The sequence below is a fragment of the Actinosynnema sp. CS-041913 genome, assembly GCF_050942485.1.
Classification (GTDB): Bacteria; Actinomycetota; Actinomycetes; order Mycobacteriales; family Pseudonocardiaceae; genus Actinosynnema.
In genome coordinates, this window is the sequence record NZ_CP192037.1 from 4870695 (window position 1) to 4928365 (window position 57671).

Below are 57671 nucleotides of genomic sequence, written 5' to 3' on the forward strand. Positions count from 1 at the left end.
CGACTCGGGGGTATCCCCTAGCCCGAAACGCACACGTCAACGGGTGAGACGGGGGATCGTGTCAGCGGCGACGACGGGAGGGGTCGAGTGAAGATCAGTTTCATTCGGAAGGACGGACCGGGGGGCACCGACGTCGATTCCACGGAGAGGCTGCGGGTTCCGTCGGAACTGCTGGACCGGCACCAGGGCCGGGTGCTGGACCCGGGAGCGGAGGTCGCGAGCGGCTGGCCCGCGCCGCGCCCGACGGCGTACCGGCCGAGGGTGCTGCTGATCCCGGACGACGTCCTGCGGGACGAAGCCAGGGTCGGCGTGATCAGGCAGGTGTTGAACGGGGCGGGCCTGGATGTGGACGCCCCGGAGGCGGGATCCGGCAGCACGCCGCGCCCCGTCCTGCTACGGCCGCTCGCCGGGCAGCGGGACGACGTCGACTCGTGGTCCGCGCTGCAGAAGCTGCGCGCCGCCGCGGACGACGACGGGATCGACCTCGACCACGATGTGGTCGGGCGCATCTCCCTGGAACACCTGCTGTTCAGCGCGGTCACCATCACCGGCACGCCGTGGGACACCAACGCCGACTCGGTCGACGGCTCCTACCGGCGTTCGCCGAGCGGCACGTCGCGGGTGCCGGTCTCGCTCTGCGCGCACCCGCCGCACCGCGGCGAGGTGGGCACGGAGCAGTTCGCCCGCCGGCCGGTCATCGCCGTGCTGGACTCCGGGATCGGGCCGCACCCGTGGTTCGGCATCCCCGACCGGACGGCTCCGCCGCCGCCCGGCGGGTTCATCTCCGTGCTGGACGAGGCGCAGGACGCGATCCGGCGCAACGCCGCGATCGACTCCGCCTCGCCGGTCCAGTCCCTGACGGACTACTGGGACGTCCCGGCGGAATCGGACAAGCTGATCCCGCACGTCGACAGCAACACCGGCCACGGCACGTTCATCGCGGGCCTCATCCGGCAGGCCGCGCCGCGCGCGGACGTGCTCGCGATCCGCGTCATGCACAGCGACGGCATCGCGTACGGGTCGGACATCATCGCCGCGCTGGAGGCGATCTCGCGGCGGGTCGAGCGCGCGCAGGAGCAGAACCGGCCGGAGGACATGGTCGACGTCGTGTCGCTGTCCCTCGGGTACCTGGACGAGACGCCCGCCGACGCCGCGTACACGACGCACCTCGCCGCCGTCGTCAGCCGGCTGACCGAGCAGGGCGTGCTGGTCCTCGCCGCGTCCGGCAACCACTCGACCAGCAGGCGGTTCTACCCGGCGGCGCTGGCCGAGCTGCCGGACGCGCCGGGCGCCGGGCCGGGCGTGATCAGCGTCGGCGCGCTGAACCCCAACACCACCAAGGCGCTGTTCTCCAACGACGGCGCGTGGGTCACCTGCTGGGCGACCGGCGCGGGCGTGGTCAGCACGTACCCGACCGACGTGAGCGGGCCACGGCAGGCGCCGACCGGCGACGAGGACCGCAGCGGGCTCGACCCGGACGACTTCCGGAGCGGGTTCGCGGTGTGGGACGGGACTTCCTTCGCGACGCCGCTCGCCGCCGCCGCGGTGGCCAACGCGCTGATCGACGTGGCGGCGTCGGACACCGGGCTGAGCCTCGCCAACGTCCATCAGGAGACCGTCGTCAAACGAGCGTGGGCGGCCCTGGAACGCTGCTATGAGCAGTACCCGGTCTGACCGCCATCCCACCGACGGCACGCCCCTCGACGACTACGAGGGGCTTGCCGTCCTGTTCGAGTCGGCGCGCGGAGGCGACCGGATGGCGCTGGGGCGGATCGCCGAGACGCTGACGCCGATGCTGTGGCAGGTCGCGCGGGCCCAGGGGCTGGACCGGGAGCGCAGCGCGGACGCCGTGCAGACGGCGTGGCTGCGGCTGCTCGGCTCGCTGGCCGAGATCCACTCCCCCATCGCGCTGACCGGGTGGCTGGTCACCGTGACCAAGCGCGTGTCGTGGGCGATGCGCAACGAGCTGCGGACCGGGGAACTGGTGGGCGCTGTGCCGGACGAGCAGGTGGTCGATCCGGCGCCGCAGCCCGAAGAGCACGCCGTGTTCGCCGACCGGCGGGCCCGGCTGTGGGACGCGGTGAGCAGGCTGTCGCACCGCTGCCGCGAGCTGCTGCGGGTGGTCGCGTTCGTGAACCGGCCCGAGTACGCGGAACTCAGCGCGGCGCTCGACATGCCGAAGGGCAGCATCGGCCCGACCAGGGGGCGGTGTCTGGCCCAACTCCGCAAGCAACTGCTGGCGGACGAAGACGGGAGCTGGCGGTGACCACCATCGACCCGGACAGCCCCCGCGGGCCGTTGGACGACCTCGACCTCCAGATCCTGCGCGAGGTCCGCTGGCTGTGGGAGTCGGTCGACCCGATGCCGGGCGACCTGCTCGACCGGGTCCGGTTCGCCGTCGAGCTGGAGGACTCGGACGTCGAGGTCGTGCGGATCACCGAGCGCCGGGAGGTGGCAGGCGTCCGGGGAGACGTCCGCTCCCGGCTGATCACGTTCGCCGGCGACACCCTCGACTTCATGGTGAACGTGCAGGCGAGGGGCGACGGGACGCTCCGCGTGGACGGGTGGCTGTCACCGCCGGCCGAGCACCCGGTCGAGGTGCGGACCTCGGACGGCCGGTTCCGGACCCGCTCGAACGGCGAAGGGCGGTTCGTGCTCGACCGCGTCCCGTGTGGCCTGGTGCAGTTCGTGATCCGGCCAATGGACCGAACCAGTGCCGTAAGCACACCGACGATGACACTATAGGCCGGGTGAGCGACCGTGTGCGGAACCTGCATGTGCGCGCGATCGAGGAGATCAACAGCGGCCGGCCCGCCGTCGGCGCACGCCTGCTTCGCGACGCGCTGCGGATGGACGACCGCACGGGGCCGCTGACCGCGCGACTGCTGGGCACGCTGGCCGCCGCCGAGGTCGCGCAGGGCAACACCGGTCGGGCCTTGGAGCTGCTGGACGAGGCGGAGGACGTCGTCGTGCCGGACGACCGGCACCTGCTGCTGTCGCAGCGGGCGCTGGTGTTCGTGCTGGTCGGGCGGATGGACGACGCGCTGAGCCTGTTCGACGACGCCATCCTGCGGCTGCGGCGCACCGACCAGCGGGCGGCGCTGGCCCGCGTGCTGCTCAACCGGGGGATGCTGCACCAGTTCGCGGGCCGGGTCCGGCTGGCGCTGGCCGACCTGGACCAGTGCGCGCAGCTCGGCGCGTCCCTGGGTCCGTTCGAGGGCATGCCGCGCACGGTGGCGAAGGCCGTGCACGGCCGTGGCCAGTGCCGGGTGCTCACCGGGGACATCCCGGGCGCGCTGCGGGACTTCGACTACGCCGCCGAGGTGTACGCCGACCAGGGCAAGGGCATGCTGGCCGTGCTCGCGGGCGACCGGGCGCGGGCGCTGCTGGCGGCGGGCCTGCCCAGCGAGGCGGCGACCGAGCTGGACACGTTCCTCAGGCGGGTGCCCGAACTGCGGATGGGCCACGAGCACGCCGAGGCGGAACTCACCATGGCGCGGGCCCGGCTCGCCGCGGGCGACCCGGCCGAGGCGCGGCGCTGGGCGGCGCTGGCCCGGCGGCGCTTCCACCGACGTCGCAACGACACCTGGACGGCCGTCGCGGAGCTGGCCATGCTGCGGGCCGACTTCGCCGCCGGCAACGGGACCGTCCGGGGCGCCCGTGCCGCGTCCAGGCTGGCCGACCGGCTGCGCTCGCTGGGGCTGCGCAACGACGCCGACGAGGCGGACCTGCTCGCCGCGCGGACCTACCTCGCCCGCGGCAAGCTGCGCGAGGCCCGCGCGCACCTGTCCGGCCGGGACCGGCCGGGCGCGCCGCTGGCCACCAGGCTGCTGCGCAGGCTGGTGCTGGCCGAGCTGGGTTCGGCCGAGGGCGACCAGCGCCGGACGTTCGCCGAGGCCCGTGCCGGGTTGGCGCTGCTGCGCGAGCACCGGAGCCGGTTCGGCAGCCTGGACCTCCAGACCGGCACCACGTCGCTGGGCGGCGAACTCGCGCGGGCGGGTCTGGCTGCGGCGTTGGAGACCGGGAAGCCGGAAGTGGTCTACCGGTGGCTGGAGCGGTCACGCGCGCAGGCGTTCCGCTTCCCGCCGGTCCGCACGCCCGCCGACGAGCACACCGTCGACGCCGTGGCCGCGCTGCGGCAGCTTGCGCGCGAGGCCCGTGCCGCGGAGCTGAAGGGCAGCCAGGACTCGGACGCGCTGCGCCGGGCCCGCCAGTTGGAACGCGAGATCCGCGCGAAGGGCTGGCGGACCGACGGCGCGGGCGAGCGGCACGTGGAGGTCGGCTTCGCCGAGGTGAAGGCCGAACTCGCGGACGCGGACAGCGTGCTGGTGAGCTTCCTGACCGACGGCGACCGCCTGCTGGCCCAGGTGATCGGCGACCGGCGGGCCGAGCTGATGGGACTCGGCGAGACGGCGACCGTGTTCGAGGCGATCGCCCGGCTGCGCAGCGACCTGGACGCGGCCTGCGGCCGAAGGCTGCCCGACCCGCTGCAGAAGGTCATCCACATGTCGATCAGCCGCCAGCTCGCGGTCCTGGCCGAGCACCTGCTCGACCCGCTGCTGCGGGTGATCGGCGACCACAACGTCGTGCTGGTGCCGACCGGCGCCCTGTCGGCGATGCCGTGGAGCCTGCTGGACGCCTTGCGCGGCCGTCCGGTGACCGTGACACCGTCACCGTCCGCGTGGGTCTCGGCGAAGCGCACCGTGCGCCCGCCCGGTCCGGTGCTGCTGGTCGGCGGGCCGAACCTGAAGCACTCGTCGGACGAGGTCCGGCGGATCGCCGGGATCTACCCCGACAGCACGGTGCTCGACGGCGAGGACGCGACCGTCGACAACACGCTCAACGCGGTGAACCGGAGCGGCCTGGCCCACTTCGCCTCGCACGGCCACCACGAGCAGGAGAACGTGCTGTTCTCCCGGCTGGACCTGGTCGACGGCCCGCTGATGGCGCACGACGTGCACCAGCTCGCGGCCGTGCCGGACCACGTCGTGCTGTCGTCCTGCGACATCGGCCAGGCCGTGGTCCGGACCGGCGACGAGATCCTCGGCTTCACGGCGGCGCTGCTCTACAGCGGCAGCCGGACCGTGGTCTCCAGCGTCGCGCGCGTGGACGACCAGGCGTCCGTCGACGTGATGACGGCCTACCACCAGGCGCTGACCCGCGGTGTGCCGCCCGGCAAGGCGCTGGCCGACGCCACCGAGACCGAACGCCTGATGCCGTTCGTGTGCCACGGGTGGGGCGGCTGACCGCTACCGGGACTGTGCGGCGGCTGAGGCGGCTGACCGCTACCGCGGGACTGTGCGGCGGGTGGGGCGGCTGACCGCTACCGACGCCGGCGGACCTTGATCAGGTCCACGTCCGTGGCCGAGGCGCGCAGGTCCCGGAAGTCCACCCCGAACCCCTCCACCGCGCGGGCGGCGAGGCTCAGGGCGCGGTCGCACACCGCCCGGTCGTCCGCTCCGACCTCCGCGCGCAACTGCACGCGGAAGCTGAAGAAGTCGAGCGACCGGTCGTAGGACAGCGCGCCCTCCTCGGAGAACCCGTTGGTGAGCACCCCGTGCCGGTCGACCTCCGCCAGCAACCGGGCGCGTCCGGCGTCGTCCAGGTCGGTGAACCGACCACGCACCATGACCCGGTAGGTGTGCTCCGCCATGTGCTCCGTCTCCTGGGTGTCTCGGGAGTGTCATGATCGGCATTCACCCGGCGGACCGCAATCGATATGTCGCCGCGCCTCCCGGCCGGGACGACCGGGAGGCGCGGGCCCGCGGTGGATCAGCCGGGTGAGCCGCAGTACCAGCCACCGGCCGAGGTGCAGACGGTCACCTTGACGTTGCGCACGTCGTAGGGCGTGTTGAACGACCCCGACACCGAGCCCGAACTGCCGTTGGTGGCCCTGCCGACCTGCTTGTTCTCCTTCGTCCAAGCCCCGTGGTGGTACTGCTCCCAGCTTAGGTAGGCGTAGGACGTCGACGGGTTGGCCGCGTGGTCCCGGATGGTTCCCGAGACCCGCACGTACTGCCGACTCGACCACGACTTGGTGCCCGACGACGTGCCGAACGAGTTGCTCGCCTGGTAGCTGCTGCTCGCCGCCGACGCGGTGGACGCGGTCATGACGATCGCGCACCCGACCGCGGCGAGGCACGCCGCGATTCTTCCGACCTTCGCACGAATCATGGTTCTTCCCCCTGATCCCGACCTGTTCCGGTCGTACGCGTATCAGCCTGGGTCGGCGGACTGGGGCGGAACTGGGGCGTTTCTCGAATGCTCAGCAGGCATCGTCCGCCACCGACGGCGCTTGGACGCACCGCACCTGCTCAACGGACGTCGTCCGCCACCGGCGGCTCCCGCACGCACGGCACCTGCTCAACGGACGTCGTCCGCCACCGGCGGCTCCCACACGTACGGCGTCGTCGTCGTGACGGCGGTGAAGCCGAGCCGTTGCAGGATCGGCCGGCTGTCCTCGGTCGCGTCGACCTGGAGGTACCGCACCCCGCGCCCGGCCGCGACGCGGGCCCGGAACGCGACCAGCGCGCGGTAGATGCCCTTGCCGCGCCACGCGGCGAGCGTCGACCCGCCCCACAGACCGGCGAACTCCGTGCCGGCCTCGACCTCCAACCGGGCCGTCGAGACCACCCGCCCCTCCGCTTCCGCGACCACCACGACGACCTGGCCGGCGCCACTCCGCAGCCGGTCGGCCAACTCGGCGGCCAGCCAGCTCCGGTCGTCGCCCCACACCTCGGACGTCATCTCCGCGATCCGGTGCAGGTCGGCGTCCGCGGTCACTTCGCGGACCGTGATGCCGGCGGACTCCGGCGCGGACTCCAGCGCGGCCAGCTCCGCGGTCTCGCCGATCAACACCGTCTCGGGCTGTTCGGCGACGAACCCGGCGGCCACCAGCCGCTCGGGCAGCTCCGCCGGCAGATCGTGACCACGGGTCTTCCACTCGACGGCCTCGCCCCGCGCGGCGAAGAACTCCCGCTGGCGTGCGATCAACGCGTCCAGCGCCGCGCCGTCGACCCCGAGGTCCGGCGGCCCGGTGACGAATCCCCGCCGCCGCTGCCCGACGACCCGGACGATCGGCCCGTCACGTTCGGCATGGGCTCCGGGCGGGAGATTCGTCGTCTCGGCGGTGCGGAGCTGATCGTCGTACGCGGCCAGCAGTGATGCGGTATCGGTCACCGGACCACGCTAGTAGTCACCACGGTGCGGCGAACCGTGCCCGCGAAGTTGCGAACCGGGGCCGACTACTGCGGGACGAGCACGCGCCTCCTGCGAAGCCTGCCCGGTCGGGTCGAGCCGTGCCCGTGGCCGTGGCCCTGCCCGTGACCGTGGCCGTAGCTGGTCGGGGTCGTGGGCGCGTAGCCGCTCGGGGCGAGGACCGGGTGCGGCCGGCGCAGGACCCGGTGCGCGAACGCGGTCCGGCGGTGTGCCGGCGCGGCGAAGACGGTGGCCGCGAACACCGTCGCGAGCAGCGTCGACGTGCCCGCCAGCAGCAGCGTCTCGGGCGCGCCGAGCCGTTCGCACAGCCACCCCAGCAGCGGCGCCCCGACCGCGCCCGCCGCCGCGCCGATCGAGCCGTTGACCGCGAGCAGCCGGCCGCGCATCCCGTCGGCGCTGTCCAGTTGCAGGCGGGTGCTCATGGTCGTGTCGATCAGCACCGCCCCCGCCGCGATCGGCACCAGGACCAGCGCGAACCCCAGCGTGCCCGGCACCAGTCCGCCGACCGCCTGCAACACGCTCGTCGTCCCGGCCGCGATCAGCAGCAGCCGGATGGTCAACGTCCGACGGGCCGCCGCGGCGAGTCCGCCGAGCACCGTGCCGACCGCGAACACCGTGGACAGCAGGCCGTAGTGGGTCGCGCTGCCGCTCATCGCGGCCATCGTGACCTGGTAGTTGCGGCCCAGGCTGGACAGCACGAACCCGAGCGCGAACAGCAGCAGCAACCGGCCCGAGCCGCCGACGTAGCGCAGGCCCGCGCGCACGCCGACCTGGTCCTCCGGGCTGCTCGCCAACGGGTGCAACTCGGCCTGGCGAACGGTGAGCACGGCGGCGATGACGGCCACGAAACTCGCCGCGTTGATCAGGAACAAGGCAGGCGTGCCGAGGGCGGCGGCGAGCACGGCGGCGCTGCTCATGCCCAGGATGCGACCGGTGGAGCTGAGGATCGAGCCGAGCGCGAGCGCGTTGCCCAGGTCGTCCCGGGACACCACCTGACCGCCGAACCGACCCAGCGCGGGCCCGTCGAACACCGACACCAGCCCGGCCGCGGCGGTCAGGCCGAACAGCAGCGGCATCGGCGCGTGCAGCCACACCACCAGCGCCAACAGCACCGCCAGCACGACGTGCAGCGATTGGCAGGCGAGGATGATCCGGCGGACCGGCACCCGGTCGGCCAGCGCGCCCGCCCACGGTCCGAGGAGGACCGACGGCAGCGCGCCGACGAGTACGGAAAGACCAACCGCGGCTGCGGAGCCGGTGCGCTCCATGACAACCCAGTTGAGGCCGATCAACTGCATCCAGGTACCGGTCACCGACACGAGGTCGGCGAATGCCCAGCGACGGTAGTTGCGGCCGCGCAGCGCGCGGAACATCGAGGAAAGCTCCTGCGGGGAGAATGGGAGGACATCGACGTGCCCTCGCGAACTACTCAACAGTAAGCGGCGCTTCTCACGTTTAGAACCGTTGTCCACGTGAGTCGGTTCACGTGACACATCGTGCGCCGAGCGCTTCGAACAGCATCGGTTCTCCGGCACGCACAAACGTTCAAGACCGACGTCCCGCGCGGCGGCTAGAAACTGGGTGATCCGCACGGCTGACCGGTTGGAGTGCGCGCGAATGGTCGTCTCAGGGTTCATCGGACTGGGTGTGATGGGGCAGCCCATGGCGCTCAACCTGGCGCGGTCCGGTGTGCCGCTGGTGGTCTGGAATCGCACCGCCGCCCGGTGCGAGCCCGTCGCCGCCGCCGGGGCACGGGTCGTCGCCGGGCCCGCGGAGGTGTTCGAACGGGCCGACGTGGTGCTGTTGATGCTGGCCGACGAGGACGCGGTCGACACCGTCCTCGCCCGCCGCACCCCCGACTTCGGGACGCGGTGCGAGGGCCGGACGATCGTGCAGATGGGCACCATGCCCGCCACCTACTCCGAGGCCCTGGCCGCCGACATCGCGGCGGTCGGCGGCGCCTACGTCGAAGCGCCCGTCTCCGGCTCACGTGGTCCCGCCGAGGCCGGGACGCTGGTGGCGATGGTGTCCGGTGTCGACGCCGACGTCCGGCGGGTGCGGCCGTTGCTGGCTCCGATGTGCGCGGAGGTCGTGGACTGCGGTCCGGTGCCCGGCGCGCTGCTGATGAAGTTCGCGGTCAACCTGTACCTGATCACCATGGTCACCGGGCTCGCGGAGGCGTACGGCTTCGCCGAGGCGCACAAGCTGGACCCCGCGCTGCTGACCCGGATCCTGGACGCCGGGCCGATGGCGTCCCAGGTGTCCAGGGCCAAGGCCACCAAGCTGCTCGACGGCGACTTCACCGTCCAGGCCGCCGCCGTCGACGTGCTGAAGAACAACCGGCTCATCGCCGAGGCCGCCCGTGCCGCCGGCGTGGCGTCACCGCTGCTGGACGTCTGCCACGCGCTGTTCGGCGAGACCGTCGACCTCGGGCACGGCGCGGAGGACATGGCCGCCGTCGTGCGGGCGATCCGCGCCCGGTCGCGCGGCTGACGACCACACGGCCGCCGTCCACGCCGCCGGGGTCAACCCGTAGGCACGCTTGAACATCCGGGTCAGGTGGCTCTGGTCGGCGAAGCCCGCCGCCACCGCCACCTCGCCCAGCGGGCGGCCGGCCCGCATCAGCTTGCGGGCCAGGTCGAGCTGCCGCATCGTGCGGAACCGGGTCGGGCTGGTCCCGAACGCCGCGCGGAACTGCCGTGCGACCGCCCACCGGTCCAGGCCCGCCACCCGTTCGAACTCCTCCACGCCGTGCCGGCTGGTGACATCGTCCAGCAGCAGCGCCCGCACCCGGCGCACCGCGTCGAGGTCGAGCGCCGCCCGCCCCGGCCGGTGGTCCGCCGAGTGCCGGCCGAGCAGGTCCGCCACGGCCGCCGTGACCTCCACGGCCTCGACCTCGTCCAGCGGCTCGTCGATGTGCCGCAGCCAACTCGCGACCGCCGGACCGACCTCGGCCGGCCGGATCACCGGATCGGCCACGAACGGCAGCGGCCGACCGCCCAGGGCGTCCTGGACGAGCGCCGGGTCCAGGTAGATGATCCGGTAGCCGAAGCCGCCGTCGGTGCCCGCCGCGCCGTCGTGGAGTTCGTCGGGGTGCAGGACGTGCCACTCCCCCGGCAGGCAGTGCCGCAACGCACCCCGGTAGCGGAACGTCTGCACGCCGGCCACCGTGACGCCGATCGCGTAGGTGTCGTGCCGGTGGGGTGAGAACGCCTCCCCCGCCAACGCCGCCTCCATGCGCTCGATACCGACCGCGCCGCCGCCGAACCTGAGCCGTTGCCCGGCCCGTTCGCCGGACAGCGACGTGATGGGCATCCGGGCCCTGGGATCACCGTGCACGCAGGTCAGGCTAGCCCTCCACGGCCAGGTCAGCGCCACGGATCGTGTTTCCTCGACACCCACCGCGACGACGTGGTGGTCGGGTGTCGTGGTCGTCGGCAACGCTACTGTCACCGCCATGTACGTGAAGCTGTGCGGTCTGCGCACCACGGCGGACGTCAACGCCGCGGTCGACGCCGGAGCGGACGCGGTCGGGTTCGTCCTGAGCGAGAGCGTCCGCCGGGTCGACCCGGACACCGCGCGGCGGCTGGTGCGCGAGGTCCCGCCGCACGTGCTGTCCGTCGGCGTGTTCAAAGGCGTCGGAGCGGCGGAGGTGCGTCGGCTCGCCGCCGAGTCGGGGGTCGGCGCGGTCCAGCTTCACGGCGACTACCCGCCGGAGGCGTTCGACGAGGTGTCCGCGGCCGGGGTGCCGCTCGTCCGGGCGGTCACGCTCACGGCCGACACCGATGTGCGGGTCGGCGCGTTCGGCGAGCACATGCTGCTGCTCGACTCGCCCGTCGCGGGCTCCGGCGAGCGGTGGGACCTCACCGCGCTGGACGGCGCCCGGCCGCAGGGGCGTTGGCTGCTCGCGGGCGGTCTCGGCGTGGGCAACGTCGCCGAGGCCGTCGCGCGGGCACGTCCCTGGGGTGTCGACGTGTCGAGCGGTATCGAGGCCGGTCGCGGGGTCAAGGACCACGGGCTCATGCGGGAGTTCGTCGCTGCCGCTCGGGCGGCGGGCGCGTGAGACCGCTCGGGCGGCGGGCGCGTGAGGCCGCCCGAGCGGATCGCACCCGCCGCTCACGGTGTGGCGGACTGCTCGGCGATCGCGGTCACCGAACGGGCCAGGGCGGGGTTGGTCAGGCCCGCCAGGAACCCCAGCGCCAGGGCCGCCCCGGCGACGACCATCGCCGCCGGCGGACCCAGGTGGGTCGCCAGCAGCCCGGTGGCCAGCACGGACACCGGGAACATGCCGAAGGACAGCAGCCACATCAGCGACATCACGTGCGGCAGGCGGTCCGGCGGGGTGGCCACCTGGATCAGCGACACCATGATCACGTTCGTCACCGAGTTCAGCACGCCCACCCCGAGCATCGCCGCCCCCGCCAGGTAGACGTCGCCGGTCCACGGCACGACCACCAGCAGCAGCCCCTGGCCGAGGCCGGCCGCGAACGCGAGCCGGCCGGTCTGGCGGGAACCGGGCAGGCCGCCGATCAGCAGCGCCCCGACGAGCGCGCCCGCCGCGGACGCCGCCAGCAGGATGCCGTAGGCCGCCGTGTAGTTGTCGAAGTCCCGCTTGAGCAACGACGGCAGCGACACCTCCAGCAGCCCGCCCCACAGCAGGTTCACCAGCGCCACCACCGACAGCAGTCGGACGACCAGGCCGTGCCCGCCCGCCAACGCGCCGAGCGTGGTGCGGCCGGCCGAGAACAGGGACCGGAGCTGGCCCGTCCGGTCCGGGACGGCGTCCGGGGGCACGTGGTGGCGCGCCATCGCGACCAGTGACACCGTCGACGCGACGAACGTGGCCGCGTTGATCAGCAGCGCCACGCCGACACCGCTCGCGCCGGCGATGATGCCGCCCGCCGCCGCGCCGACGAGCATCGCGCACTGCACCGACGTGGTGAGCACGGCGTTGGCGGACGGGAGTTGTTCCTCCGGCACGAGCCGGGGGGTCAGCGACGAGTACGCGGGCCGGAACAGGCCCATGCACAGGCCGTTCGGGATCGTGAAGACGATCAGGTGCGCGACGGTCAGTCCGCCGGTCAACGCCATCGTCCCCAGCACCGCCATCAGCAGCGCACGCGCGACGTCCACCGCCGTCATCACCGTCCGCGCCCCGAACCGGCTGACCGCGGGGGCCGCCAGCAGCAGGCCGGCGATCCGGCTGACCCCGTAGCAGCCCAGGACCACGCCCAGGTCGGTGGCGCTGCCGATGGTCAGCGCGAGCAGCGGCAGCGCCACCTCGAACAGGGCGTCGCCCAGGTTGGACAACGACTGGCCGGACGCGAGCAGGGCGAAGTCCCGTTGCCGCAACGGCCGGACGAGGTTGGCGAGGCCCGACCTCATCGGTGCTCGGCGAGCGCCCGGCGGACGCTCAGCGGGCGGATGTCGGTCCACACCTCGGTGATGTGCGCCAGGCACTCCTCCTTGGTGCCGACGAAGCCGTCCGCGCGCCAGCCGGCGGGCGGCTCGTCGGCGGCGGGCCAGATCGAGTACTGCTCCTCGTCGTTCAGCACGACCTTCATCTCCATTTTTCGCTGTCCTTTCGGGGTGTTCAGCCGGCGACCCGGGTGAGGAGGGCTTGGAAGCGGTCGAGCAGCCCCGTCACGTCGGCGTCGGGGATCGCGGTGGTGTCGAAGGAGGCGACGACCTCCAGGCTCCGCGCGGGGAAGACGTCGATGCGCAACGGGTGCTCCATGTGCGCGTAGTACAGGTTGCTCTGCGGCGGGATCTCGATGCCGGGCAGTTCGAGGTCGGGCAGCGTGCTGGCGAAGCTGCCGATGTTCTGGAACACGAAGTAGCTGTCGAACAACGGTTCCGCGCGGCCCGTCCACTCGGCGATCCGGTCGAGCGGGACGAACTCGTGGCGCTGGATTTCCAACGCCAGTTCGCCGACGCGCGGCACCAGCGACTCCACCGGCTCGGCGGCGTCCACCCGGACGCGCGCCGGCAGCACGTTCATCAGCACGCCGACCGTGCTCTCGATGCCCGCCAGCGGCGCGGAGCGGCCCGACACCAGCAGTCCGTAGACCACGTCGTCGGTGTCCAGGTGACCGGCCAGCGCCGCCGCCCAGCAGCTCTGCACCAGGCTGTTCGGCGTGCCGTGCAGGGCACGTGCCCGCCGGAACAGGCGGCTGGTCGTTTCCGCGTCCAGCGTGAACCGCAGGCTCCGGACCGGTCCGCCGAGTCCCGGACCGGCGAGCTTCGGCGACGGCGCGCCGGCCAGCCGCCCGGTCCAGAACCGTTGCGCCTCGGTGGTGTCCCGGGCCACCGCCCACGTCACGAAGTCCCGGAAGCCCGCCGCGCCGGAGCCGTCGTCGGTGGACGCGCCCGCGTACCGGCGCAGGGCGTCGTTGGTGACGATGGTGAAGCTCCAGCCGTCGGTGCACAGGTAGTGCGCGCCGAGGACCAGGTGACACCTGTTGTCCGGCAGCCGGACCAGCGTCAGGTCGACCGGGCCGGCGTCCCGCAGGTCCAGCACCGGCTCCCGCAGCTCGACCAGCAGCCGGTCGAGCGCGGCGTCGAGATCGGCCGGGTCGACGGCACGCCAGTCCTCCTCGCGGTAGTTGAGCCCGAGGTCCGACCGGACGATCTGGAGCGGACCGCCCTGTGCCGTCCAGTCGAACGAGGTGCGCAGCAGCGGGTGGCTGCGGATGGTGTCCTCCCACGCCTGCCTCATCCGGGCGAAGTCCAGGTCGCCGACGAGCGTGGCCACGCGCTGCACGCGGTACAGGCCCGGCGCGGGGTCGCGCAGGTAGCGGGTCAGCATGTGCCCTTGCAGAGCGGAAAGGGGATAGGCGTCCTGCACGACGGCGGCCGGCACGTTCCGCACTCTGTCCACATAGGACTGACCGTCGGGAGTGCCGCTGTCGGCGGCGAGGTCGCGGATGCGGCGTTCCATCGCGGTCAGGGTCTGCGCCTCGATGATGTCCGCCGGGCTGAGCGCCAGGCCGTCGCCACGCAGCCGCGCCGACACCAGGATCGCCTTGATGGAGTCGCCGCCGAGGTCGAAGAAGTTGTCCTCGATCCCGACCGCGTCCCGGCCGAGGTGCAGTAGCTGCGCCCACACCTCGGCGAGGTAGGCCAGTCGCCCGCCGAACTGGACGGCCGCGACGCTGGGCGCGGCCACGCCGCTCGACCGGCGGGCCGCCAGCGCGTTCCGGTCGACCTTGCCGTTGGCGGTCATCGGCAGCGCTTCGACGATGTCCAGGGTGTTCGGGATCATGTACTGCGGCAGCCGGTCCGCCAGGTGGTCGTGCAGCACCTCCACGTGCCGGCGACGCCGGTCCAGGGCCGAGGGGTCGTTGGCGACCGCGCCCGCGCGGTGCGGCGAGTGGGCCGTGATCACGTGGTGCGGACTGGTTCCCGGGTGGTCCGCGGCCGGGGTCAGCAGCAGGTCGACGGTGTGCGGGTCGGACCCGCCGGGTGCGACGGTGGCGTGGAAGCCGGTGGCGTCCGCGAGTTCCCAGAGATCCGCCGGATCCGGCAGTTCCACCGGTTCGACGGCGGGCAGCTCGGCGACGGCCGCGCCCGGCGCGGCGGACCGCAGCAGGGTCGCGCGCTGGTGGGCCGTCCGCAGCCGACTGTTGGGCAGGCCGGTGACCAGCAGCGCAAGGCCGGGCTCGTCGGCGCAGTGCTTGCGGACGACGTGCCAGCCATCCGGTCCTTCCCACGGCAGCACGGTCGGCGAGAACGGCGTCGGCGGCTCACCGAGGCGGAACGTGACGTCGTAGCGGTAGGCGTTCACCTCGTTGCGGTAGCGGCCACGCTTCAGCGCGACCTCACACCTGTGCGCGCCGAGGACTTCGGCCAGTTCGTCCACAATGGAGGGATGGAGCAACAGCTCCTCTTCGGCGTCGACGGAGCGGTCGATCCGGTCGCGCACGGTCTCCACGTCGGCGTCCGGTGACACCTTCGCCAGCTCGACCTCCGCGCGGAGCGTGTCCAGCAGACCCAGGTGGCGCAGGTCGCCCAGGAACACGCTGCCGCCGGGCGCGAGCAGTCGCCGGACCCCGGCCAGCACCGCCCGCAGGTACTCGACGTTCGGGAAGTACTGGACGACCGAGTTCAGGACGACGACGTCGAACCGGCCGGCGGGCAGGTCGTCCAGTTCGTGCGCGGCCCGGTGCCACAGGCCGACCTTGTCCGAGCCGCCCTGGGCGGCGAGCCGTTCGGCGAGCCGGTCGACCACCACCGCCGACACGTCCGTGCCGCAGTATTCGTCCACTTCGGACAGCAACGGCCACATCAGCAGGCCGGTGCCGCAGCCGATCTCCAGCACCCGGCGCGGACGCAACTCACGGATGCGCTCCACGGTGGTGTCGGTCCAGACCTTCATCTCCTCGTCCGGGATCGCGCCGCCGAAGCTGCTGTTCCAGCCGGCCGTGTCGAACCGGGCGGACGCCGGGTCGGGTCCGGCGTAGGTGCGGTCGAACACCGAACTCCACTGGTCCAGCCGGGCCCGGCCGTCGTCCTCCGCCGCCGGCTCGTCCAGCACGACGAAGCCGGACAGCCGCGCGTCACCCGCCTCGCTGCGCCGGGTGAGCACGACCGCCTGGCGGACCAGCGGGTGCTCCGCGAGGACCGTCTCGATCTCGCCCAGCTCGATCCGGAAGCCCCGGACCTTCACCTGGAAGTCGGCGCGGCCCAGGAACTCCACCGTGCCGTCCGGCCGCCACCGGGCCAGGTCGCCGGTGCGGTAGAGCCGTCCGCCGGGCGCGCCGAACGGGTCGGGCACGAACCGCTCGGCGGTCAGGCCCGGCCGCCCCGCGTAGCCGCGGGCGAGTCCGATGCCGCCGATGTGCAGCTCCCCCACCACACCCGGCCCGACCGGTTGGCCCAGCGCGTCCAGCAGGTGGATCCGGATGTTGTCGATCGGCCGGCCGATGGGCACGGCCATCGCCGCGGCGGGCAGCTCCGCGCACGGGTACCAGGTGACGTCGATGGCGGCCTCGGTCGGGCCGTACAGGTTGTCCAGCCGCGCGTCGACCAGCGCCGTGAACCGGCGGACCACCTCCACCGGCAGCGCCTCGCCACTGCACACCACCAGCCGCAGCGACACGCAGCCCGCCGGGTCCGCGACCGCCAGGAACGCCGACAGCGCGGGCGGCACGAAGTGCGTCACGGTCACGCCGTGCCGGCGGATCAGGCCCGACAGGTATTCCGGGTCTCGATGCCCGCCAGGCCGCGCGAACACGAGGGTGGCCCCGGCCGTCAACGGCCACAGCAGCTCCCACACCGACACGTCGAAGCCGTACGGGGTCTTCTGCAACACCCGGTCGGTCGAAGTCAGCCGGTAGGTGTCCTGCATCCACCGCAACCGGTTCGCCAAGGCGCGGTGCTCCGTGACCACGCCCTTCGGGCGACCGGTCGAGCCGGAGGTGTAGATGACGTACGCGGCGGTCCCCGGCCGGGCCCGGCACGGGATGGCAGGTCCGGCGGGCAGGTCCGCGATCAGGTGGCAGTCGCCGGGTGCCAGGTCTCGGTGCTCGTCGTCGGTGAGCACGATCCGGGCGGCGGCGTCGGCCGTCTGGAACGCGAGGCGGTCCCGGGGCAGCTCCGGGTCGAGCGGCAGGTAGGCGGCTCCCGCGTACTGCACGCCGAGGATGGCCGTGATCATGGCCAGGCCGCGGTCGAAGCAGATCCCCACCACGTCGTCCACGCCCACCCCGAGCGCCGCCAGCGACCCGGCCACCCGCTCGGCTTCGGCGTGCAGTTCGCCGTAGGTCAGCCGCTCGTCGCCGGAGACGACGGCGATCACGTCGGGATGCGCGGCGGCCCGCTCGGCGACGAGGTGCGGCACGCAATCCTCCGGCACCGGCCGGTCGGTCGCGTTCCAGCCGGCGGTGACCTGGTGGCGTTCGGCGGCGTCGAGCAGGTCGACCCGCGACACCCTCCGGTCCGGGTCGAGGGTGACCGCGTCCAGGAAGTTGAGGTACCAGCGCAGCACGCGGTCGATCGTGTCGCCGTCGAAGATGTCGGTGTTGTACTCGGCGGTGACCGCGTAGCCCTCCTCCACCCTGGTCACCGAGACCCAGAGGTCGAACTTGCTCGTGCCCCAGTCGACTTCGACCGGCGTCACGGTCAGCCCGGCCATCCGGAAGTCCGGGATGGCCACGTTCTGCAACGCGAACGACACCTGGAACAGCGGCGGGTGCGCCAGGTTGCGGGCCGGGGCGAGGTCTTCGACCAGCCGCTCGAACGGCACGTCCTGGTGGGCGTACGCGGACAGCGCCGTGTCCCGGACGCGGTCCACGAGTTCGCGGAACGTCGGCTCGCCGGTCAGGTCGGTGCGCAGCACCAGCATGTTGACGAAGAACCCGATCATCCGCGCGGTGTCCTCGCGCGTGCGGTTGGCGATCGGCGAGCCCACGGCCACGTCGGTGGTCGAGCACCAGCGGCCCAGCACCGCCGAGAAACCGGCCAGCAGCACCATGAACGGCGTCACGTGGTGCGCGCGGCACAGCTCGTCCACCCGCACGGCGACGTCCTCGGGGATCGTGACGCGCCGCCGCGCCCCGGCGAACGTGGACACCGCCGGCCGGGGACGGTCCGCGGGCAGCGACAGCACGTCGGGCAGGTCGGCGAGCTGCGTGCGCCAGTAGGCGAGCTGCCCGTCCAGCACGTCGCCGGACATCCACTCGCGCTGGTCGCGCGCGAAGTCCGCGTACTGCACGGGCAGCTTCGGCAGCCGGGCGGGCCGCCCGCTCAGGTAGGAGCTGTACAAAGTGGACAGATCGTCGACGAGCACGCCCAGCGACCAGCCGTCGCAGGCGATGTGGTGGATCACCAGCACCAGCGTGTGGTCGTCGTCGGCCCGCGCGAACACCTTGGCCCGCACGAGCGGAGCCCGCGAGAGGTCGAACGGCTTGCCGATCTCGTCCCGGATCTCGCTGTCGAGGTCGTCCGACGCCGGTCGCACGACGATCTCGGGCAGCGTCACGGCCTCCACCACCTGCACCGGATCGCCGTCGTCGGCGAACGACGTCCGCAGCACCTCGTGCCGGGCCACCAGCTCGTTCACCGCCCACGTCAACGCCTGCACGTCCAGGTCGCCGCGCAGCCTCAGCACCACCGGCATGTGGTAGGCGGAGAGCCCGGCGGCCAGCCGGTCGAGCACCAGGAGTCGTTGCTGGGCGAAGGACGCCGGCCCCTGACGGATCACTTCACGCACTGTTCTCAGTCCCCCATCGTGGTTGTGCGCCGGTTCCGGATCAGCGCCGCGAGCGCCGCGCCGGTCGGGTGGTCGAGCACTTCGCGCACGCTCAGGTCGACGCCGAGACCGGTCCTGATCCGGCCGGCGGCCGAGGTCGCGGTGAGCGAGTCGACGCCGAGGTCGAACACGGACACGTCCGGCGCGAGCGCGTCCACCCCGATCACGGCACGCCAGCTTTCGAGCACCACCCGCAGGATCTCGTCGTCGGTGACGGGCGTGCCGGCGCGCGGGACTTCCGGCGCGGTCACGGGTTCGGCCTGCCCCGGAGCCGTGATCCAGTAACGCTTCCGCTGGTACGGGTACACCGGCAGTGGCACCGTCGGCACGCCGGCGAGCCTCGGGTCGACCGGTTCCTCCACCGCGCCCGCCTCCCACAGCGCACCCAGCGCGGCGAGGAAGTCGGCGTCCTCGCCGTCGCGGCCGGGATTCGGCAGCGTCGCGACCGCCGGCACGCCTTGACCGGAGAGGTGCCGCCGGGCGAACCCGGTCACCGCGCGGCCGGGCCCGACCTCCACGACCACCCACGGCCGGTCGGCGGCGACGAGCCGGTCCAGGCAGTCGGCGAACCGGACCCGTGAACGGACCTGCCGGGCCCACCGGTGGGCGCTGACCGCGTCCTCCGGCGTCAGCCACGAGCCGGTGACACCGCAGAGCATCGGGATTTCCGGCGGGCGCAACGCGATACCGGTCAGCTCACCGGCCAACGGCCCCACCACCGGGTCCATCAGCCGCGAGTGGAACGCGTTGCGCCCGGCCAGCCGGGTGCTCTGCACGCCGTGCACCTGCAACCGGCGCTCCAGCCGCGCGATGTCCGGCTCCGTGCCCGCGAACACGAAGTCCCGCGCGGTGTTGTGGCACGCGAGGTCGACGTCCGCCACCAGGTCGGCGGCGACCTCGCCCCGGACGGCGAGCATCGCGCCCGGCTCGGCCGTGCCCATCAGCGCCGCCCTGGCCGCCACCGCCCGCAGCCCGTCGGTCAGACCGACGACCCCGGCGACGATCGCGGCGGTCCACTCGCCGAGCGAGTGCCCGAGGACGGCGTCGGGCGTGACACCCCAGGACTCAAGCAGCCGGGCCATCGCGTACTCCGCGATCACCAGCGCGGGTTGGGCGATGTCGTTGTCGTGCAACCGGTCCGGGTCGTCCAGGTGCCGCACGACCCGACCGGCCCGCGACCCGCCGATGGCCGTTTCGAGCGCGGCGAAGGCCTCGTCGCAGGCTTCGCGGTAGGCCGGGAACGCCTTGCCGAGGTGGTCGCCCATCTCCAGCTTGCGGCTGCCCTGCCCGGTGAACGCGAAGCAGACCGCACGCCCGGTCACCGGCTCGGACGAGCCGGCCCCGGGCGGATCGGCGGGCCAGACCACGGCCTGGCGGTAGCGGTGCGCCCGCCGCCCGTGTTGGAGCGTGCGCGCCACGGCCGACAGCGGGTCGCCCCCGTCCCGCACGTGCCGGACCACGTCCCGGACGCCCGCAGCCAGCGCCTCCGGGCTCTTGGCGGACACCGGGAGCAGGTGGCTGCCGGGCACCGGCTCGGCCGACTCCGCCCGCCACTCCTGGAGCACCACGTGCGCATTGGTCCCGCCCATGCCGAGCGACGTGACACCCGCCCGCCGCGGCGCGCGCTCGGTCCACGGCTGCGCCTTGGTGTTCAGGTAGAGCTGGGTGCCGGTCAGGTCGACGGCCGTGGTGGGCGTGTCGCAGTGCAGGGTCGGCGGCAGAACTCCGTGGTGCACCGCGAGCGCCGCCTTCACGAAGCCCGCCACCCCGGCCGCCGCGTCGAGATGGCCGATGTTGCTCTTCACCGAGCCGACGGCCGTGGTCCGCTCCCGGCCGCCGCCGAACACCCGCGCCAACGCCTCCAGTTCGATCGGGTCGCCCAGCGGCGTGCCGGTGCCGTGCGCCTCGATCAGCCCGACCGACTCCGGAGCGACCCGCGCGCCGGCCAACGCCTCCGTGATGACGGCGACCTGCCCGCCGATGGTCGGCGCGGAGTACCCCATCCGCTCGGACCCGTCGTTGTTCACCGCCGAACCCAGGATCACCGCCCGGACGTGGTCGTGGTCCTCCAGCGCGCGGCGGAGGGTCTTCAGCACGACGATCCCGCCGCCGTTGCCGGTGATCGTGCCGGTGGCCTGCGCGGAGAACGCCCGGCAGTGCCCGTCCCGGGACGCGATACCGCCTTCCTGCCACAGGTATCCCCGCCGCTGCGGCAACGTGATCGAGACACCGCCGGCCAACGCCGCGTCGCACTCGCCCGCGAGCAGCGCCTGGGTGGCGAGGTGGACGGCCACCAGCGAGGACGAGCACGCGGTCTGCACGCCGATGGCCGCCCCGGTCAGCCCGAGCCGGTAGGCCGCACGGCTGGCGAGGTGGTCCTTGTCATTGGCTATCAACAGCTCCAGCAGCGAGTTGTCCACTTGGGACGGCAGGAGGTGGCGCAGCAGGTAGGTGCTGACGTCCGTGCCCCCGTACACCGAGATGTCGCCGGGGAACCGCGCCGGCACGCAGGCCGCGTCGTCCAGCGCGGAGTCGCACAGCTCCAGGAACAGCCGGTGCTGCGGGTCGAGAATCCGGGCGTCGCGCGGCGTGATGCCGAAGTACTCGGCGTCGAACGACTCCACGTCCTCCAGCGCTCCGAACGCCCGCACGTAGTCCGGGTGCGCCAGTTCCCGTTCGACGGCGCCGTCCGCCAAGGCCTCCTCGGCGGTGAAGAAGCCGACCGACTCCACACCGTCGTGCACGTTGCGCCAGAACGCCTCCACATCCGCCGCACCCGGCACCCGCACCGCCATACCCACCACCGCAACCAGATCGTCCGGCGTCACGACTCGCTCCTTCGGGCACGACGGGCACCGCGCTCGGCAGCACGGCGGGCACGGGCATCGGGCTCACGGCCGGCGCGCCCCGGTTCGGCGCGCACGTGGCGGGCTTGGGCGCGGACACTCGTCTGCTCGAACAGACCGACCAGGCTCGGCCGCACACCGAACCGGTCGTACAACGCGTTCTGGAGCTTGACCAACAGCAGCGAGCTGCCACCGACCTCGAAGAAGTTGTCGGTGACACCGAACGCGCTGTGCGCCAACACGGACGCCCAAACCTGGTGCACCGCCTGCTCGGTGTTGTCCGCCGCCGGCACGGCCCGCCGGTCCGGCCCGGCGCCGGCGCGGCGCAGCAGCCGGGTCCGGTCGACCTTGCCGCTCGGCGTCGTCGGCAGGCGGTCCACGACGGTGATGACCGAGGGCAGCATCGCTTTCGGCAGGGCCTGTTCGAGGCTCTCCCCGAGCTGCCGGACGAGGAGCTGCCGGGTGTCGAGCGCGGTCGGGTCGTTGGCCATCGGCCCGGTGTGCGTGGTCCGGACGGACGTCAGCACCCGGTGCGGATCGACCTGTCGGACCGTCTCGCGGGGCACCAGCAGCACGTCGAACGTGGCGGGGTCGTCCCAGCCCGGCGTGATGATCGCGCGGTACCCGTTGGCCTCGGCGGCCTCCCAGAAGTCTTCGGGGTGCGGCAGCGCCTCCACGACCGGCGTGGGCAGGGCGGACAGCGTGGTGTCCGGTTCGGCCGACCGCAGCGCGGTGACGACGTGCCGAACGGTCCGCAGCCGGACGTCGGGGACCGCCGGGATCAGCACCGGGTCCGGGCCGAGCGTCGCCCAGTCGACCGGCCACGACCCGATCGTCGGTGGAGCGGGATGCTCCCCGCCGCCCACGGTCGGCATCACGTCGCGCCGGTCCCCACCACCCACCGTCAGCGCCACGTCGCGCCGGTCCCCACCTCCCACCGTCAGCGCCACGTCGTACCGGTAAGCGTTGACCTCGTTGCGGTGCCGGCCTCGTTTGAGCTGCACCTCCGCCCGCCCGATCGGTCCGAGCCAGGCGGCCAGCCGGTCCAGCGCGCGGGGGTCGAGCAGCAGTTCCTCCTCGCCGCGGACCAACCGGTCGACTCGTTCACGCAGGTCGGCCGCCTTGGTGTCGGGCCGCGCGCGGGCCGTTTCGGCTTCGGTCGCGAACTCCTCCAGCAGACCGAGGTGCCGCAGGTCGCCGAGGAACACCGTGCCGCCGGGCGCGAGCAGCGGCCGGAGGCCTTCGAGCACCCGGCGCAGGTAGTCGGCGCTCGGGAAGTACTGGACGACCGAGTTGAGCACGATCAGGTCGAAGTGCCCGGCAGGCAGGCCGGTGGTGTCGTGCGCGGGCTGCGTGCGCAGCCGGACCCGGTCGCCCCGGCCCGCCGCCGCCAGCCGCGCGGCCAGCTTGTCGACCACGACGCCGGACAGGTCGGTGCCCCAGTACTCCTCGGTGTGGTCGATGAGCCGCCACAGCAGCAGACCGGTGCCGCAGCCGACCTCCAGCACGCGGCGCGGCTCGAACGCCCGGATCCGGTCCACTGTGGACCGCAGCCAGACCAGCATCTCGTCGTCGGAGATCCGGCTGCCGTCGATGCTGCTGGTCCAGCCGATCGTGTCCACCTCGGGCTCGCCGCCGCCGTCGACGCCGTAGGTCCGGTCGAAGACGGTCTCCCACCGGTCCAGCCGCTCCGTGGTCACGGCCTTGTCGTCGGCCCGCTCCTCGGTGGTCGTGACGAAGGCGGCCAAACGCGCGCCCGCCTCGGTGTCCTCGGCCACGACCACCGCCTGCCGCACCACGGGGTGCCGGGCGAGGGCGTGCTCGATCTCGCCCAGCTCGACCCGGTGACCCCGGACCTTCACCTGGTGGTCGAGCCGGCCCAGGAACTCCAGTTCGCCGTCCGGCGTCCAGCGGGCCAGGTCGCCGGTGCGGTAGAGCCGGCCGCCGCGAGGGCCGAACGGGTCCGGCACGAACCGCTCCGCCGTCAGGTCCGGCCGGCCGGCGTAGCCGCGCGCCAGCCCCGCGCCGCCGATCCACAGCTCGCCGACCATGCCGGGGCCGAGCAGCCGGCCGTGCCGGTCGACCACGTGGGCGCGGACGTTGTCGATGGGCCGGCCGATGGGCACGCGCTCCGGCCCGGTCCGCGACGGCTCGCACCACAGCCGGGTGGCGTCGATGGTGGCTTCGGTCGGGCCGTACAGGTTGACCACCGGCACCGGGCGCAGGTCGCGCAGCTTGCGCAGCAGCCCGGCGGTCAGCGCCTCCCCGCCCAGGCACACCAGCCGCAGATCGGACGCGGCGAGCCGGGCCCGGCCCTCGGGGCTGTCCAGCGCCATCTCCAGCGCCGTGGGCACGAGTTGGAGGACGGTGGCCGAGTCAAGGCACGCCAGCCAGCCGAGGGGATCGCCACCGGACGGTGGCGCGATCACCACCGTCCCGCCGGACATCAGCGGCGCCAGGTACTCCCAGACCGACGCGTCGAACGCGGCCGATGTCCGCCACAGCACGCGGTCCTCCGGTCCCAGCCCGAACTCGCGGATCAGCCACGCCATGTGGTTGGCGAGCGCGCCGTGCGTGACGACGGTCGGCTTGGGGCTGCCCGTCGAGCCGGAGGTGAAGATCGTGTAGGCGTGCGTGTCCGGGCTCGCCTGGTGCACGGGCACATCGGGGTCGGGCAGCGTCGTGTGGACGTCCGCGTCGGCGGGAAGTTTGTGGCGATGGGTGTCGGAGGTCAGCACGAGCTTGGCTTCCGACGACAGCCGTGCCAGGCGGCCGGCGGGCAGGTCGGGGTCCAGCGGCAGGTAGCCCGCGCCCGCGTGCAGCACGCCGAGGATGGCCGTGATCAGGGCGGGGCCGCGATCGAGGCAGATACCGACCGTGTCGTCGGTGCGCACGCCGAGCCGGGCCAGCGAACCGGCGACCGCCAGCGCCTCCGAGTCCAGCCGGGCGTAGGTGACCTCCTCCCCCTGGCACACCAGCGCGACGCGTTCCGGGTGGGCGGCGGCTCGTGCGGCGACGGCCTCGTGCGCCAGGAGGTCGGGCGCGGGCCGTTCGGTGGCGTTCCACGCGGTGATCCGGCGGTGCTCGGCCGGTTCCACGAGACTTACTCGGGACAGCGGCGTGTCCGGGTCGGCGGCGACGCGGGCCAGCAGGGTCGTGTACCAGCGCAGCACCCGGTCGACGGTCTCCGCCTCGAACAGGTCGGTGCTGTACTCGGCGGTCAGCTCGACCGACCCGTCCGCCGCGGGCGTCGCCTCCACCGTGAGGTCGTACTTGGCGATGTCCCAGTCCACCGGGAGCGCGGTGATGTCCGGCCCGGCCAGCTCCAGGTCGGGGCTGCGGGTGTTCTGGAACGCGAACGAGGTCTGGAACACCGGGTGGTGCGCCAGGCTGCGGGCCGGGGCCAGTTCCTCCACCAGCCGTTCGAACGGCAGGTCCTGGTGCGCGTACGCGCCGAGCGCCATGTCCCGCACCCGGCCCAGCAGCTCCCGGAACGTCGGATCGCCGCCGGTGTCGCACCGCAGCGGCAGCATGTTCACGAAGAACCCGATCAGCGGCTCGGTCTCGGTCCGGGTCCGGTTGGCGATCGGCGACCCGACCACCACGTCCGGGCGGCCGGACCAGCGGGCCAGCACCGTGCCGAACCCGGCGAACAGCCCCATGAACAACGACGCCGAACCGGCCTGGCACAACTCTTCCAGGCGGCGCACGACCGACGCGTCCACCACCGCGCGGCGGCTGGAGCCCGCGAACCCGGCGGTGGCCGGCCGTGCGCGGTCGGCGGGCATCCCGATCGCCTCGGACGCACCCTCCAACGCGCCACGCCAGTACGCCAGGTGCTCGTCCAGCACCGGGCCGGACATCCGCTCCCGTTGCCACGCCGCGAAGTCCAGGTACTGGATCGGCAACGGTGGCAGCTCACCGCCCGCGTACAGCACCGACAGCTCGTGCGACAGGATCACCCGCGACCACCGGTCCGAGACGATGTGGTGCATGGTCAGCACCACCACGTGGTCCTCGTCGGACACCCGCAGCACACGGGTGCGCAGCAGGGGCGGTTTGCCCAGGTCGAACGGCTGGTCGATCTCCGCGCGCACGGTCTTCGCCACCACGTCCTCGGACACCATGGTCACCGGCACCGGCACGTCGACGTGCGGGGAGACGACCTGGATCGGCCGTCCGGCGGGCGCGACGAACGAGGTCCGCAGCACCTCGTGCCGCCGCACCACCTCCCGGACCGCCGCCGCGAACGCGTCCACGTCGAACGGTCCGCTCACCCGGAACACCACCGGCACGTGGTAGACCCGCGAGTCGTCCAGCATCCGGTCCACGAACCACAACCGCTGCTGCGCGAACGAACTGATACCGATCCTGCGATCCGTGCTCATCCGAGGTCCCCCAAGAGAACAGCGTCGATTTCGGCCGCGTCCAGGCCGGGGAAGGAGTCGCCCGCCCGGCGGGTGATCGGCGCGGCCACTCCCCCGGAGCCGGCCGCCACCACCTCGGCCAGCTCTTCGATCGTGGGCGTCTCGAAAAGCTGCCGGATCGGCAGGCTCACCTTCAGCGCGCCGTCGATCCGGGCCACGATCTGCGTGGCGTTCAGCGAGTTGCCGCCCAGTCCGAAGAAGTTGTCCCGCGCTCCCGGCGCGTCCGCGAGGTTCAGCACCTCGGTCCACACGTCCGCCAGCGCCTGCTCCACCGGTCCGGCGACCTCCCGCCCGGACGGGAGGCCCAACGGAGGCAACGCCTTCCGGTCGATCTTGCCGCTCGCCGTCATCGGCCAGGCGTCGACCACGCCCAGCAGTGGCGGCACCATGTGGGCAGGTAGCCGCGCGGCGAGTCGGCGGCGGATCGACTCCACGTCCACTGTGGACTGTGCTGATTGCAGGTAGCCGGTCAGCACCGGCTCGTCGCCCTTCGAGGCACGGACGACCACGACGGCCGCCGCGACGTCCGGGAAGGCCGCGAGCGCGGCTTCGATCTCACCGAGTTCTACCCGGTGGCCCCGGATCTTCACCTGGTGGTCCGCGCGGCCGATGAACTCCAGTTGCCCGTGAGCGGTCCACCGGACCAGGTCGCCGGTCCGGTAGACGCGGCTCCCCGGCGGTCCGAACGGGTCGGGGGTGAACCTCTCGGCGGTCAGGTCGGGGTGGCCGGGATAGCCCCGGGCGATGCCGGGGCCGCCGATCCACAGCTCGCCCGTCATGCCGATGCCCGCCAGGCGGCCGTGCCGGTCGACCACGTACGACCGGGTGCCGTCGACCGGGCGGCCGATCGGGATGGTCGCCCCGGTGAGCCGGTCGAGGTCCTCGGGCAGCTCGAAGCACACCGCGCCGATCGTCGCCTCGGTCGGGCCGTAGTGGTTGACCAGCCGGAGGCCGGGCTGTGCGCGGCGGATTCGTCGGGCCAGTTCCGGCGGGAACGGCTCACCGCCCAGCACCAGGGTTCGGCGTGCCCGCCAGTGCGGCGTCAGGCCGGTGACATGTCGGAAGTGCGAAGGCGTCATCTTCACGTGGTCCGCGCCGGGCGCGGCGTGCGGGCTGTCCGGCTCGATCAGGACGCACCCGCCTGCGGCCAGCACCGGGAACAGCGTGGTGTAACCGAGGTCGGCGCTGATGGTCGCGGGTGTCGTCGCCGTGTCTCCCCTGCGGATGCCGAGCAGGCGGATCATCGCGGCCGTGTAGTTGGCGAGCGCCCGGTGGGTGACGGCGGTCGGTTTGGGTCCTCCGGTGGAGCCGGACGTATAGATCGTGTAGGCGAGGTTGTCAAGTACTGCGGTCACAGTGTCCACATCGGACTTGCCTGCCAACAGTTCTTGGTACGTGCGGGTCTGCTCCGGGAACTTGTGCCGGTGGTCGTCGGTGGTCACCACCAGATCGGCTACGCCCGACAGCAGCGCGAGGCGTGCGGGTGGCAGCTCGGGGTCCAGCGGAAGGTAGCCCGCACCGGCGTACAGAATGCCCAGGATCGTGGTGATCAGGGACGGGCCGCGATCGAGGCAGATCGCCACGGTGTCGTCGGTCTTGATGCCCAGGCCCGCCAGCTCTTTGGCGATGCCGCGTGCTTCGGAGTGCAGGTGGGCGTACGTCAGCCGCTCGTCTCGGCAGACCAGGGCGATGTCGTCCGGGTATTTCGCCGCGTGATCGGCGATCAGGCCGGGCACGGTGCGGTCCGGCACCGTGTGATCCCGGCCGTTCCACAGCGTGGTGACCAGGTGGAGTTCGGCCGGGTCGGGGAGGGTGGCTTGTGACAGCGGCACGTCGGGGTTGCCGACGGCGTGCTTGAGCAGCCGGACGTACCAGGTGAGCGCGCGGTCGATGGTGGACGCGTCGAACAGGTCGGTGTCGTACTCGGCGGTGAGGAGGATCGTGCCGTCGTCCGCCTGGGTCGCTTCCACGGAGAGGTCGTACTTCGAGACGTCCCAGTCGATCTCGAATGGGATCGTGTCAAGACCGGGTAAGGTCCACTGTGGACTTCCGGTGTCACGAATCGTGAACGAGGTCTGGAAAATCGGGTGCCGGGACAGGCTGCGGTCGGGCGAGAGGTCGTCCACGAGCCGTTCGAACGGCAGGTCCTGGTGCGCGTACGCGCCCAGCGTGGTGTCGCGGACCTCGGCCACCAGTTCCCGGAACGTCGGGTCGCCTGCCGTGTCGCACCTGATCGGCAGGACGTTGACGAAGAATCCGATCAGCCCTTCGACCTCGACCTGGTTGCGTCCGGCGACCGGGGTTCCGACCACCACGTCACCGACGCCGGTCCACCGGGACAGCACCGCGCCGTAACCCGCGAGCAGGCCCATGAACAACGTCGCCGAGCCCGCCCGGCACAGTTCCACCAGCCCACCGGTGGTGTCCGCGTCGAGCGTGACCGCCCGGCTCGCGCCACGGAACCCGGCGGTGGCCGGACGTGGCCGGTCGGTCGGCAGGTCCAGGGCCGGCGGTGCGCCGTCCAGTGCGGCACGCCAGTACGCGAGGTGCTCGGCGAGGACGTCGCCCGACAGGTGCTCCCGTTGCCACGTCGCGAAATCGAGGTACTGGATCGGCAGCGGCGCGAGCGACCGGCCCGCGTAGGCGTCCGCCAACTCACGCAGCATGATGTCCAGCGACCACCCGTCGCAGACGATGTGGTGCATCACCAGCAGCACCACGTGGTCTTCCGGCGTCACCCGGAACACGTGGACCCGGAACAGCGGCGCGACCGACAGGTCGAAGAGGATGTCCGCCGAACGGCGCACGGCTTCCCGCAGCTCCGGTCCGGTGACGTCTTCGACGGCGCAGGGGATTTCGACCTCCGGCTCGACCACCTGGACGGCCCGGCCGGCGGGTTCGGCCAACGAGGTCCGGAGGACTTCGTGCCGCCGCACGACTTCGCCGACCGCGCGCCGGAACGCGGCGGCGTCGAACCGGCCTCCGACCCGGAACGCGATCGGCACGTGGTAGAGCCGGGAGTCCCCCACCAGCCGGTCCACGACCCACAACCGCTGCTGGGCGAACGAGCTGAGCCCGATCCTGCGGCGCGTCACCGCGGGTCACCCGCCCCGAGCAGCGCTTCGACCTCGGTCGGGTCCAGTCCTGGGTAGAGGTCGGCCTCCTGCCGGACGAGCGCGGGGGCCGTGGACCGGCCGGCCTCGGCGACGAACCGCGCCAGCCCTTCGATCGTGGGCGTCTCGAACAGGTTCCGGATCGGAATCCGCACCCCCAGCACCGCGTGGACGCGCGAGGTGATCCGGGTGGCGTTGAGCGAGTTGCCGCCCAGCCCGAAGAAGTCGTCCCGCGCGCCCGGCGGGTCCGTGAGGTTCAGCACCTCCGCCCACACGTCGGCCAGCGCCTGTTCGACCGCACCGGAGACCGGACGACCGGCAGGCGTCTCCAGCGGTGGCAACGCCTTCCGGTCGATCTTGCCGCTCGCGGTCATCGGCCACTGCTCCACCACGCCGAGCACCGGTGGCACCATGTACCCGGGCAGGCGGTCGACGAGGTGGCGCCGGACGTCGTCCAGGTCGGGCCGTCCCTTGAGGTAGCCGGTGAGCACCGGTTCGCCCTGATCCGTCCGCACGACCACGACCGCCGTGTCGACCGCCGGGTGTTCCGCCAGCACGCTCTCGATCTCGCCGAGTTCGACGCGGTGCCCGCGGATCTGCACCTGGTGGTCCGCACGGCCGAGAAATTCCAGGTCACCGCCGGGGTTCCACCGGGCCAGGTCCCCCGTGCGGTAGAGCCGCGCCCCGGGCGGTCCGAACGGGTCCGGGACGAACCGTTCGGCGGTCAGGGTCGGGTTCCCCAGGTAGCCGTGGGCCAGACCGGCACCGCCGAGCCGGAGTTCCCCCGAGACGCCCACCCCGACCGGCCGACCGTCCTGGCCGACCACGTAGGCGCGGACGTTGTCGATCGGCCGTCCGATCGGGAAGTTCTGGGCCCCAGGCTGAATCTCACAAGCGGTCGCGACGACGGAGTTCTCCGTCGGCCCGTAGTTGTTCAACACCCGGTACGACGCGGATGGGCCGGACGTCAGCACATCCCCGCCGGTCGACAACACCCGTAACACCGACAATGGCGGGGCAGCACGGGTGAACATCATCTCCGCCAACGGCGTCGGCACGAACGCGGCGGTAATCCCGTTGTCCGCGAACCACTCCAACAGCAAGTCTGGATCAGACCGGACCTCCTCGCCCGGCACGTGCACACTCGCACCTGCCACCAAGCTGGGCCACAGCTCCCACACCGAAGCGTCGAACCCCGGCGACGCCACCAGACTCGTCCGATCACCCGAACCAAGACCCACCTCACGAACATGCCACGACACCAGATTCGACAAACCCCGATGCGGAACAACCACACCCTTCGGACGACCCGTCGAACCAGACGTATAAATCACATAAGCCATATCCTCCGCCGAACACCGGACACCCAGGTCGGTCGACGGCTGGAGATCGATCTTCGCGGCGTCACCAGCCAGGTCCACCCACGGCACGTCGACCGGTGGTCTACCCCGGCCCACCACGACGAGGGCCGACGAGTCCTCCACCATGAACCGCAGGCGTTCCACCGGGACACCCGGATCGATCGGCAGGTAGGCGGCGCCGACCGAGAGCACCGCCAACGCGCTGACCGCCAGCTCGACGCCTCGGGGCAACACCAACCCCACAACATCACCCCGACCGACACCCAGCCCGCGCAACCACCACGCCAACCGGTTCGCCCGTGCCACCAGCTCACCCGAACGGACCACCCGGTCGCCGTCGACCACCGCGACGCCATCGGGGTGGGCATCGGCACGGCCGGCGACCAATTCGTGCACGCAGGCCTCCGGAAGCGCACATGGACTGCCCGTTCCGGCCGCCATGACGATCCGGATCTCGTCCGCCGACGTCAGGTCCACAGTAGACAGAGGCGTGTTCGGGCTCGTTGTGGCTTGGTCGAGCAACCGGACGTACCAGTCGAGCAGCCGGTCGATCGTGGCGGTGTCGAACAGGTCCGTGCGGTAGTCGGCGATCAGGCCGATCGTCCCGTCCCGCGCGGGCACGGCTTCGAGAGCCAGGTCGTACTTCGCGATGCCCCAGTCCATCGCGAACGGTTCGACGTCCAGTCCCGGCAGCCGGAGGTCGGCGGACCCGGTGTTCCGGAAGGCGAACGAGGTCTGGAACACCGGGTGGTGCGCCAGGCTGCGGGCCGGGGCCAGCTCCTCCACCAGCCGTTCGAACGGCAGGTCCTGGTGCGCATAGGCCGCCAACGCGGTGTCGCGCACCCGTGCGACAAGCTCGCCGAACGGCAGGCCGCCGTCGGCGCGGAACCGGATCGGCAGCATGTTCACGAAGAACCCGATCAGCTCCTCGGTCTCCGTGCGGGTCCGGTTCGCGATCGGCGTCCCGACCACGACATCGTCCACGTCGGCCCAACGGCACAACACCGCGCCGAAGGCGGCGAACAGCCCCATGAACACCGACGCCGACCCGGTCCGACACAGCTCCTCAAGCCGCCGAACGGTCTCCTCGCCCACCGTCGCCCGCCGAGTGCCGCCGACGAACCCGGCCCGTGCCGGACGCGGTCGGTCCCACGGCAGCCCGACGACCTCGGGAGCGCCCGCCAACGCGTCCCGCCAGTACGCGAGCTGGTCCGCCAACGCCTCACCGGACAGCACGTTCCGCTGCCACGACGCGAAGTCCGCGTACTGGATCGACAGCGCGGGCAGCGCCTCCCCCGCATACGCCGCCGACAACTCCCGCAACAACACCTCAAGCGACCAGCCATCGCACACGACGTGGTGCAGGACCAGCAGCACGACCCGATCGACCGGCGACACCTCGAACACCCGCGCCCGCAACAACGGCCCGGCCGACAAGTCGAACGGCTCGACGACCGCACCTCGCACCGCGTCCGACAGCTCCCGTTCCGACACCTCCACCACGACGACGGGGACATCGGATTCCGGCGCTACGACGGCCACCGGCTGCCCTCCCGAAGCGGCGAACGACGTCCGCAGCACCTCATGCCGCCGCACGGTCGCCTGGATCGCACGACGCAACCGGTCCACGTCGAGCACGCCACCGACCCGGAACGCGACGGGCACGTGATAGACCCGTGAGTCATCCGCCATCTCATCCACGAACCACAAGCGGTGCTGGGCGAACGAGAGCACGGTGCGGTCCACACCGGGCGCGATCACCGACCGCCCGGCGGCACTGCCCTCCCGAAGCCGGCGCAACGCGCGCCGGCGCAGGGCCATCACGTCCATCGCGGATTGGTTCTCCGCCATCGAAGTCACTCCAGGTTCCCTTGCGCCAGCGCCAGAAGTTCGGCCGGATCCATGGCCGCGACCAGCAGGTACTCCCGGGCACGCGCCTCGATCCCGAGGTGGGACCGGCCGAGCCGCCGGGCCAGCGCCTCGATCGTCGGCGCGGCGAACACCTCGCGGATCGCGACCTCCACGTCCAGCGCGTCCTGGATGCGTGCCGCGATCCGGGTGGCGTTCAGCGAGTTGCCGCCGAGCCCGAAGAAGTTGTCGGTCGCGTCCGGCGCGGCGCGAAGCTCCAGCACCTCGGCCCACACCGCCGCCAAGGTCTCCTCCACCGGCCCCGAAACCGCGCGGCCGGCGGGTAGTTCGAGCGGCGGCAACGCGTTCCGGTCGGTCTTGCCGCTCGCGGTCGTCGGCCACCGGTCCACCACGCCCAGCACCGGCGGCACCATGTATCCCGGCAGGCGGGAGGCGAGACGACCACGGACGTCATCGAGGTCCAGCGCCGCCCCGACCGGCTGGACGTAGCCCGTGAGCACGGGTTCGCCGTTGTCCGACGACCGCAGGACCACGGCGGCCGACCGGACGTCCGGGTGCTCGCCGAGCACGGACTCGATCTCGCCCAGCTCGATCCGGTGCCCCAGCACCTTGACCTGGTGGTCCAGCCGACCGAGGAATTCCAGGTCGCCGTCGACGTTCCACCGCACCCTGTCCCCGGTGCGGTAGAGCCGTCCCCCGGGCGGTCCGAACGGGTCGGGCACGAACCGTTCCGCCGTCAAGCCGGCCCGGCCGAGATAGCCCAGCGCCTGCCCCGTGCCACCGATCCACAGCTCGCCGGCGATCCCGATGCCGACCTGACGCCCGGCCTCGTCCACGACGTAGGCACGGACGTTGTCGATCGGCCGTCCGATCGGGAAGTTCTGGGCCCCAGGCTGAATCTCACAAGCGGTCGCGACGACGGAGTTCTCCGTCGGCCCGTAGTTGTTCAACACCCGGTACGACGCGGATGGGCCGGACGTCAGCACATCCCCACCGGTCACCAGCACACGCAGCGAGAGCGACGACGGACCGGAGCGACGGAACACCGGTTCGGCCAACGGCGTCGGCACGAACGCGGCGGTAATTCCGTTGTCCGCGAACCACTCCAACAGCAAGTCTGGATCAGACCGGACCTCCTCGCCCGGCACGTGCACACTCGCACCTGCCACCAGGCTGGGCCACAGCTCCCACACCGAAGCGTCGAACCCCGGCGACGCCACCAGACTCGTCCGATCACCCGAACCAAGACCGACCTCACGAACATGCCACGACACCAGATTCGACAAACCCCGATGCGGAACAACCACACCCTTCGGACGACCCGTCGAACCAGACGTATAAATCACATAAGCCATATCCTCCGGTGAACACCGGACACCCAGGTCGGTCGACGGCTGAGCAGCGATCCGTTCGGCATCACCGACGAGATCCACCCACGGGGCATCCACCGGTGGCGCGCCGAGGCCCACCACAACACGAGCGTCCGCATCCTCGACCATGAACCGCAGCCGCTCCACCGGGACGCCGGGGTCCATCGGCAGATAGGCCGCTCCGGCGGACAGCACCGCCAACGTACTGACCGCCAGCTCGACGCCCCGGGGCAACACCAGCCCCACAACATCACCCCGACCGACACCCAGCCCGCGCAACCACCACGCCAACCGGTTCGCCCGCCCGACCAGATCACCGAAACGCACAGCGACATCGCCGTCGACCAGGGCAACGGCGTCGGGATGGACAGCGGCGACCAGCTCGGGGACGTTCGACTCGGCGATCGCGACCTCCGCACCCTGCCACGACCGGATCACGTCCTGCTCGACTGCGGGCACGAAGTCGTAGTCACGCACCTTGGTCCCCGCATCGACCACGATTCCCTTCAGCAAGGCGAGGAACCGATCGGCGATGCGGGCGGCCGTCGTGGCGTCGAACAACTCCGTGCTGTAGTCGAGATCGCCGCTCAGCGCGTCGTCGTCGGTCATGAACAGCGCGAGGTCGTACTTGGCGGAACGGGGATCGAGCGCGACCGGTTCCGCCGTGACGCCGGGCAGGTCGAGCGTCACGTTGTTCCGCAGCGCGAACACGACCTGGAACAGCGGATGCGTGCCGGGGTCGCGGTCGACGCCCAGACCATCGACGAGCGCGTCGAACGGCAGTTCCTGATGGGCGTACGCGGCGGTGACCGTGTCACGGACCCGAGTCAACAGCTCGCCGAACGTGATCTCCCCGGTGCACCTGGTCCGGATGGGCAGCATGTTCACGAAGAACCCGATGAGCCCTTCGACCTCGGCGTGATCGCGCCCCGCGACCGGAGTGCCGACGACCAGGTCGGAGTCTCCGCTGAGCCGGTGCAGCAACACGTTGTACGCGGCCAACAGGACCATGTGCGGTGTCGTGCCGGTGCGGTGGGCCAACGCCCGCAACCCGCCCGCCACGTCGGGCGGCACGACGAACCGGTGGCGCGCCCCGGCGAACGACCGCCGAGCGGGCCGGGGGCGGTCGGTCGCCAGCCCGATCGAGCCCGGAGCCTCCGCCAGGAGTTCCCGCCAGAAGTCCAGGTGTCGTTCTACCGGCCGTTCTCGTTGCCAGACCGCGTAATCGGCGTATTGCACCGGCAACTCGGGCGGCACCGATGAACTGTGGTGGCGCCGTAGCTCATCGAACAGCACGCCGAGCGACCATTCGTCCGTGGCGATGTGGTGCATGGTCATCAGCAGCACCACCGCACGCGGCATCCGCAGCAGCCACACCCGCGCCAACGGGCCGTGGCCGAGGTCGAACGGCGTCCGTGCCTCCTCGTCGGCGATCGAACGGACCTCGTCCAGGCCGGCCACGTCCCCGATGTCCACCCGCACCCGCGCCGTGTTGGTCACGACCTGGCGCGGCGTGCCGTCCTGCTCCAGGAAGACCGTGCGCAGCACGTCGTGCCGGCGTGCGGCGGCGGCGAAACCCCCGGCCAGCAGGCCGACGTCGACTTCACCGGTCAGCACGTACGCGAACTGCTCGTGGTAGGCGCACGAATCCGGGAAGAGCTTGTGCAGCAACCACAATCGCTGTTGCGCGGAGGACAGGGGCAGCGGCTCGACGCGGGCCACCGGCAGCAGGCCGGAGTCCGGCTCCGAGCAAGCCGCCGCGAGCCCGGCCACCGTCGGGTCGGCGAACACCACTCCCAGCGCGGGGCGGTGGCCGAGCGCCGCGCCGATCCGCGTGAGGATCTGGTTGGCGTGCAACGAACTCCCGCCCATCGCGAACAGGTTGTCGTGCCGGCCGGGCTCGACGCCCACCACGTCCCGCCAGATCCCGGCGATCAGCCGCTCGGTCGCGCCCACCGGCTCGTCCGCGTCGAGACGGGCCGCGGGCAGGGGCAGTGCCCGCCGGTCGGCCTTCCCGTGCGCGGTGAGCGGCAGCCGGTCCAGGAACACCCAGCGGACCGGGACCATGTGGTCGGGCAAGGTCCGGCGCAGGTGGGCACGGATGTCGGGCAGGTCGGCCGGTTCCGCCTCGGTGAGGTAGCCGACCAGTGTCGGCCCGGACGGCAGGTCGTCGGACAGCACGACCACCGCCGCGCCCACCGCCGGGATCGCCACCAGGGCCGACTCGACCTCGCCCAGCTCGATCCGGAAGCCCCGGAGCTGAACCTGGGAATCGTTGCGGCCACGGTAGAACAGCGCGCCGCCGTCGTCGGCCACCGCCAGGTCGCCGCTCCGGTACCGCCGGCTGCCGGGAGGGCCGGCCGGATCGGGCACGAACCGTTCCGCCGTCAGGGCGGGCCGGTTCAGGTAGCCCAGCGACACACCGGGGCCGGACACGAAGGCCTCGCCCACGTGGTGGGGCGGCACCTCGGACCCGTCCGCGTCCAGGAGTCGGACCCGCAGGTCGTCCAGCGGACGCCCGATCGGGCTGCCGGTCTCGCCGGCGGACAGCGCGTGGGCGGTCACGTGCACCGTGGTCTCGGTGATGCCGTACATGTTGACCAGCCGGGGCGAGGTGTCGCCGTAGCGGTCGAACCACGGGATGAGCGTGGCCGGTTCGAGTGCCTCACCGCCGAAGACCACCAGGCGCAGCGCCGTGTCCGGCCAACCGGCGTCCCGTGCGGCCCGGGACAGCAGCCCGAACGCCGAGGGCGTCTGGTTGAGCACGGTCACCTGTTCGGCGATCAGCAGACGCCAGAAGGCATCCGGGTCGCGTGCGGTGTCGCGGGGCACGACGACGAGCCGGCCGCCGTGCAGCAGCGCGCCCCACATCTCCCAGACCGAGAAGTCGAACGCGGCGGAGTGGAACATCGTCCACACGTCGTCGCTCGTGAAACCGAACCGCCCGGCGGTGACGTCGAACAGCCGCACGACATTGCGATGGGTGACCACGACGCCCTTGGGGCGGCCGGTCGAACCGGACGTGTAGATGACGTAGGCGGGCGCGTCCGGGACGTCCACCAGGTCCGGGCCGGCAGGCGACGCCCCGCGCGGCACGGTGAGCCCGTCCCGTAATCGCGGTCGCACCGAGTCCGACGTGAGCACCACGGCCGCGCCGCTGTCGGCGAGGATGAACGCCTGGCGCTCCGCCGGGTAGTCCGGGTCCACCGGAACGTAGACGGCCCCGGCTTTGAGCACTCCCAGCAGGCTCGCGATCAGGCCGATGGACCGTTCCACGCACACGGCGACCGACATGCCCGGCCGGACGCCTTCCGCACGCAGCCGGTGGGCGATGTGGTTGGCCCACTCGTCCAGCTCCCGGTAGCCGATGCGGTCGTCCCCCCGGACGACCGCGACCGCCTCCGGCGCCTGTTCGGCCCACCGCTCGAAAAGCCGATGAACGCACGCCACACGCTCCCCCTCATGTCCTCGTGGGCCGTTCGGATCGCGGTGACGTGCCTGCCCGCCCCGGCAGCCGACCCGCCTCTCCCTTCCGCGATCCGAACGGCACCGAGTCTGCTGGCGCACACCGTTCCTGCCATTGGGTGAACTCCCCCATCTATGTCGGCGGGCGTCGGAACGATCGACCGGGGGGCGCGCGCCTCGGTCGGCGTTCGGGCTTGTTTGCGCTGGTCGGGCGGCTTGTAGGCGGTTCGGCACAAGATGGGGGACATTCCCCCATTCCGGCGAGGTGGGCCGCGCCGGCACCATGGCCAGCCATGCGGCGCGCGAACGAGCCCGGCAACCGGGCGGACCTGCCGCCGCACTGGTGGGCGGCCGGACTCGTCCTGCGCGAACGCCTGCCCGCCGCACACCACCCGCCGACACCACTGGCCCGCGACCGGGTGCACGCCTGGCGCACCGCACACGGACTGGACGCCGCCGGCCGCACCGCGCACCGGCTCGCCGCCCTCGGCACCGACGAACAGGGCCTGCTGTCCCTGCACGCCGAACCACCGGCCGCCCTCGCCGCCCGGTCGAGCCGGCCCGCCTGGGCGACGTTCTTCGAACAGGCACTGGCCGAGGCGCCGCACACCGCCGACCACTCCGACAGTTCCGCTCAGGCCCCGGCAGCCGTCGGCGAGAACGACATCGACACGACCGACTGGCGGGCCGCGTTCGCCGCACCGTTCCGGCCGTTCGTCCGGCTCGCCTGCCGGATGGCCGCCGACCGCCTCCGAGGCCGCCTGCCACCCGGAGCCGTCGCGCCCCACGTGCTCACCGACACGATCACCCGACAGCTCGACGCCCGCCTGGTCGACCTGTCGGCGCGCACCCTCGTGCTGCTGGTCAACCGCGACCGCCTGGCGGGCACCCTGACCGGCGCGACCCCGGCCGACCGGTTCGCCGACTTCATCCGCGCGATGTGCACCGCGGAGCGGCTCGGCGAGCTGGCCGTCGAGTTCCCGGTCCTCGCCCGGCTCGCGGCACAGGCGTGTCTCCAAGCCGTCGACGGCTGCTGCGAACTGCTGCTGCGGTTCGCCGCCGACCGGGCCGGGATCGCCGCCGAACTGTGCGCCGGCGAGCAGGCCACACTGGTCCGCGTCGAAGGCCAGGCGGGTGACCGCCACCAGGGTGGCCGCTCGGTCGCGGTGCTGTGGTTCGCCGACCACCGCCGGGTCGTCTACAAGCCGAGGCCGGTCGCGTTGCACGCCCGGTTCACCGAGCTGGCGCGGTGGCTGACCGAGCGGGTGCCGGAGCTGCGGCTGCGCACGGCCGGTGTGGTGGTCCGGCCGAGTCACGGCTGGCTGGAGTTCGTCGAGCACCGGGCCTGCGCGGACGTGGCCGAGGTGAACCTGTTCTACCGCCGGCAGGGCGCGCTGCTCGCGCTGCTGTACGCGATCGACGGCACGGACGTGCACTGCGAGAACCTGATCTCGTGCGGCGACCAGGCGGTGCTGATCGACCTGGAGACGATGCTCCACCCGACCCTCGCCACGATCGCCGACCCGGCCGCGCGGGCGCTGAGCCGTTCGGTGCAGCGGACGTCGTTGCTGCCGCAGATGTTCCTCGGCGAGCACGGCGCGCTGGACATCTCCGGCCTCGGCGGCGACCGGGGCGCGCCCTACCCCGTCGACGCGGTGCGGTGGGCCTCGCCGGCCACGGACGAGATGCGGCTGGTCCGGCTGCCCGCCGAGTTCCCCGGCAGCCTGAACCGGCCCCGGCTGGCCGACCGCGAGATCGACCCGGGCGACCACAAGGCCGCGCTGCTGGCCGGGTTCCGGACCGGCTACGAGGCGATCATGACCGGCCGGCACGAGCTGGCCGGCCTGCTCGACGCGTGCGCCGACCACCCGGTCCGGGTGCTGGTCCGGCCCACCCGCCTGTACGCGACGCTGCTGGACGAGTCCACCCACCCCAGCCTCCTGCGGGACGCGCTCGACCGGGATCGCGCGTTCGACCTGCTGTGGGCGGACACGCCGGCGGACTCGCCGGCGGCCGGACTGGTCGGGGCCGAGATCGCCGACCTGTGGGCGGGCGACATCCCGCTGCTGTCCACCACTCCCGCCGAACGCGACCTGTGGACGTCGGACGGCCGGCGCGTCGAGAACGTCCTGCCGACGCCCGGTCTGGTGTCGGTGCGCACGAAGATCGCCGCGATGGACGCCGCCGACCGGCGTGACCAGGAGTGGCTGATCTCCGCGACGTTGGCGACGAGGTCCGCCGACGTCGTCCACCGGAGCACGGACACCGTGGCCACGTCGGCGACCACGCTGGAACGGGAACGGCTGGTCGCCGCCGCGTGCGGGATCGCCGACCGGATCGTGGCCGACGCGCTGCGGGCGGGCGACCGGGCGAACTGGCTCGGCGTCGAACTCGTCGAGGACCGGCACTGGCAGGTGCTGCCGATGGGGGCCGGGCTCGGCGAGGGCTACTCCGGGGTGGCGCTGTTCCTGGCGGAGCTGGCGAGGGTCACCGGGATCGCCCGCTACCGGGACGTGGCGCTCGCCGCGATCCGGCGCGTGCCGGACCTGCTGGACGGCCTCCGCGCGAACCCGGACCTGCCCGCGGCGGCCGGCGTCGGCGCCCACCTCGGACTGGGCGGCCTGTGCCACGCGCTGGCCCGGCTCGGGCCGTTGCTGGACGAGCCGGCCATCGCCGGCTGGCTGGCGGACCTGCTGACGATCATGCCCCCGGTCGGCCCGGACACACCCCGCGGCTTCGCGGACGGCCTCGCCGGCGGCCTGGTCGCGATGCGGTCGGTGCACGTCCAGACCGGTCTTGAGGAGGCGCGGGAGCTGGCGCGCCGCTACGCCGACACACTGGAGGCGTCTCGCGGCCCGCTGAACGCCGACCCGCCGGCGGCCTCCGGCGGACCGCTGAGACCCGGATTCGCCCACGGCGAGGCGGGCATCGCGTGGGCGCTCACCCGGCACGGCGGCGTCAAGCACCCCGGGAACGGGCCGCTGCCGGCCGATCCGGGCTGGTGCTCCGGCGGCGCGGGCATCGCGCTCGCGAGGGCCGAGGTGTCGGGGTGGACCGACGAGCTGCGCGACTGGGTGGCCGGGCCGGCAGACGGCTCCGCGCTGCGCAACATGAGCCTCTGCCACGGTGAGATGGGCGTTTTGGAGGTGTTGTCCGAACTCGCCGGCCACGACGGGCGGATCGCCGCGATCCGGGACCGCCGCGCGGGCCAGCTAGTGGCCGCGCTGGAACGGTCCGGCCCGTCGTGTGGAATACCGGACGGGGTCGTCGTGCCCAATCTGCTGACGGGTCTTTCCGGGATCGGTTATGGTCTGCTCCGGCTGGGCTCCGCCGGCGAGGTCCCGTCGACGCTGCTGCTCGACCCCGGCCGACCGCCCGGTGACCTACCCGCCCGGTGACCGAACGTGCCCGGTGCTCGAAGGGCACGGTGACCGCACGTCACGCAGAGGGGATTCCCATGGGGGAGCACGACCAGACGGCAGACGCGGCGCTCGGCGAGCCGGTGCTGCCGGCCGCATCGGGGATCGGCAGCCGCAACGCGGCGCTGGCCGGCGGCGCGCCACAGCTCGCGGGCACGTCGATCTACACCCTGGACGGCGTGCCGTCCACCGTCAGCTTCGACAAGATGGACACCTGACCAGCAGTTCCCCGCCGGCGGCGCGGCGTCGTCGGTGACCCCACTCCGGTCCGAGGTCTGCTGATGTGGATCCGCTCGCCCCGGGTCATCGGGCGCAGCCGTGAGCTGGACACGTTGACCCGGGCACTCCGGAACGCGCGTGCCGGCAGCGGCCGTGCCGTCTTCCTGCTGGGCGAGGGCGGCATCGGGAAGTCCCGGCTGGCCATGGAGATCACCGGTGAGGCGCTGGCCTGCGGCGCGCGGGTGCTGCGCGGCCGGGGCAGCACGATCGGCCCGATGGTGCCGTTCCGCCCGCTCGCCGAGGCTTTGGTGGCGGTGACCAGGCAGGCCGACCTGATCGACCCGGACGAGCTGGGTCCGTACCTGCCCGCGCTCGGCGTGCTGGTGCCGGACTGGCGGGACCGGGACGGCACCGACACCGGCGCGTCGCTGCTGGTGGTCGCCGAGGCCGTGCTGCGGCTGCTCGCCGTGCTGGGGCGCGAGCGGGGCTGCGTGCTGGTGCTGGACGACCTCCAGGACGCCGACGCCGAGACGCTGTTCATCCTGGAGTACCTGGTCGACAACCTCGCCACCACGTCCGTGCTGCTGGTCGGGGCGATCCGCACCGGACCGTCCAAGGCGTACGACCTGGTGCGGTCGGCCGCGCGGCGGCAGTCCGGCACGATCCTCGAACTGGGCTCCCTGCCGCGCGCCGACGTCGACCAGCTCGCCGCCGCCTGCCTCGACGCCGATCCGGCCGGGGTCGATCCCGACGTCGCCGACCTGGTGTGGCGCACCAGCGCGGGCAGCCCGTTCATCGCCGAGGAAGTGCTGCACGAGTGGGTCGACGAAGGCCTGCTGATCAACGACCGGGGCACCTGGCGCATGGTGGGCCAGGTGCCGGCCCGGGTGCCGGCCGCGCTCGCCGACACGATCGCCGCCCGCGCCGACCGGCTGGGGCCGCAGGGCCAGACCCTGCTGTCGACCGCCGCCGTCGTGGGACACCGGTTCCCGCTGTCGGTGGTGCAGAAGGTGACCGGGGTGGACGACCGCAGCCTGCTCGGCCACCTGCACGCGGGCATCTCCGCGCAGCTCATCTCGCCGGACGAGGCCGCGCCCGACTGGTACGTCTTCCGCCACCCGCTGACGTCGGAAGCGCTGCTGGAGGCGTTGACCCCGGCCCGCCGCAGCGCGTTGGCCGTGCGGGTCGCGGACGCCGTGGAGGCGCTGCACCCCGGCCTGCCCGGCGAGTGGTGCCCGCTGGTCGCGACCCTGCGGCTGACCGGTGGCGACCCCGAGGCGGCGGGCAGGCTGTTCACCGCAGCGGGCAAGCGCGCGCTGGCGGACGCCGCCGTGGACTCGGCGGTGGCGTTGCTGAGCAAGGCCGACGAGCTGCTGGCCGGAAACCCCGGAGCCCCGGTGTACGTGGAGACCTTGGACGCCCTGGTGTACGCGCTCGGCGAGAAAGGGCAGTACCAACAGGCGTTCGCGCTCGCGACCCGGTTCGCCGGCATCGGCACCCGCGACCAGGTGACCGCGCTGCACACGAAACTGGCGTGGGTCGCGTACCTGGGCGGCCGTCCGCACGACGGGATGGACCAGGTGGCCATCGCCCGCGCGGTGCACGGCCCGGGGCCGGCCGACGAGCAACTGGCGGCGCTGGATGCCGTGCACGCCAACCTGTTGCTCGAAGTGACCGGCTCCGACCACCTGTACACGGCGGAGAAACTGGCCCGCAACGCGCTGGCGTTCGCCGAACAGCACGGCGCGCCGACCATCGCGTGCCAGTCGCTCCAGGTGCTCGGGCTGGTGGCGCGCGAACGCGACCTGGACGAAGCCGCGCGGTTCCTCGAACGGGCCAAGGCGATCACCGAGCAGCACCGGCTTCCGTTGCTGCGCAACCACGTCCTCATGCGACTCGGCGGCCACCGGCAGCTCACCGACGGCGACAGCCGGGGGCTCCAGCTCGCCAAGCAGGAGGCCATGCGCACCGGCTCCATCACGATCGTGTGCACGGTGGACGTGGTCAGCGCCCTGTACCTGACGCTGCTCGGCGAGTTCGAGGAGGCCGCCGAACTCGTCGCCGCCAACCTGGCGCAGGCGTCCCGGCTCCAGCTCTGGGACCTCGTCCGGTACAGCCACGCGACCCGCGCGATCCTCCAGGCGCACCAAGGGAATCGTCGCGGGATGGAAGACGCCATCGCCGAGGTCCGCGAGCACGGCGGCACGGATTCCCACGAGGAGTCGCTGTGCCTCGGCCTGGCACGGGCGTTCTGCGCGCTGCTGGAGGAGGACGTCGACCGGGCCCGGCGCGAACTGGCCGCGGCGGCGGCGTTCGAGGAGCGCAACCCCACCGGCTTCTACCTGACCGGCGGGCACGGCATCCAACTGCTGCTGGATGTGCTCAGCGGTGACGCGGGGGAGGCGGACCTGGCCGGGCTGTGCGCCGCCAGCCGGATGAGGTGGAACCGCCAGTGGGTGCACCTGGCCGAAGCCGTCGTGCACGGCCGCCGCGGTCGCGTGACGGCGGCGAACACCGCCGTGGCCGCGGCGGTGACGGCCGCCGAGCCGTACCGGATGGCCCGCCACCTGGGTCTGCGGCTGGTGGCGGAGGCGGCGACCGCGGACGGCTGGGGCGACCCGGTGACGTGGATGCGCCAGTCCGAGGAGTACTTCCACGAGGCGGACCTGCCGGCCGTGGCGAGCGCGTGCCGGGCGTTGCTCCGCCGGAACGGCGCGCCGGTCCAGCCGCGGCGCACCGGCGCCGACCGCGTGCCCAGGCGGCTGCGCGACTCGGGCATCACCGTGCGGGAGTACGAGGTGTTCCAGCTCCTGGTCGGCCGCTTGGGGAACAAGGAGATCGCCAAGCGGCTGCACATCTCCCCGAAGACCGTGGAGAAGCACGTGTCCAGCCTGATGGCCAAGACCAGCCGGCACGACCGGGTCAGCCTGACCGAGTATGCGGCGACCTTCGAGCCTTAGTCAGTTCTCCAGCGCCGCAAGGACATCCGTGAGGTCGGCTCGGGCGGCCTCGTCGCCGTGCAGGGCGCGTACCCCGGCCACGTTGAGCATCACCTCGTCCACCCCGGCCGCCCAGTACCGGCGGATGCCCGCGACGACTTCGTCCACACCGCCGGACAGCAGCAGATCACGCTCGATCAGTCGCCCAGCGGCACTTTCCGGCCGTTCGACCGCGATGCCCGCCTGGCGCAGCATGTCCACGTAGTGCGGCATCCTCAGGTGCGGTCCGTACGCGGCTCGCGCGGCCTGTTCCGGGTCGCCGGTCAGCGCCAGACCCACTTGCGTGATCACCTTGGGCGGACGGCGTTCGGCGGTGGCGGCCATGGCCGGGATCAAGGTCTCCGCGAGGTAGTCGGCGGGCGTGAGCCAGGTAATGGCCGCGTCCGCGACTCTTCCCGCGACGGCCGCCATTCCCTTGCGCAGCACGCCGACTCCGATCTCGACCGGAGGATGTTCCAGGCGTGGCAACGGATACCGATGGCTGAAGTACCGCCCCTCGAACGAATGCCGCCGCTGGTCCAGCAACGCCCTCATCACCGACACGTACTCGGCCGCGGCGGTCAGCGGACTGCCGTAACCGCTGCCGCGCAACGCTTCCACGAACCGCTCGGCGCCGACACCGATGCCCGCCACCACCGGCAACCCGGTGAGCAACGCCAACGACCGCGCCTGCACCGCCGCCTCGAACGGCTGCCGCAACGGCATGAGCGTGACCGCCGTGCCCACCGGCACCTGGATGCCCCGACCGGCGACGTAGGCCAAGGCCTGGTGCGGCTCGACCGTCAACGACTGCCCGACCCACAACCGGACGGCACGACCGCGCCGGACCAACTCGGCGTACGGCACGACCTCGTCGCCGTTCGTCGGCAGGAACGGCAACATCACCGAGACAGCACCCACCACCCCACCCCTCTCGCGGGTCTACTCGCCGGCTCCGGGGACGCGCGTGCGGAGCTTGACCAGGTGTCGCAGGGTAGCGATCACCACATCGAGACCGGGACCGCTGGAGGTCACGTCGTCCGGCGGGGCCTGTCGCGCCGGGGTTTCCAGGAACGGCTTCACCAGTCGGTGGTGGTGGAAGGCGTAGGCGGCGCCGTGCGCTCGGCAGACGGACCGGAACAGCTCGGCGTTGGCCTGTGCGTGCGGGGCGTTCCGGAACCGTTGTGGCAGCGGTTCGGCGGTGACGGCCGCTCTCAGGCGCGGCTGGTCCTCCGGGGTCACGTAGGGGTACTTCTCGACCAGCACGTGTTGGTAGAACGGGTCGTCGGCGCGGGCCAGGCCCAGGGTCAGGTCGATCTCGTTGATCGCCGCGAAGTCGCCCGCGTTCGCGCCCCGGTACTCCAGCGCGCCCACCCGGTAGGGCTTGAAGTACGGGCGGATGTTGTGCAAAAACCGGTCTGCGTCGAGGGTTTCGGCCAGGGTCCGGTTGATTCGCAGAACGTCGTCCAGGGCGGCGCGGGCCTCGGTCAGCAGGACGGTCGTCTGCGGCGTGGACACATTCGTGATGTGTCGCAACGCTTCCGCTGCTCGGCGGTAGGCCACGACGCCCGCGGTGTTGCTGCGTACGAAGACGTGCTCGTCGTGCAGCGAGGTGAAGGCGCGGAAGCCGTAGACGCTCTGGTGCGCGAAGACGTATCGCGGGGCGACGCCGAGCGAGAAGCCTAGACGTACCGCCAACGTCCACGCATCCGTCAACGTAACTGAATCGCCGATCCCGTGTCGGCGACATGCCGCCAGATACATGCCGACCGCGCCCAGCAGCTCGTAGCGGCCCGTCTTCGGTACCTCGATCGGTGAGATGAGCTTCGCGCCGCGCAGGAGTTCCTGTCCGGACGCTTTCGAGCCCCGGCCGGTTGCGCGGTAGGACTCCTCCAGCTCGGTGTTCAGCTCTACGAACTCGCGGCCGAGCCATGCCTCGAACTGCTCCGTTGGGTTCATGGCACCATGCTCCGGCGGGCATTGGTCCGGTTTCCAGTACCACGGAGTGAGGAGTCAAGTGGACCATTCGGGGGCCGACTTCCTCCAGCTCCGACCGGCGGCGGCTCCGGCGAAGGGGTTGACAAGCTGGTTGACCGACGCGGTGCGCACGGCGATCTCGGACGGGCGGTTGGGTGCGGGCGCGCGGCTGCCGGCCACCCGGCTGTTGGCGGACGAGCTGGGCGTGTCACGCGGAGTCGTGGTCGAGGCGTACCGGCGGCTGGCCGACGAAGGCCTGGTCAGCGCCCGAACCGGTGTCGGCACCGTCGTCACGCCGCCTGGACCTGCGGGCAGAGCGGCGGCCGGACTTGCGACGCCGGCGGTCGACGCTGTCGGGCCGCTGTTGCCGCTGGCGAGGTCGGCCGAGCTGGACCTGTCCCCCGGCGTGCCGGACCTGGCGGCGTTCCCGCGGGCGGCCTGGTTGCGGGCGGAGCGGGCCGTGCTCACCCGGACCGGCGCGGCCGACCTCGGGTACGGCGATCCCCGTGGGCTGCCGTGGCTGCGTGCGGAGTTGGCCGCCCGGCTGGCGCGGGTGCGTGGAGTCCGTGCCGATCCCGATGACATCATCGTCGTCGCCGGGGTGGCGCAGTCGCTGGCGTTGCTCGCGCACCTGCTCCACCGGCGCGGCACCGTGGCCATCGCGGTCGAGGAACCCGGTTCCCGGGGTGCGCGCGACGAACTCGTCCACTGGGGGCTCACCCCGACACCTGTCCCGGTGGACGGACTCGGGCTGCGCGTGGACGAACTGGCCCGCACCGGGCTCGACACCGTGCTGCTCACGCCCGCGCACCAGTTCCCGACCGGCGTCGTGATGGCGCCGCGACGACGCCGCGAACTACTGGACTGGGCGGCCGACGGACTGGTGATCGAGGACGACTACGACGCCGAGTACCGCTACGACCGCGCGCCCGTGCCCGCCATCCAGGCCTCCGCACCCGACCGCGTGGCCTACACCGGGAGCGTGTCCAAGACCCTCGCGCCCGGTATGCGGTTGGGCTGGCTCATCCCGCCGCGCGACCTGCACGCGGACCTGGTCGCCGCCAAGCACGCCAGCGACCTGGGCAGTCCCGCGCTCCCGCAACTGGTGCTCGCGCAGCTCATCGCGTCCGGCGAACTGGACCGCCACATCCGCCTGGTCCGCACCCGCCACCGCGCCCGCCGGGACGCCCTGCTCGCCGGACTGGCGCGGCACCTGCCGGCCGTCGAGGTCCAGGGCGCGGCGGCCGGGCTGCACCTGCTGATCACGTTCGCCGACGACCTCGACGACACCGACCTGGCCGACCGCATCCGGGCAGCGGGCGTGCGCGTCCACCCGCTGTCCTGGCACCGGCAGCGGCCGGGCCCGCCCGGACTCGTGCTCGGCTACGCCGCGCACTCCCCCGGCCAACTCCACGAAGCCGCCCGGCGGATCGGCGAGGTCGTCCGGCGGTGACCGGCCAGACCCAGCGGCTCGAACCACCGCAGCACGAACCCGACCGCTCAGGCCCGGCGGCTCGGGCCCGGCGGCTCGGGCCCAGCGGCTCAGGCCCGGCGGCTCGGGCCCAGCGGCTCGGGCCCAGCGGCTCGGGCCCAGCGGCTCGAACCACGGCGATGGCCCGTCAGCCCGGCAGCTCGAAGCCCGGTGGCATGAGCATCGGACGTCCGGCCAGCGAACCGCCGTCCACCACCACCGACGCGCCGGTCATGAAGGAGAACTCGTCGCCGGACAACGCCACCACCGCCGCCGCGATCTCGGCCGGATCGGCCATGCGGTGCAGGGCCGAGATGTTCAACGGGCCCCACGCCGCCTTGAAGCGCTGCCAGTCGGCGTCCGGGATGCCGGGCGGGCGGACCAGCGCCGTGTCCGTCGTGCCGGGTTGGATCGCGACCACCCGGATGCCCTTCGTCCCGTACTCCAGGGCCGCCGAGCGGACGATGCCCTGCACCGCCCGCTTGCTCGACCCGTAGGCGGAATTGCCCGGCCGGGCCTGGTCCGCGCCGGCCGACGAAGTGCAGAGGATCACACCCCGGCCCGCCTTCAGCATGTGCGGCACCTCGTGCTTGATCGCCAGGAACACGCCTCGCACGTTGGTCGCGTGCAGGTCGTCCCACGCCGCTACGTCCATCTCGTGCACGGGGGTGTTGCGGAACTCGACGCCGGCGTTGTTGAACGCGATGTCCAGCCCTCCGTAGCGGTGGACGGCGGCGTCGACGAACTGCCGCACCTGCTCCGGCACCCGCACGTCGGCCTGGAGGTACGTCGCCTCACCGCCGGACCGCCGGATCTCCGCCTCCACCTGCTTGCCCAGGTGCGCCCGCCGTCCGCAGAACGCCACCCTCGCACCACCCGCGGCGAACAGCCGGGCGGTCGCCGCGCCGATGCCCGACGTCGCCCCGGTGATGACCACCACCTTGCCCCGCAACGGCTTCCCCCGTGCCTCGGCAACGCCCGGCGTGACCGCGAGAGCGGACATCCCGGCCACCGCCGCGCCCAGCACGGTCCTCCGGCTCGACAGGTGCATGTCGGTTCCCCCTTCGACGTTGGTGACCCGACCTTGCCCGTGGACGCCCCGGCGGCGGCTCGGGCAACAGGCCGCACCCGACCGGACCGGAGTAGGACCCCGCCTCCTGCCGAAGGAGGAGGAGCCGGGTGCGCGTGGTCCGTAGAGTCACGGTCGTGGGGTGGTACGTGCGGCTGCTGGTCGTGCCCGCCGGGGTGGGGTCCGTGCTCGTCTACAGCGGGCCTTCGCCGCAGGTGGGCGACTGGGTGGTGATGGGGGTGGCAGCGGCGTTGACGCTGGCCGGCGGGACGGCGCCGACGACGGTCGCGGTCGGGCAGTCCGTGCTGCTCGTGGTGGTGGAGCGGTTCACCGAGGCCGGCGCCATGCCGGTGAAGTGGGTGGCCAGCCTCGCGGTGTTCGAGGTGGCGGTGCGGCGGTGGGGGCTGCCCGCCGTGGTCGCCGCCGGGGCGCTGGCGACGGCCTACCTGGCGAAAGCGGACTTCGCCGGCGACCTCACGCCGCTGCTGTTCAAGATCACGGTCGTGGTCGGGGCGCCGCTGCTGCTCGGCGGGTACCAGCGCAACCTGCGCAGGATGGCCGAGCAGGCACGGGCCGCCGCCGACGACGCCGAACGCCGCCGCGAACTGCGCGCCGACGCCGCGCGGCTGGCGGAACGGACCGCGATCGCGCGCGAACTGCACGACGTCGTGGCCCACCACCTCGCCTCGATGGCGCTGCGCGTCGGGGTCGCCCGACACGTGCTGCCCGACGTGGAGCCGCGGGTGCGCGAGGTCTTGGACGACGTCCACGGCAACACCACCACGGCGCTGGCGGACCTGCGTAGGTTCGTCACGACGCTGCGCGACCCGGAGGGCGTCGACCACCTGCCCGTGGACTCGACCGGACTGCCACAGGCGCTCCGCGACCTGGCCGACCGCAGCCGGCGGGCGGGGCTGGACGTGGACCTCGCGCTGTCCGGGGACGTGGCGGCCCTGGACGCGGTCCGCGGGCTGGCCGTGCTGCGGCTGGTGCAGGAAGGGCTGACCAACGTGGCCAAGCACGCCGGTCCCGGCTCCGCGGTGGCGGTCGGCGTCGACTGTGCGGACGGCGTCGCCACCGTCGAGATCGCCGACAACGGCCGAGGTCACGGGGACGGCGCGCCCGGCGTGGGGCTCATCGGGCTCCGGGAGCGCGTCGCACTGGTGGGCGGCGAACTCACCTCCGGCCCCACCGCGCACGGGTGGCGGCTCTCGGCCGTCCTGCCCCGGCGGTCGGTGTGATCCGGGTCCTGCTGGTGGACGACCAGCACCTGGTGCGCGCGGGGCTGCGGATGCTCTGCGAGTCCGCCGCCGACATCGAGGTCGTCGGCGAGGCCAAGAGCGGCCACGAGGCGGTGCGGCTGGTCGCGACGGCCGCGCCCGACGTGGTGCTGATGGACCTGCGGATGCCGGGCCTGGGCGGCGTCGACGCCACCGCGCGCATCCTGCGCGACCGGCCGTCGACCCGCGTGGTGGTGCTGACCACGTTCGATGACGACGACCACCTCATGCCCGCGCTGGCGGCGGGCGCGTGCGGGTTCCTCGCCAAGGACGTCGCGCCCGCCGAACTGCTCGACGCGGTCCGGCGGGCGGCGGGCGGCGACAGCCCGTTCAGCCGGGAGGTGCTGCGCCGGCTCGTCGGTCACGCCGTCCGCGCGCACGCCGAGCCCGCCGACCCCGGCCCGTCCTGGCACTGCACGCCGCGCGAGCGGGAAGTGCTCGACCTGATCGGGGCCGGGCTGTCCAACCTGGACATCGCCGACCGGCTCCACCTCGGCGTGACCACGGTCAAGACCCACGTGGCCAACCTGATGGCCAAGACGTCCAGCGCGAACCGCGTGCAACTCGCCGTCCTCGCCGCCCGCCTGGACCGGGGCGCACGACCGTGACCCGATCGGACGTGCCAGACCGGCGGCGCACGCCGTGATCCGGCCCGTCAGCCCTGCCAGACCAGCGGCGACTTGTCGTAGCCGTCGCCCTTGTCATAGCTCACCGCACCGACCTTCGTCCCCGTCGGAGTCCCCTGCAGAACACAGGTCTCGTACTTCGCGCCCGCCGTGGCGAAGTCGCGCCCGGCGTTCTCCGACTCGCACTTCTCGGTGTCACCACTGATGATCACGCCGGTGCCCTTGCCGTCCGCGCCCAGCGCGCGCAGGCTCAGCGAGCTGTTCGCCAGGTCGGTGCCGCCGACGTTCTCCACGGTCACCCGGATGTAGACCGGCGTGATGTTCCTGGCCTTGTCGCCGAACTTCACCAGGTCGGCGTTCGCGCCTTCCTCGATCGCGGTCACCGTGATGGCGATCGTGCCGGTCTTCTCGGTGCCGTACTTGAACGGCACGACGGCGCGCTCGCCCACCTTGAGCTTGGTGCCGGGCTCGGTCACGTCCCCCGCGGGCTGCGGTGCCGCGGACGTGGAGGCGGACGTGGAGGCCGACGTGGAGGCCGACGTCGGGGTCTCGGCGGGCGTCGTCGCGCCGGGCGTGGCGACCCCGTCCGTCTGGCTGCCGCAGGCCGACAGCAGAAGGGCTGCCGCGCCGGCGGCGGTGAGCAGGGCGCCACGGACGTGCGTCAAGGCGGATCTCCTAAACGAGGGGTTGGTGCCTCGCAAGCTAGCCGCGTCCGCCCGGCCGCACTGTCGGTCGTTCGCACCACAACCCGGTCAGAGGTCGTCGACGCCGATCAGGCCGTCCTGGATCGCGCGGGCCACCAGCGCGGCCTTCGTCGGCGCTTCCCGGCCGATCAAGGCGTACTTGACGCGGATGCGCTCCAGGTGCGAGTTGACCGTGCTGACCGAAATCCCCAGCCGCCGGGCCACGAAGTCCTTGGACTCCGACTGGAACCACTCGACCAGCACCTCGGTCTCCCGCGCCGACAACGCCGGCCGGACCTCCGACCGGTCGCCCGCCAGCGCGCCGGCCAGCGACGGCGGCGTGTACGGGCGGCCCTGCGCCGCTGCCCGCGTGGCCTGCACCAGGTGCTCCGCGCCCTCCGCCTTGGTCAGGTAGCACAACGCGCCCAACTCCAGGCACTGCAACGCGATCTCGTCGTCGGCGCGCATCGAGTACACGACCACCCGACGCCCGGCCTCCACCAGCCGGCGCAGATCCCCCAGCACCGGCGTCGGCCCGCCCAGGTGCAGGTCGAGGATCACGACGTCGGCGTCCGCGCCCTCGTCCAGCCACGCCGCGCGCACGTCCTCACCGTCCGCGACGACCCGGATCGGCGGCTCGCCGGACGACAGCCAGTACGCGACGCCCGCGCGCACGGCAGGGTGGTCGTCCACCACCACCGCGCTCAACTGGTCCGCCATCGGGCCTCCGTCCGGGTCTGCTCACCGTACGTGTCGCACCGCACGTCCACCCGTGCCGACACGGCGTCCACCGGCGCGCCCGTGTCCGCGATCACGGCCACCCGCACCTCGGCGTCGGTGCGCAACAGGCTCACCCGCGCCCGTTCCCGGGCGGCCGACAACGCCGCCGCCACCGGCCCGGTCAGCTCGCGGCGCACCTCCGTCGGCACGGCCACCGCCGCGCCGCTGACCGCCAGCGACACCACCAGCCCCCGCCGTTCGGCCACGTCCACGCACGCCGCGACCTCGTGCACCAGCGGGTCGGGCACCTCGTCGTGCTCGGCGAACAGCCGGCGCAACTGCGTAGCCGCGAACGCGCACCGCCGCCGGGTGTCCTCGGCACGCGGGTCGAGCACACCGTCGGCCAGGTCCGCGAGCAGCGGCAGGGTGGTGCCCAGCCCACCCGCGAACCCCGCCCGCAGGTCCTGCGCCCACTGCTCGGCCACCGCCGCACGGGTCGCGGCCCGTTCCTGCCCGGCGGCCACCTCGGCGGCCTGGCGGGCGTTCCGCAGCAGCACCCGGACCAGCAGCAGCACGCCGAGCTGGAAACTCGTCGCCCCGAGCACCACCGCACCGGCCGCGCCGATCTCGACCCGTCCGGGCGCACCGGCCAGCAGGAACTGCGCGATCCCGCACCCGAAGTGCACGCCCAGCGCGGTCAGCAGCAACGCCACCCGGTCCGCGAGCAGCATCAGCAGATGCCACCCGACCAGCCCGAACGACCAGTGCGCGGCGCCGAAATGCCCACCCGGCGGCAACGCGTCAGTGGCGAGCGCCGACGCGCCCAGCACCGCGACCGCACCGACGGCCACCACCACCCCCGGCACCGGCCGCCGCCGCACGATCCACCCCGCGCACACCAGCGTGACCAACGCCAACACCCCGAACGCGACCCGCGCGCCCACCCCTTGGTCGGGGGACAGCACCGGCGCGACACTCAGCCCGACCTGCAACACCGCGACCACGCCGAGCAGCACCAGCCGGATGCTCGCGAACACCTGACCGGCTTCGGTCCGCAGATCCGTCACGCCGGCCGCCGCACGCGCATCGCCCGCACCGAACTCCACCCGCGAGTCCGTCACGCCGGCCACGCCAACCGCACGGTGGTGCCGCCGGACGCGGAGGTGACCGTCGCGACGCCGCCGACCGCGACCATCCGGTCCACGATGGACCCGCTGATCCCGCGCCGATGCCCGGACACCAGACTCGGCTCGAACCCACGCCCGCGATCGGCCACGGTGACCACCACCCGGTCGTCCCGGGTGCACACCGCCAACTCCGCCCGCCCGGTGCCGGCGTGCCGCAGCACGTTGACCAACGCCTCCCGAACCGCTCTGACCAGGGCCAACGCCACCGAAGCAGGCACCGGGGCAGGCGCTATCCGGGCATCGACGGCCAACGGAACCCGCTCCACGACCGTCCGCAACGAGGCACCGACGTCCACCAAGCTGTCCCGGGGCATGCCGGCCGTGCCGGTCAACACCTCCAGATCCCTCCGGGCGAACTCGGCCACCGCCGCGGCGTCGACCTCCCTGCCCTGCGTGGCCACCACGAGGAACGTCGCCGACGCCGTGTCGTGCAACAACGCCATGTACTCCCGCTCGCGCCGGCGGCGTTCGGCGGCCAACGCCTCGGCCCGCTCCACCTCGGCCCGCCGAACCCGCAACCCGTCGACCCGCGCCGTGGACCGCTGGACCACCCGGAAAGCCAACCGGGCCAGCACGCACTCCAGCACGACCCGCAGCACCACCGCGCCGTCGAATCCGACCGCCCACAACTGCACACCCAGCAGCACGCCGGCGACCGGCACCGCCACCCGAGGCGACCACTCCCACTGGAGCGTGATCACGGTGGTCGTGAGCACGTTGAGCGCCCACCACCGCGCCTCGCCACCCAACGCGCCCTGGGCGGCACCAACCGCCACCACCCGGACCACCGCGAACCCCAGCGCGACGCGGCGGTCCCCGAAGTCGGCGACGGCCCCGACGACCATCAACCCGAGCAGGGCGAACGCGAGCGGCAACCCGTCGGAGGACAGCACCCCGAAACCACTGAGCAACACCACTCCGACGCCGCGGACCGGCCCGGCGAACCGCGCGACGGCGGCGCGGAACTCCGCCTCCACCTGCCCGACCGCCGTCACGGCCAGACCCTAACCCGCCGACCGCCGAGCGCTCCGACGAGACGGCCAGACCCCGACCCGGCCACACCGACGAGACGACCGCGGGCCGCCGACCAGACCGACGAGACGGCCAAGGCGGAACCGCATGAACTCCGTGCTGCCGCACCAGGCATTCACCTAGGCTGCGGGCATGATCAAGGCGCGCCGCTGGATTCCCTTCGCCGTGGGTCTCGTCGCCGTGCTGAGCGCGTGCACCACCCAGGTCGCCGGGTCGCCGACACCGGTACCGAACCCGACCCCCATGACGACCGAGAAGCCCGAGCCCACCGCCGAGAACCTGTTGGGCGACCTGCCGTCACTCGACCCGTGCGGTCACCTCAAAGCCGCCGACCTCACCCGGTTCGGCACCGCCAACCCCGCCCCGCCGGACTCGTTGGACTACTGCCTGTTCTTCCTCACCACCCCGAGCGGCACCAAGCTGGAGGTCCTGGTGGGCACCCTCGACCGGTTGGAGTCCGAGAACGAGCTGCGGGCCGAGTACAAGGACTACCGCGACCTGCGGATCGCCGAGGAGCCGGACGACTCCGGCCGCTGCGCCCGGCGGGTGGTGTTCCCGGAACTGGTGACGCTGAGCGTCACCGTGGACAACTTCACGACGGACAAGGCGACGTCCACCGAGATGTGCGGCATCGCCGACCACGCGGTGCGCGCCGTCGCCGACCGGGCGCTGTCCAAGGACGCGGTGCACCGGACCCTGCCCGTCCAGTCGCTGGGCCGGATCGACCCGTGCACCTCGGTGTCGGCGACGACCGCGGCCCAGGTGCCCGGCCTGACCACGGCGAAGGTCAAGTCCTACCCGGCCGCGCACCAGTGCCGTTGGAGCAAGGACGGCACCGGGAACCCGCCGCGGATGCGCGTCACCTACTCGGTGGGCACCCCGTCGGCCGCCGACGGCAGGAACACCACCGTGGAGGACATCGGCGGACGCCCCACGGCGATCACCAAGTCGAGCGCCTCGTCCCTCGTGCTGTGCGCGGCGGAGACCCCGCACATCCCGTTCGACGGCGGCGCGGGCCTGCGCGAACTGGCGCTCGTGTCGGTCAGCCTGCCCTCGGGCGGTCAGGTCGACGAGGCCTGCGCCGCCGCGAAGGCGGTGGCCACCGAGGTCTGGTCCCGCCTGCCGAAGTAGCCGACGGGTGGTTTCGCCGACCGGCGGGTATCAACTACCCATGAAGGTCGCCGTGCTCGCCGACACCCACGCGCCCCGCCGCTGGAAGACCTGCCCGCCCGCGGTGGCCGAGCACCTCCAGGGCGTCGATCTGATCCTGCACGCCGGTGACGTGTGCGTGGCCTCGGTGCTGGACGAGTTGACCCGGTACGCGCCGGTCGTCGCCGTGTGCGGGAACAACGACGGCCCGGACGTCGTGGCCTGGGGCGCTCCCGAGACCGTCGAACTCGACCTCGACGGCCTGCACGTCGCGATGATCCACGACAGCGGCCAGGCCAAGGGCCGGACGGCCCGGATGCGCCGCCGGTTCCCGACCGCCGACCTGGTCGTGTTCGGCCATTCGCACATCCCGCTGGACGAGACCGGCGACGACCTCCGCGTCTTCAACCCCGGCTCGCCCACCGACCGCCGCCGACAGCCGCGCGGCACGATGGGCCTGCTCGACATCGGGTCGGGCCGGCTGGTCGACGCGCGCATCGTCCCGGTCACGGGGTGAGCGCGGCCCCTCGCCGACCGCGCCCGGGACGCCGCAACGTCGTCCAGCCCGTGGAACGCCCCCGACCCGACGGCCGGTCCCCTGCCACAATCACCAGGCGGAGTGGATCGCGGAGGCTGGAGGAACCCTGTGCCGCTGCCCTCGGAGCCGTTGCGGAAACTGGGCTTCCTCACCATCGGGCTGTTCGACGAGGACGATCCGCGCCGGGGGCACGAGTCGACGCTGGAGATCATCGAGCTGGGTGAGCGGCTGGGGTTCGACAGCGCGTGGGTGCGCCACCGGCACCTCCAGTACGGCATCTCCTCCCCCGTCGCCGTGCTGGCGGCGGCCTCGCAGCGCACCAGCCGCATCGCGCTCGGCACGGCGGTCATCCCGCTGGGCTGGGAGAACCCGCTGCGGCTGGCCGAAGACCTGGCGACGGTCGACATCCTGTCCGGTGGCCGCCTCAACCCCGGCGTCAGCGCCAACCCGCCGATGCACTTCGACCGCGTCCGGCACGCCCTGTACCCGGACACCGCCGACGTCGAGGACTTCGGCCATGAGCGCGTGCGGCGGCTGTTGGACTTCCTGCGCGGCGAGCGGGTCACCGACTTCCGCGGCACGGAAGGCATCGAGGTGTTCTCCGACCGGGTCCAGCCGCACTCGCCGGGCCTGGCCGGCCGCACCTGGTACGGCGGCGGGAGCCTGCGGTCGGCCCGGTGGGCGGGCGAGCAAGGGATGAACTTCCTGGTCAGCAACGTCACCAAGGCGGAGGAGTCGGCGGATTTCACCGCCACCCAGTTGTCCCACATCAGGGCGTTCCGCGCCCACCACCCGGACGGAGACCGCGCCCGTGTCTCACAAGGGCTCGTCGTCATCCCCACCGACAGCGCGTCGCCGGAGCAACGCGCGAAGTACCTGGACTACGCCCGGAAACGGACCCCGCGCACCGCCACACCACAGGGCCCGGCGCGCCTGATGTTCGCCCCGGATCTCGTCGGCACCTCGGCGGAGATCGCCGAACAGCTCTACGCTCACGCGGCCTTCCGCGAGATCCGGGAGGTCGCCTTCGCACTGCCGTTCACCTTCGACCACGACGACTACGTGCAGATCCTCACCGACATCGCCACCCGACTCGGCCCGGCGCTCGGTTGGCAGGCATCCGCCTGAGTGTGCGGCGGGCGTTCGCTGGGAAACCCGTCAGGCATGTCCCACGCACCCGACGCACCCACCCAACTGGCGAAACGGTCCTGGTGGGCCGTGCTCAAGCGCACGGTCAAGGAGTTCAACGACGACAACCTCACCGACTGGGCCGCCGCGCTGACCTACTACGCCATCCTGTCGCTGTTCCCGGGCCTCCTGCTGCTGACGTCGTTGCTGGGGCTGCTCGGACCGGACGCCACGCAGTCCATCAAGGACAGCCTGGACGTGCTGGGGCCGGGCGAGGCCAAGGACCTGATCGTCGGCGGCATCGACAACCTCCAGAAGTCCAGCGCCATCGCCGGGCCGCTGGCGATCATCGGTCTGGTCACCGCGCTCTGGTCGGCGTCGGGCTACGTGGGCGCGTTCATGCGGGCGTCGAACTCGATCTACGACGTGGCGGAGGGCCGCCCGTTCTGGAAGGTGATCCCGCTGCGGCTGGCGCTGACCGTCGGCGTGGTGGTGCTGCTGGCGCTGACCGCGCTGGGCGTCACGCTCACCGGTGGCGTGGCCCGGTGGCTGGGCGACGTGCTGGGGCTGGGCTCGGCGTTCGTCACGGTGTGGGACATCGCGAAGTGGCCGGTGTTGTTCCTGCTGGCCAGCCTCGCGATCGGGCTGCTGTTCTGGGCCTCGCCGAACGTGCGGCAGCCGAGCTGGCTGTGGATCACGCCGGGCGGCCTGCTGGCCGTGCTGGCCTGGGTGGCGGCGTCCACCGGGTTCGCGCTGTACGTGGCCAACGCCGGCTCGTACAACAAGACCTACGGCTCGCTGGCCGGTGTCATCGTCTTCCTGATCTGGCTGTGGATCTCGAACCTGGCGCTGCTGCTCGGCGCGGAGCTGGACGCCGAGCTGGAACGCGGGCGGCGGATGGCGGCCGGGCAGTCGGACGGCACGGACCCCGTCGCCCCGCCGCGCGACACGCGGGCGATGGACTAAGCACCTAGCCAGAAGTTGTGTCGGTAATGCGTCGGGGTTGAGGTCCTGGTGAACGCGAAGGGCCTCGTCGCGGTTGGATTGGGTTACCACACTCAACCGACCACGACGAGGCTACGACCAGTATGCGCCCCGCGCATGTCTTCGCCGACCCGACCCTCGCGCAGCACACCGCCCTGCACCGGCAGTGGCGCGTGGCCGCCCGCATCGTGATGGTCCTGCTGTCCGCGTCCGGGATGAGCGCCCCCGAGATCGCCGAGCTGCTGCACTACGACCCGGTCACGGTGCGCCGCTGGATCGCCCGCCACGCCC

Annotated in this window: 37 protein-coding genes (1 of these 37 only partly in view); 17 read left to right on the plus strand and 20 right to left on the minus strand. The window is 72.6% G+C overall.

From position 1 onward, the window contains the following. Positions 1-87: 87 nt before the first annotated feature. The 4 genes from ACQPZF_RS22520 to ACQPZF_RS22535 are packed head-to-tail and all read left to right on the plus strand — an operon-like array spanning position 88 to position 5246. Positions 88-1674, plus strand: a complete 1587-nt coding sequence (locus ACQPZF_RS22520) for a S8 family serine peptidase (protein WP_433259986.1) — start codon at positions 88-90, stop codon at positions 1672-1674. Then, positions 1655-2266: an RNA polymerase sigma factor gene (locus ACQPZF_RS22525; RefSeq protein WP_433259987.1), complete on the plus strand. Its 612-nt coding sequence runs from the start codon at positions 1655-1657 to the stop codon at positions 2264-2266. The genes ACQPZF_RS22520 and ACQPZF_RS22525 overlap by 20 nt, the downstream gene beginning before the upstream one ends. Continuing rightward, a complete protein-coding gene (locus ACQPZF_RS22530) occupies positions 2263-2745 on the plus strand; it encodes a hypothetical protein (RefSeq protein WP_433259988.1) in 483 nt (160 codons plus the stop codon). The genes ACQPZF_RS22525 and ACQPZF_RS22530 overlap by 4 nt, the downstream gene beginning before the upstream one ends. A gap of 5 nt (positions 2746-2750) precedes the next feature. Beyond that, on the plus strand, positions 2751-5246 hold the full coding sequence (locus tag ACQPZF_RS22535; protein ID WP_433259989.1) for a CHAT domain-containing protein: 2496 nt from the start codon (positions 2751-2753) through the stop codon (positions 5244-5246). Between the two features lie 77 nt (positions 5247-5323). Here ACQPZF_RS22535 and ACQPZF_RS22540 read toward each other — a convergent pair whose 3' ends face one another. From ACQPZF_RS22540 to ACQPZF_RS22555, 4 genes are all read right to left on the minus strand, one after another. Further along, complete coding sequence (locus ACQPZF_RS22540; RefSeq protein WP_433259990.1) at positions 5324-5653, minus strand: DUF6204 family protein; 330 nt, start codon at positions 5651-5653, stop codon at positions 5324-5326. 119 nt (positions 5654-5772) lie between these two features. Then, positions 5773-6174, minus strand: coding sequence for a hypothetical protein (locus ACQPZF_RS22545; protein ID WP_433259991.1), 402 nt, complete (start codon positions 6172-6174; stop codon positions 5773-5775). Positions 6175-6363: 189 nt separating this feature from the next. Continuing rightward, positions 6364-7179 carry a GNAT family N-acetyltransferase gene (locus ACQPZF_RS22550; protein ID WP_433259992.1) on the minus strand — a complete coding sequence of 272 codons (816 nt, stop codon included), beginning with the start codon at positions 7177-7179 and terminating at the stop codon, positions 6364-6366. A 65-nt stretch (positions 7180-7244) separates the two neighbouring features. Next, entirely contained in the window at positions 7245-8591 is a 1347-nt protein-coding gene (locus ACQPZF_RS22555) for an MFS transporter (protein WP_433259993.1), read from the minus strand. Between the two features lie 208 nt (positions 8592-8799). Between ACQPZF_RS22555 and ACQPZF_RS22560 the strand changes: the two genes are divergently transcribed. Further along, the gene (locus ACQPZF_RS22560; protein WP_433259994.1) at positions 8800-9711 is read left to right on the plus strand and encodes an NAD(P)-dependent oxidoreductase; all 912 of its coding nucleotides are present in this window, start codon (positions 8800-8802) and stop codon (positions 9709-9711) included. On the opposite strand, the gene ACQPZF_RS22565 is transcribed toward ACQPZF_RS22560, so the two are convergent. Then, positions 9598-10677, minus strand: a complete 1080-nt coding sequence (locus tag ACQPZF_RS22565; RefSeq protein WP_433259995.1) for a helix-turn-helix domain-containing protein — start codon at positions 10675-10677, stop codon at positions 9598-9600. The genes ACQPZF_RS22560 and ACQPZF_RS22565 overlap by 114 nt on opposite strands. Between ACQPZF_RS22565 and ACQPZF_RS22570 the strand changes: the two genes are divergently transcribed. Beyond that, positions 10676-11281 (plus strand): phosphoribosylanthranilate isomerase, encoded by a 606-nt coding sequence (locus tag ACQPZF_RS22570; RefSeq protein ID WP_433259996.1) that lies wholly within the window; start codon positions 10676-10678, stop codon positions 11279-11281. The two genes, ACQPZF_RS22565 and ACQPZF_RS22570, sit on opposite strands and share 2 nt — an antisense overlap. A gap of 53 nt (positions 11282-11334) precedes the next feature. On the opposite strand, the gene ACQPZF_RS22575 is transcribed toward ACQPZF_RS22570, so the two are convergent. From ACQPZF_RS22575 to ACQPZF_RS22610, 8 genes are read right to left on the minus strand one after another with little or no spacing between them, the layout of a single operon-like run. Next, positions 11335-12603: an MFS transporter gene (locus ACQPZF_RS22575; RefSeq protein ID WP_433259997.1), complete on the minus strand. Its 1269-nt coding sequence runs from the start codon at positions 12601-12603 to the stop codon at positions 11335-11337. Beyond that, positions 12600-12788, minus strand: a complete 189-nt coding sequence (locus ACQPZF_RS22580) for an MbtH family protein (protein ID WP_433259998.1) — start codon at positions 12786-12788, stop codon at positions 12600-12602. The genes ACQPZF_RS22575 and ACQPZF_RS22580 overlap by 4 nt, the downstream gene beginning before the upstream one ends. Positions 12789-12811: 23 nt before the next feature. Beyond that, positions 12812-18421: an amino acid adenylation domain-containing protein gene (locus tag ACQPZF_RS22585; protein WP_433259999.1), complete on the minus strand. Its 5610-nt coding sequence runs from the start codon at positions 18419-18421 to the stop codon at positions 12812-12814. A gap of 14 nt (positions 18422-18435) precedes the next feature. Continuing rightward, a complete protein-coding gene (locus tag ACQPZF_RS22590; RefSeq protein WP_433260000.1) occupies positions 18436-21297 on the minus strand; it encodes a type I polyketide synthase in 2862 nt (953 codons plus the stop codon). After that, positions 21294-25703 carry an amino acid adenylation domain-containing protein gene (locus ACQPZF_RS22595; protein WP_433260001.1) on the minus strand — a complete coding sequence of 1470 codons (4410 nt, stop codon included), beginning with the start codon at positions 25701-25703 and terminating at the stop codon, positions 21294-21296. Before ACQPZF_RS22595 ends, ACQPZF_RS22590 begins: the two co-directional genes overlap by 4 nt. Then, a complete protein-coding gene (locus tag ACQPZF_RS22600; RefSeq protein ID WP_433260002.1) occupies positions 25700-28837 on the minus strand; it encodes a non-ribosomal peptide synthetase in 3138 nt (1045 codons plus the stop codon). The genes ACQPZF_RS22595 and ACQPZF_RS22600 overlap by 4 nt, the downstream gene beginning before the upstream one ends. Then, on the minus strand, positions 28834-32067 hold the full coding sequence (locus ACQPZF_RS22605) for a non-ribosomal peptide synthetase (RefSeq protein WP_433260003.1): 3234 nt from the start codon (positions 32065-32067) through the stop codon (positions 28834-28836). Before ACQPZF_RS22605 ends, ACQPZF_RS22600 begins: the two co-directional genes overlap by 4 nt. 5 nt (positions 32068-32072) lie before the next feature. Next, entirely contained in the window at positions 32073-36905 is a 4833-nt protein-coding gene (locus ACQPZF_RS22610) for an amino acid adenylation domain-containing protein (protein WP_433260004.1), read from the minus strand. A gap of 308 nt (positions 36906-37213) precedes the next feature. On the opposite strand from ACQPZF_RS22610, the gene ACQPZF_RS22615 reads away from it, so the two are divergent. From ACQPZF_RS22615 to ACQPZF_RS22625, 3 genes are all read left to right on the plus strand, one after another. Next, on the plus strand, positions 37214-40318 hold the full coding sequence (locus ACQPZF_RS22615; RefSeq protein WP_433260005.1) for a type 2 lanthipeptide synthetase LanM family protein: 3105 nt from the start codon (positions 37214-37216) through the stop codon (positions 40316-40318). Between the two features lie 59 nt (positions 40319-40377). Beyond that, on the plus strand, positions 40378-40557 hold the full coding sequence (locus ACQPZF_RS22620; RefSeq protein WP_433260006.1) for a hypothetical protein: 180 nt from the start codon (positions 40378-40380) through the stop codon (positions 40555-40557). Between the two features lie 63 nt (positions 40558-40620). After that, entirely contained in the window at positions 40621-43518 is a 2898-nt protein-coding gene (locus ACQPZF_RS22625; RefSeq protein ID WP_433260007.1) for a helix-turn-helix transcriptional regulator, read from the plus strand. Here the strand turns inward: ACQPZF_RS22625 and ACQPZF_RS22630 are convergent, their stop codons facing one another. Together ACQPZF_RS22630 and ACQPZF_RS22635 are read right to left on the minus strand one after the other, a co-directional pair. After that, positions 43519-44457 carry an LLM class flavin-dependent oxidoreductase gene (locus ACQPZF_RS22630; RefSeq protein ID WP_433260008.1) on the minus strand — a complete coding sequence of 313 codons (939 nt, stop codon included), beginning with the start codon at positions 44455-44457 and terminating at the stop codon, positions 43519-43521. A 21-nt stretch (positions 44458-44478) separates the two neighbouring features. Next, positions 44479-45495 (minus strand): monodechloroaminopyrrolnitrin synthase PrnB family protein, encoded by a 1017-nt coding sequence (locus ACQPZF_RS22635; protein WP_433260009.1) that lies wholly within the window; start codon positions 45493-45495, stop codon positions 44479-44481. A 58-nt stretch (positions 45496-45553) separates the two neighbouring features. On the opposite strand from ACQPZF_RS22635, the gene ACQPZF_RS22640 reads away from it, so the two are divergent. Continuing rightward, entirely contained in the window at positions 45554-46966 is a 1413-nt protein-coding gene (locus tag ACQPZF_RS22640; protein ID WP_433260010.1) for a PLP-dependent aminotransferase family protein, read from the plus strand. A gap of 166 nt (positions 46967-47132) precedes the next feature. Here ACQPZF_RS22640 and ACQPZF_RS22645 read toward each other — a convergent pair whose 3' ends face one another. Further along, complete coding sequence (locus ACQPZF_RS22645) at positions 47133-48035, minus strand: SDR family NAD(P)-dependent oxidoreductase (protein ID WP_433260011.1); 903 nt, start codon at positions 48033-48035, stop codon at positions 47133-47135. Positions 48036-48190: 155 nt separating this feature from the next. Here ACQPZF_RS22645 and ACQPZF_RS22650 point away from each other — a divergent pair, with 155 nt between their 5' ends. Then, on the plus strand, positions 48191-49294 hold the full coding sequence (locus tag ACQPZF_RS22650; protein ID WP_433260012.1) for a sensor histidine kinase: 1104 nt from the start codon (positions 48191-48193) through the stop codon (positions 49292-49294). Then, positions 49291-49941, plus strand: coding sequence for a response regulator transcription factor (locus tag ACQPZF_RS22655; protein WP_433260013.1), 651 nt, complete (start codon positions 49291-49293; stop codon positions 49939-49941). Before ACQPZF_RS22650 ends, ACQPZF_RS22655 begins: the two co-directional genes overlap by 4 nt. 47 nt (positions 49942-49988) lie before the next feature. Here ACQPZF_RS22655 and ACQPZF_RS22660 read toward each other — a convergent pair whose 3' ends face one another. From ACQPZF_RS22660 to ACQPZF_RS22675, 4 genes are all read right to left on the minus strand, one after another. Then, on the minus strand, positions 49989-50624 hold the full coding sequence (locus tag ACQPZF_RS22660; RefSeq protein WP_433260014.1) for a hypothetical protein: 636 nt from the start codon (positions 50622-50624) through the stop codon (positions 49989-49991). Between the two features lie 87 nt (positions 50625-50711). Next, positions 50712-51362 (minus strand): response regulator, encoded by a 651-nt coding sequence (locus ACQPZF_RS22665; RefSeq protein ID WP_433260015.1) that lies wholly within the window; start codon positions 51360-51362, stop codon positions 50712-50714. After that, positions 51347-52483, minus strand: a complete 1137-nt coding sequence (locus ACQPZF_RS22670) for a hypothetical protein (RefSeq protein WP_433260016.1) — start codon at positions 52481-52483, stop codon at positions 51347-51349. The genes ACQPZF_RS22665 and ACQPZF_RS22670 overlap by 16 nt, the downstream gene beginning before the upstream one ends. Beyond that, on the minus strand, positions 52480-53544 hold the full coding sequence (locus ACQPZF_RS22675; RefSeq protein WP_433260017.1) for a sensor histidine kinase: 1065 nt from the start codon (positions 53542-53544) through the stop codon (positions 52480-52482). Before ACQPZF_RS22675 ends, ACQPZF_RS22670 begins: the two co-directional genes overlap by 4 nt. A 169-nt stretch (positions 53545-53713) precedes the next feature. Here ACQPZF_RS22675 and ACQPZF_RS22680 point away from each other — a divergent pair, with 169 nt between their 5' ends. The 5 genes from ACQPZF_RS22680 to ACQPZF_RS22700 form a co-directional block, all read left to right on the plus strand. Further along, complete coding sequence (locus tag ACQPZF_RS22680; RefSeq protein WP_433260018.1) at positions 53714-54712, plus strand: DUF3558 family protein; 999 nt, start codon at positions 53714-53716, stop codon at positions 54710-54712. Between the two features lie 40 nt (positions 54713-54752). After that, the gene (locus tag ACQPZF_RS22685; protein ID WP_433260019.1) at positions 54753-55247 is read left to right on the plus strand and encodes a metallophosphoesterase family protein; all 495 of its coding nucleotides are present in this window, start codon (positions 54753-54755) and stop codon (positions 55245-55247) included. Between the two features lie 129 nt (positions 55248-55376). Beyond that, positions 55377-56396 carry an LLM class flavin-dependent oxidoreductase gene (locus tag ACQPZF_RS22690; protein ID WP_433260020.1) on the plus strand — a complete coding sequence of 340 codons (1020 nt, stop codon included), beginning with the start codon at positions 55377-55379 and terminating at the stop codon, positions 56394-56396. 36 nt (positions 56397-56432) lie between these two features. Beyond that, positions 56433-57362, plus strand: a complete 930-nt coding sequence (locus tag ACQPZF_RS22695; RefSeq protein ID WP_433260021.1) for a YihY/virulence factor BrkB family protein — start codon at positions 56433-56435, stop codon at positions 57360-57362. Positions 57363-57484: 122 nt separating this feature from the next. Continuing rightward, on the plus strand, positions 57485-57671 hold the beginning of the coding sequence (locus ACQPZF_RS22700) for an IS630 family transposase (protein ID WP_433260022.1). 830 nt of this gene lie beyond the right edge of the window; the window shows 187 of its 1017 coding nt (coding positions 1-187); its start codon is at positions 57485-57487; its stop codon lies off the right edge, out of view.

Bases quoted from the DNA above. Each gene is read 5' to 3' on its own strand.
- ACQPZF_RS22525 (WP_433259987.1), top strand. From the start codon at position 1,655: ATGAGCAGTACCCGGTCTGACCGCCATCCCACCGACGGCACGCCCCTC.
- ACQPZF_RS22540 (WP_433259990.1), bottom strand. From the start codon at position 5,653: ATGGCGGAGCACACCTACCGGGTCATGGTGCGTGGTCGGTTCACCGAC.
- ACQPZF_RS22545 (WP_433259991.1), bottom strand. From the start codon at position 6,174: ATGATTCGTGCGAAGGTCGGAAGAATCGCGGCGTGCCTCGCCGCGGTC.
- ACQPZF_RS22555 (WP_433259993.1), bottom strand. From the start codon at position 8,591: ATGTTCCGCGCGCTGCGCGGCCGCAACTACCGTCGCTGGGCATTCGCC.
- ACQPZF_RS22570 (WP_433259996.1), top strand. From the start codon at position 10,676: ATGTACGTGAAGCTGTGCGGTCTGCGCACCACGGCGGACGTCAACGCC.
- ACQPZF_RS22565 (WP_433259995.1), bottom strand. From the start codon at position 10,677: ATGGCGGTGACAGTAGCGTTGCCGACGACCACGACACCCGACCACCAC.
- ACQPZF_RS22575 (WP_433259997.1), bottom strand. From the start codon at position 12,603: ATGAGGTCGGGCCTCGCCAACCTCGTCCGGCCGTTGCGGCAACGGGAC.
- ACQPZF_RS22580 (WP_433259998.1), bottom strand. From the start codon at position 12,788: ATGGAGATGAAGGTCGTGCTGAACGACGAGGAGCAGTACTCGATCTGG.
- ACQPZF_RS22595 (WP_433260001.1), bottom strand. From the start codon at position 25,703: ATGAGCACGGATCGCAGGATCGGTATCAGTTCGTTCGCGCAGCAGCGG.
- ACQPZF_RS22605 (WP_433260003.1), bottom strand. From the start codon at position 32,067: ATGGCGGAGAACCAATCCGCGATGGACGTGATGGCCCTGCGCCGGCGC.
- ACQPZF_RS22615 (WP_433260005.1), top strand. From the start codon at position 37,214: ATGCGGCGCGCGAACGAGCCCGGCAACCGGGCGGACCTGCCGCCGCAC.
- ACQPZF_RS22620 (WP_433260006.1), top strand. From the start codon at position 40,378: ATGGGGGAGCACGACCAGACGGCAGACGCGGCGCTCGGCGAGCCGGTG.
- ACQPZF_RS22625 (WP_433260007.1), top strand. From the start codon at position 40,621: ATGTGGATCCGCTCGCCCCGGGTCATCGGGCGCAGCCGTGAGCTGGAC.
- ACQPZF_RS22635 (WP_433260009.1), bottom strand. From the start codon at position 45,495: ATGAACCCAACGGAGCAGTTCGAGGCATGGCTCGGCCGCGAGTTCGTA.
- ACQPZF_RS22645 (WP_433260011.1), bottom strand. From the start codon at position 48,035: ATGCACCTGTCGAGCCGGAGGACCGTGCTGGGCGCGGCGGTGGCCGGG.
- ACQPZF_RS22665 (WP_433260015.1), bottom strand. From the start codon at position 51,362: ATGGCGGACCAGTTGAGCGCGGTGGTGGTGGACGACCACCCTGCCGTG.
- ACQPZF_RS22680 (WP_433260018.1), top strand. From the start codon at position 53,714: ATGATCAAGGCGCGCCGCTGGATTCCCTTCGCCGTGGGTCTCGTCGCC.
- ACQPZF_RS22685 (WP_433260019.1), top strand. From the start codon at position 54,753: ATGAAGGTCGCCGTGCTCGCCGACACCCACGCGCCCCGCCGCTGGAAG.
- ACQPZF_RS22695 (WP_433260021.1), top strand. From the start codon at position 56,433: ATGTCCCACGCACCCGACGCACCCACCCAACTGGCGAAACGGTCCTGG.